A 57,671-nucleotide genomic window follows, 5' to 3' on the forward strand; every position below is an offset into this window, starting at 1 on the left:
CGGCTGCTGCTTCGGCACCACGCCGATGTGTGCCCGCTGCGCCACGCCACCGAGGTACGGACCGAACCGGACCTGGTCTACGACGACACCGACTCCGACGTGGTCGTTCTCGCAAAACCAGATCTGCTCTACCAGGAACGGGGAACCTGGGTCTGGCGCGAGGTCAAGACGTCGGCGAGCAACCGACGCCGGGCCACAGATGTCTTGGCTGAGTATCCCCAGTTGGCTCTCGGGGTCCTCCTTCTTGCCCGGGGCGCCTTGGGCGGTGGCCGTGGACGAGTTGAGCTGGAGGTGCTGCGGCCCGGTGGCGCGGATCTGACAATGCTCGACCCCTTCACCGTCGGGGTCCGGGAAAGGGCAAAGCGAGTGCTGTTGGAGCACGTTCGAGCATGGCACGCCGATGATCACTTTACGGCCGTACCAGGTGCTGAATGTGGTCGCTGCGAGGTATCTCGGTGGTGCTCGGCCCGGGTGGCGATTGGGGCATGAACGAGGAGGAAGGCATTCGCCTGCTCAGCACGGTCGCCCGGGCAATGCTCGAACTCTCGGAGTCCAGTATCGCGGGGGCGATCTCATTGCCGTACCCACCCCTGGCGCAGCACACCCTGGATCGGATCGTCCGCTTGTGCCTGGAGCGATCTGAACCTCCGCCGACCGGCATTCCTGACCTGGTGAGTTGGTGCACGCGACGGACGCCCAGCGAATGGCCGTTTCCGATTGCGGCAGGCAGGCTCCGCCCCGGAGCACTGCTCATCGATCCGGCCGTACGCAGACCCACCCGCACCTGCTTCGAGTTGGCCGGGGATGCCGCTCCTGCAGCCCGTGAAGCAGTTCGACAACTCGCCACGACCGTCGACGCGTCAAGTTCGACGCAACGTGCCCGCAACTTCCTCATCGACCACCCGGTCGTGACCGATGGCCTGGTCCGCCGCGACCTCGTCGCGATGGCGACCTGGAAACGAGTCAAGGGCCTCTATGAACCCCCGGCCAAAGGGTACTTCTCCGATCGTCGCGTTGGGAGGTGCCCGACGTGTGGTCTTCTCGCACATCTTGTAGGCCCGCGGGTCGATTGGTGTGAAGGTGAACTCTGCCCGCGAGACAAGCCTCCTGCCCGATATCGGGCGGAAGAGCACGTTCGGTTGTTGATCGCTCCGCTGCGACTATTTCTAAGCCTTCCTGGTCGCACGGAGCGGCAGTTAGGCGAGAAACTCGCTGCGATCGGTGCTGGGTTCAGACTCGTCGACCCCATCGAGGGAACGCATGAACTGGATCGGCCGCTGCGCGGCAAGCGCATCGTCCACGTCGCCGACCGGATCGAACCCGGACTGCTGGCGATCGACGCGCTGCGCTGGCCCGATTCGCTGGTCGTGGTGCCGCAGAGGCTCTTTGACCGGGTCGCTGACTACCGGGAGACCTTCGCCGACGCGGTCGGTGCCGCTGCTGACATCACTCTTCTCTCAGACGACGAATTGGTTGGTCTGGCGGTTGATGCACGGATGGGAAAAGACGATGCGTGATGCCGAAACCGTGCTCGGTCCCGTGCTGGACGCGATGGCCGAGACAGCTGCCGTTCCTTTGATGACCAGGGCCGAGTTGATATTGCTCTGCGAGGTCGAGTTAGGTCTGTACCTCCAGCGGAGGCTGATGCGGGACGCGCCGGTGTCTGACACCTGGCCGTTGTTCAGCGGGTACCCATTCGCTCAGGCTTGGGGTGTTGCCGACGCTGACCGGGCACTTCAGGCCGCACGTTATACCTTGTGGCCGTATACGCGGTGGGTTGCCTGGGATGAGCTTCTCGACCAGTACTCCGATTTCGACCCGAGGCTGCGCCTGTTCGATGTGACCGATCGGGCCGCTCCCGCCGTCCTCCAGGCGCCACTCATCGCACCGGGCCGAATCGAACAGTACGACCAGCTGATCCGGGAAGCTCCACCGTTCAAGCAATTGCCCCTGGCGCCCGCGCAGCCCGGACGCCATCGTTTCCAGGTCGGGCAGACGGAAGTCGTCGTCACCCTGCCGGAACACGGATCGATTCCCCCTCGCCCGCATGATCTGGCGCTGGCGCCGATGGGCACCGGCGCCCCGCTGACCTTCAACCGGACCGATCTCGAAGCGACAGCCACCGCAATGGACCTTCGGGAGCCCCAAGATTGGGCCGGTCGCCTGCGCCGGACCGGCTTCGTCACGGAGAGCGACGAGCGGTTTCGGGGCAGCGACACCTTCTCCGTAAACCGGATTCAGCATCTTCTCGGCATTGTGGGCGCGGGCAAGAGCACCATCCGTGACATCATCACGATCCACCTCGTCCAAAAGCATGACATGCGAGTAACGGTCGTTGTCGGCGACGTCGCCGAGGTGCTCAAACTTGTCGACCTTTACAACAGGCACCTCGGAACGGGCGTAGCCGCTCCATTGATCGGCGCCACCGGACGCGAGGAACATGCGCAGCGGCTGCACCGGCGGCTGGCGAGCCGTGGCCAGACCAGTCTCCTGGCGCACGACAATCCCGGTTTTCAGTACCTGTCCACCTCCTGCGTCATCAATACGCTGCTGTCCCCGGAGCTAGATCCGCTGCCGTACGGGGAGGCACCATGCAGCACCCTTTACGCTGCCAGGCCGAATGTCCGCCGAGTCGGCGCCGAGAGTTGGGTCCGCAACCGGGCGGCCTGTCCGTACTGGGAGGAATGCCCAAGACAGCACAGCGCGCGAGCGCTCGTTGAGGCTCGCATCTGGGTCACAACGCCGGCGGGCCTGATCCAGGCGTCGGTGCCCCGGCCGCAGAACGGGGAACGCGTCCGCTACCTCGAACTCGCTTGTCGGCGCAGCGACTTGGTGATCGTGGACGAGGCCGATCGGGTTCAGATGCAGCTCGATCAGATGTTTGCACCGTCCGTAACCCTCGTGGGTACAGCGGGCAGTGGCCGCTCCCTGCTCGACGAGTTGAACACGCACCGGATCCAGGAACTCGCTGCTGCCGGGCGGAGGCAGCTGTCTGTTCGCGCTGTTGCCGACTGGACCGCTGCGGTCAATGTGGTCGTTACCGCCACCGACCGGCTTTATGCAATGTTGGTCGGCAGCCGTGAAATGCGTGACTGGGTCAGGATCGGCCACTTCAACGCATGGTCACTTCAGCTGCGGCTGATCGACGAGCAGTACCCGGACAAGGATCAGGGCCTTGAGGCTCGCAGAAGACTCACCGAAATGCTGGACGCGTTCCGGGACGACCCGCTGGGTGACGAACGAGATCCGGGTACCGATACGGATCTGATCCGGCTGGCCGAGGAGCTATTGCACACCGGCCGCCCACGTCGGACGCGCGCTCGCCTCCGTTCTCTCGTGACCGAGCTGTTCCGCCTCGGCTCAGAGCGGACCGGGGCGGAATCCCCGTCCGCCGAGGGTGACGATGACGATTCCGTGTCTCTGCGAGAACAACTGGACCGAGTTTGTCCCCGATTTGAATTCACCCTTCTACTGGCCGTCCTGGAGCGAAAGCTTTCCATGGTCAATGCCATGTGGCCACGGGTGCAGGCCGTACTTCGTCTCGAGTTCAACCAGATGTACCGAGGCCCTGACGACTACCGTCCGATCATCCCCGAATCTCCCATGGGCAACGTGGTCGGCTTTCAATTCGTTGTCAATGGCCCCGACCGAGATGGAGTGCAGACGGGGGAACTGCGATTCTTCCGCTGTATCGGGGTCGGGCGTGAGCTCCTACGCGCCATGCCGGGTCTTGCTGAAATCGACGGCCGCCCGCCCACCAACGTCCTGCTGATGTCGGGCAGCAGTTGGGCAGGTACATCGAGTCGCTATCACATTGCGGTCCCCGTTGGTGTCATCCTGCGGCCACGACCGGATCCGGCGGTCACGGATCTCGGCGCATCGCCGTCTGACCCCAAACGGCTGGACATCACCGACACTGCGATGCGCTTCGAGTTCTTCCACGTCGGTAACGAACCTCTCGCGGTCTCGGGTAGCCGGCCCGGCGAGCGTGAGCAGGTACTGCGGCGGATAGCCCGCCGGCTCGGCGAGTCGATGGACGGCGAAGAGAGCCGACTGGAGCAGGAGTTGGGTTCCCTCCCGGAGGAACGGCGGCGAATTCTGCTGCTTGTCGGTAGCTATCACGAGACGGCGGTCGTCGCCGACGAACTGCACCAGATCAGTGAACGATGGCGGAACGGCAAGGTTGTACGACTTGTGCCCGATCACGACGACACCATGGAGATCGACCCCGAGGACGATCGCCATGCCCCGATCCTGCGCCGCGGCGATGTTGACGTACTGGAGCAGAGCGGAGCGGACATCCTGGTCGCGCCGCTGCTTGCGGTCGAACGGGGGCACAACATCCTGAACGTGCACCAGCAGGCTGCGATCGGAACGGCCTACTTCCTCGTTCGGCCGAATCCCCGGCCGGACGACATCTTCCTGGCCGTCCACGCGGTCAACGACTGGATCGTGCGGTCCATGGACAAGGGCGCATTCACGAGTTGGGTACGCGGCGAAGACAGTCTCGACCGAGCTGCCCGGAAGGTTCGTCAGTTGGCACGCTCAAAGTGGTACGCCGTCCTCGCCCGTTCGCTTGCTTGGAGCCGGCTGCGCGAGGACCGGGACAGCGTTACCTGGGACTTGTTGGTTCTCATGTGGCAGGTTATCGGGCGCTTGGTACGCGGCGACGTGCCCGCCCGGGTCGTTTTCGTCGACGCAGCATTCGCGCCCGGGCGTGCCGGAATCCCCGGTCAACCTGACACGAGAGAGACGAGCCTGCTGAGCAGTGTCCTGCACGTGCTGCGGCCGTACTTCACCGAGGGCTCGACCGTGTCGGACCATGACCGATTCATCGTCGACTCCCTCTACCGGCCGCTTTGGCTTGCACTCTCCCGATGCATCGAGCAATCCCCGGAAAGGAACTGAGGTGTACCAACTGCTCCGTCCCACCGCTTACGAACCCGACCCGGATTTCGCTCCGTGGGAGGAGGACCTCCACGTCATCGCCTTCAGCGAGCAGTGGCGCACCCAACTGCTGCAGCTCGACCGCCTGCGACACCCGAAGCGCGACCGACCCTTCACTCCGCATGTCAAACAGCTCAACGCGTTGTTGCGCGCGATGGCACCAGGTGTCGTGGCTACCGGCCGTCACGCAGGCACCAACTCGGAAGTTCCTTGGATCTATGCTTTGTCACCAGTCCCCGAAGATGTCGTCGCACCCCTGGTGACCGCGTGGGTACTCGGCGGATACGCCGATGAGGAGCGGGCTATCGAGGTGCTCGGAGCCATGTACGACACGGTGCCCGCGTGGACCACCGATCGCGTGCAACTCGGAAGCGCCGCGCTGTCATCGGGCGGCACTGCCGTTCCGGAGCGTCGGCTGTATTCTCTGGTGCCCGATGTCCTCGCGGCCCGGCTTGCCGCGCGTCGATACCGGCCGGCCGGCCTCGATCGGGACATCCGATTCCGCGTGGTCGACCGTGATCAGGGCACCCAACTAGTGTCTTGGCCACCCCAGCGGTATGCGGCCAAAGGGCGGGAATGGTTCTACTCTGCGTCTATCACGATCACCCTACATACCGCTCCGTTTCGCCCCGGCTACCGTGTCCATGTCGAAAGCGGCATCCGGAGATGGACGACCAATTCCGCGATCGACGTGTTCGGCAGCCAACCGGTCGGCGTGATGCTTGATGTGCCCCTGCCGTGGGCAGAGGCGACCAACATGCGTGCTGCGCGCCTGATCACGCATCAGATCGGCTACCGGCGGGACCTGCGCCGCGTGGATTGGCTCCGGTACAGCCCGGCCCATTTACTGCCCGACCTTGACATCATGCGGACATTCCCGGACGCGATGGACATCATTCGGGAGCCGCGCACCTGGTTGGAGGGACGAGATGCGGTTGCCGCGGGTGTCATTCACCGCAACGGTAGAACTGATCATGAGGTCGAGGCCGGCTTCTTCCCCGGCGAGCGCGCGTTGCTCGACGGATGGGTCGAGGAGGGACTTCGGCCTCTGCTGCGCCGGGCACCGGATCTCGAACGTACCCTCGAGACACACAAGCCGCAGCTGTTCAAAAAACCACCTAAGTCTGCGGATTCTGAGGTGCAGACTGCGGCGACCCAGACGATCGCGGCCGCCAGGCGAGAGGCGCTAGCCGCGTGTTTGGCCGGCAAGCCGCTGAATATCGACATCCTGTGGCAATTCTCGACAACCCGTAAGCAGTTGCTTGCCGCGTTAGCCGATGTGCTCGGCTTCCCTGCCAGAACCGATCATGACCAGCATGATCAGGAGTGGCATTTCCGTGGCCTGCACATCCGGATCCGATCGGCGGAACTCGGTAAGCTCGGTGCCGCACTCGACCTGTCCAGGCGAGGTGGTCTGACCGCGGCAGCGACCCTCGGTGAAGGAATCAGGGCACGCCAGGCAGCGGTAGCGGAGCGCTTCGAGTCAAATCCGGACGGCACGAGTATCACCTTTGCCGAGATCAATCCCAAAAAGCTATATCCCGACGATTCGGATCCGAAGTTTGCGCTGCGGCTCGGATTCGCAGCCACCGGCCGGCTCACGAAATTCCTCGTCGCGGAGAAAACGGCCGGCGAGATCCCGCCGGACAAGCTCCGTTGGACCGTCCTGGACGGGCTGCGCCAACTCGGAGCGGTCACGGTTCCCGATCGAAGAGTCGGAGCCGCGATCCCCGAGGACTTGCAGTACGTTGCGCTCTGGGTGGTGCGACGTCGACGCGGTGGCCCCACTCGTACCGCCGGAGAGCAGCTCGTCGCGGTACGGATGCGCCCCGGTGATGATCCGCACCCGATCACCGGATGGGACGAGGACAGGAAGGATTGGGTGCCGTACCCGCAGTTGCTGCTCAAGCTGGCAAGGCAGGTCGAAGTCGTTGCGGCCGACGACGACAATCGACATGGGCACCAAGAGCGGACGCCGCAGGAGCAGCGCGAGGATATTGAAAGACACATTCGGAACATCCTTTTCCGGATCAGGGCCGAACCGACGCTCCTGCTCGGCAACGCCGCAAATCTTCGAAGCTCCTGGCAGTGGCTGAGCAACGGCTCCCTCACCATCGATCAGCTCGGATTCGGCGGAGACGAACCGCAGCGTGTCGCGGTCTACGGCCCCGATCTGCGTTTCGTCCTGACACGCGACAGCGCTGGTCGTGGCGAGGTGCCGCAGTGGTATGCGCCAAGTCACGGCGAGCGTTCAGCGGGCTTGACGACGGGCTTGTGGAGGGAGACTGACGGATTGGCCGACAATAGGGTCTTCGTGAGCCTCACTGATAAGCCGCACACCGCCAAGCAGCCCAACGGCACGATGAAACTCGGGCCGCATCCGGACTGGCCGAAAGGGCCGTCCGTGCATGCTTGGAATCCGCAGTACCTGGAATTACTTGTGGTGGGCTGCCTGTCCGAAAAGGCGCTCGCCGATGCAGGTCGAGATGGCATCGAACCGGATCAGCCGTCGTCCTGGGCCGCTGTAGCGCACCAGCTGCGTTTCCATGACGACTATGTCCCGCTGGCGCGTCCGCTGCCTATGCACCTGGCCAAACTGGCTGAGGACTATGTTCTGCCGGTTCCTCCAGAGGAGGCAGAAGGCTGAGCATTCCTAACCTCGGTGGAGCGGGTTGCGACGTGGCGTAGGATGAGATGGCCCGCATAATCGCGGTCGTCAAGGACAAGCTGTGCGTCGCTTGGACAAGATTCTCCACGTCTTCGAGGTCGCGAACGCACTCACCGCGGCGAGGGTCGCCGGTCCTTTCGCCATCATCGTGGCGCTGTCGTCCAAGTACGACAGCTGGTTGCCGGTCAGTGGTTAGAAGAAGGCAGCCGTTGCGGTCGTCGATGGTTAGGTCGGGTGTACATCGGTGTGTCAGTTCAGGCTGGGTGACCCGGGCGCCTTCCACCGTGGTCAGGGTCGGCCTGTGGAGCGCTGAAATGTCGAGTGTCCCGCGCACCGAAATTCCGGCCAGGTTTACGAAGGTTCGGGGACGGCGGGCGGCCAGAGTGAAGTTGCCCCGGAACTTGGTGCCGGCGAAGGAGGCAGCTGCCGTCATGTCGGCGAAGCGAAGGTCCGCGTCTGCCATGAATACCGTCCCGTCGAAGACGACGGTACGGACCCTTACGTTGTCAAATGCAGCGCCCGTCGCGAAGGTAACCCGCGTGCACTCCATGCTGCCGTTGATATCGGCCATTGTGAAGTTGGCCTGGCCGTTGAAGCGCGCGCCAGTCAGGTCGAGTCTGGCACTGAACTCGGTCAGCATGAACGACGTGGCGCCCTCGAAGGTCGTTCCCACGAAACGACCCGTCCTGAACAGGCAGGATGTGAGGTCCAGGTCGTACACGGTCGCTCCGCTTAGATCGATGGAGAGGTCCAGCCAGTGCAGGTCGCCGGGATGTGACAGCTTGTCCCGCAGGACGGTGATGACGGCACGAGCTGTCGCCCCGGCGGGATGTCCGCTCTGGGTGGGAGTGCCCTGCCCACGAAGCTCGACACCCGCGTCGGCACCATCGACGTCGCCATCCCGAAACTGCGCTCCGGCTCCTACTTCCCGGAATGGCTGCTCGAACGCCGCAAGCGGGCCGAGGCCGCCCTGGTCAGCGTGGTCGGGACCTGCTACCTGCTCGGCGTCTCCACCCGCCGGATGGACAAACTCGTGCAATCACTGGGGATCACGTCATTGTCGAAGTCGCAGGTGTCACGGATGGCCGCCGACCTCGACGAACAAGTCTACGCGTTCCGGACCCGGCCCTGCACGAGTCCGGGCCGTTCACCTTCGTCGCCGCCGACACCCTGACCATGAAAGTCCGGGACAGGGCCGCGTCGTCAACGCCGTCGTACTCGTCGCGACCGGCGTCAACGCCGACGGGCACCGCGAGGTTCTGGGCGTCAAGGTCGCCACCAGCAAAACCAAACAGGCCTGGAACGCGTTCTTCGCCGACCTGGTCGCCCGCGGCCTCACCGGTGTCCTGCTCGTGACCTCCGACGCGCACGCCGGCCTGGTCGACGCGATCGCAGCCAACCTGCCCGGCGCCGGCTGGCAGAGATGCCGCACGCGCTGGAGCTGTATCAAATCAAGTTGGCGTGTCGCCGCTGCTTGCGTCCCGCAGCACTGTCGCGGAGCGGTAGCGGATATCGGCGGGTGTGGGTTGGAGGCCGGCTTGGTCAAGCAGTGGTCGGATGTCGATGAGGATGCTGCCGATGGTCCGGGGGCCGACCTTGAACAGGTCGGCCAGGACTTGCCGGGTGCAGACTCGTCGCTGGTAGAGGATCGCGGCGAGGACCCGCTCGGGGTCGGTGAGTTTCTGCTTGAACACGCCGCCGCGGGTGCCGGGCAGGGGATTCCGGCCGCGACGGTGGTAGCGGCGATGTTCGACCTGGGCGTTGTGCGGTAGTCGGAGTCGGTCCAGCAGGGCGGTCAGCTGTGGGCGGGTCATCCCGGTCAGCCGGGGATCTGTCAGTAGATCGAGCAGTACCTCGGCGGGAATCGGCGGGGTACTGCCGTCCAGGAAGTCGAGGAGCTGCGAAACGCTGTTGCAGCGTAGCTTCGTTGGGATGACGGCATATTTGTGCTGTTCCAGCAGGGTGCGGGTGTCGGCGATGGCGTTGCCGATCGAGGTCGGGTTGACGGCCAATAGCTCGGCGAGGACCTTCTGGGAGCAGATCTGCCGGAGATAGATCAGGGTGACCAGGACGCGGTCGGCTGCGGTCAGCAACATGGTGGCTCCGGCTCCGGGTGCTCGTTGGCGAGGGCCGCCGCGCTGGTGGTAGCAGCGTTGTTGGATCTGGGCGGCTTGGTCGCAGGTGAGTCGGTTGGCCAGCTGGTCGAGATCATCGCGACTCATGCCGGTCAGCCTCGGGTCTGCCAGTGACTGCAGGTGATGGGTTCGGGTCTGCAATGCGGCGGCGCTGTCGGCGGCGGGTGCAGTGGCCGTGTCGGGGGCGGGTGGTCCGATGGTGTAGTTCCAAGCACCGTGCCAGGCATGAGCGGTGATCGGCAGGGCCTGGAGTTGGGCGGCGGTGATCGAAATACCGAGCGGATAGCCACGCGTGTCGAGGCTGGCGTTGATCCGCAGTCCGGTGCGGCTGGTCGTGGCGGCGATCGTCTGCACGACGACTTCGTGGCTGGTCAGGGGTCGGCCGCGCCAGTTCATGGTGATGTGGCTGAATAGCCGGTGCTCGATATTATTCCACTTGGAGGTGCCGGGTGGGAAGTGGCAGACCGTGATGGTCAAGCCGGTCTCGGCGGCCAGGGTGGCGAGTTCGGCTTTCCAGAGCCGGAAGCGGTAGCAGTTGGATCCTCCCGCATCGGCGGTGATCAGCAGCCGGGTGGCGTGCGGATAGTCCAGGCGGCCGCGGCCCTGCCACCAGCGGCGGATCGAGGCGACCGGGAACGCCGCGGTGTCGTGATCGACGCCGACGTTGACCCAGCCGGTGTCCTTGGCCAGGTCATAGACGCCATAGGGCAGAGCGTGCTCAACCTGCGGGCCGGCGAAGAAGCTGTGGTCGACGACCTCGACCGGATCACCGCGAGGACGCCATTCCCTGCCGCCAGCCGGGAGCAGGCCCAAGTGCTCCTTCTTCTTCGCATCCACGCTGATCACCGGTTCGCCGGCCTGCTGATGATCCTTGACCTGCTTGTTCACATAGCCGAACTGGGTGTCGCGGTCGGGATGTTGCTTGCCTTCAAGGGTTTTGGCGTTGGCCTGCAAGCTGAAGCCGTTGCGGTGTAACAGCCCCCCACTGTCGCCGCCGAGATCGGATGTCCCTGCTTGGTCAACTCGTCGGCCAAGTGGCGTAACGACTTCGTGGTCCACCGCAACGGCGACATCGGATCCCCACGCTCGTCCGGCTCGACCAACGCTAACAAGGTCGGCAAGAGCAAGGCGTCGTGCTCGGTCAGCGGCTTGCGACCGCCGCCCGCCCGACGGACCCGGCCTGGCGGCAGGGGGTCTTCGCCGGCTTCCAGCTCGAAGACACCGCCCGCACGGTGGTCTCGCTCACGCCGGCTGCTCGGGCAACGGCCCGGACTCCGCCGTGGCCGAGAAGCCGCGCTTCGACGGCTAATGACAGTCGCCGCTGTCGCTCGTTGAGGTGCGGACCCAGCGCCTCGTGACGCGCAACGATTTTCCCCAGCACTTCTGCACCGACTGCCATACAAGACCAACGATGGATCGTTTCCATCTCCACGGCTTGTTTCGATATAGCTCCACTTCGCCGCGAACTTCATGAGCGTGTGCCCGAAATCGGCGTGACCGGCGGTCAAGACCATGCTGCACTCGGTCTACGACCAGCCCGACCCGCAATCAGTGCACGCCCAGTTCGACAAATTCCTCGACACCACCGCCGTCAGCCTGCCGAAAGTGGCCGCCTACCTCGACGCCGCCCGCGCCGACCTGCTCACCTTCACCGGCTTCCCGCAGCAGATCTGGCGCCAGATCTGGTCGAATTGTGAGGATCAACCCCAACGAACACCTGAATAAGGAGATCCGCCGCCGCACCGACGTCGTCGGCATCTTCCCCGACCGCGACGCCGTCACCCGCCTCGTCGGCGCCGTCCTGGCCGAACAACACGACGAATGGACCGAAGGCCGCCGCTACTTCGCCCTCGACATCCTCGACCGCGCCCGCAAAACCCCCGCCACCGGCCCCGGCCAACCCGAACTGGAAACCGCCAGCAAGCTCTAACCAGCACAACTCGAACGATCAGCCGTTACACCACTGCCGGGGACTTGACCGTGCTGGCCGCTTGCTTCTGCTCCTGGCGGTACGATCGATATAGGATTCTGCCCGCCTGCCGGGCATGCTATGAGAGGTACAGGACTGTGGCTGAGCTGACCGAGCCGGGGCCTGGCGCGCCGCGCGGCTCACGGTACGCAGATCAGCGGCCGTACGTCGTCATCGAGGAATTCGGTGAACTGGACGGGCCGATCACGGGTCAGGTCGTGCTCAGCCGACGGCTCGACTGGTCCGGGCGTGCGCGATACGACCTCGACAACCCGCGCCGACTCGCCAGCATGTACGAAACCGTTCTGCGCGAGGCGACAACCGCCGAGGATCTTCAGCTCTGGCTGAGCGGTCCAACGCTCCTGCGCCTTTGGAGCAGCCTGGTCCTTCCGCCGCAGGTGCGACTCGCTTGGGAGGCGAAGCATCCGGTGCTCGCCGCAGTCCGCAGGGCCGCCGCGTAGTGCCACACGAGACAGAGCCGCTGCACCTCGTGCTCGCCGAGATCGGTCTACGGGCGGGCGGTCCGTTTGGTTTCGCCCTGGCCGGAGGTCATGCCGTCGCTGCGCACGGCATCATCGACAGGCCGAGTGAGGACGTCGACCTTTTCGCCGACTGGCAACGGCGTGCTGATTTTCCTACGGCTGTTGATGCGGTCATCGCCGCCTTCGAAAGCGAGGGGTTCGGTGTTGTGGTCGATCTCCGCTTAGAGACATTTGCCCGGCTGCACGTTAGTCAGGCCGCCGATCCGGGCCAGCAACATCGAGTCGAACTTGTTGCCAACTGGCGCGCTCAGCCGCCCGTTGAGATGCAGATCGGTCCGGTCCTGCACCCCGATGACGTGATGGCGGGCAAGATGGACGCCTTGTACAACCGGGCCGCCGCGCGGGATTTCATCGACATCGACGCCGCTATAACTCGGGGCCGGTATACGCCGAAGCAGCTGTGCAACCTGGCGTCGGAGGCCGACGCCGGATTCGATCGGCAGTATTTCGCGCAGATGCTCGGTGCGATCAACCGTTTCGACGATCAAGACTTCATCGACTACGGGCTCGAACCCGACCAAGTTGCGGCGATGCGCGAACGTTTCCGGACCTGGCAGGCCGAACTGCAGACCTCGCCGCAGTGACCGAAGCAGGGGGTCTAATCGGCTCAGCTGATGGCGATCGTGCTGGTTGTTGTTGATCGCTGCTGGATGGATTTGAATCGCACTGCGTCGATGGACGAGTTCGCGGAGGTGGGCTGAACGCGCTGATGGCCACGCCGACGTTCTGGGCAAATCCTGGGCGAGGAGTGCTGCGAGCGACGTTTTAGCAGCTCAGGCCATATGTGGTCCAAGATCACCCAGATCTACGAGGGCACGAACCAGGTGCAGCGAATCGTCATGGCCCGGCAGCTCCTGAAGGGCTAGAAACAGCCCCGGGCGATGTGCCTGACCCGTCGGCACACCGCCCGGGGCTGGATCGCACTATCGGCGGTACCAGGTGCGGGTGCCGGTGTACGCGATGTTGCCGAGCTTGTCGTACGCGCAGACCCGTACCTTCATGGTTTTCTTCTGCTTGTCGGTGTTGACGCGCAGCACGTAGCCGGCGGTCTTGTCCGTCGCGACCACCTTGCCGTTCACGCTCAGCTCGATCCGTGCGATGCCGGAGGCGTCCGACGCCTTCACCGTGACCTGGACGGTGCCCTTGACCTTCGCCTTGTCGCCCGGCGCCTTGGTGATCGAGAGCGAGGGCGCCTTGTTGTCGGCGATCACGGTCCGGGTGTAGCTGCGGGTGTTGCCGAGCCGGTCGGTCAGCTTCCAGACGAGCTTGACGTTGCCGCTGCTCTGACCGGTGGCGACCTTCTTCGAGTATCCGGCGCCGAGGTATTTCCCGTTCGCCCACAGTTCGGCCTTGGCCACGCCGGAGGCGTCGTTCACCGCGGTGAGCGAGGTGGTGAAGGTGCCACGGACGCGGGTGTTCTGCTTCGGGTTCACGGTCGCGGCCGGGCCGTCGTTGTCGACCACCACGGTCTGGGTGAACCGGCTGCGGTAGCCGTCCTTGTCGGTGGCTTCCACCACGAGCCGGCCGCCGCTCGGTGCCACGGTGGCGGACCAATCGCTGCCCGCCCGCTTCATCGCTACGCCGTTGACCTCGGCGGAGGCGACGTCGGCCGCACCGCGGAAGACGACCTCGACCGAGCCCCGGACGCGCGCGCCGGCCGCCGGAGACACGATGCTGCCCGCCGGACCGGCCGTGTCGACCCGGACCGTCGTGGTCGCACTGCTGCTCCTACCGGCGACGTCGACCGCCCGGAGGGTGAGGGCGATCCGGCCGTTGAAGTTCTCCGGAGGCGACCAGTTCATGCTCTGCCAGGGGTTCCACCGCGTCGCGACCTTGTCCCCGCCGACGTAGAGCTCCATGCGGGTGACGGCGGTGTCGTCGACGGCCGAGGGCCGGAACGACATCACGTCGGTGATCAACTGGTCGGTGGTGAGGCCGGTCGAGGTGATCTCCGGGTCCGCGGAGTCCTGGCCGGTCAGCGAGTACACCGCGGTCCCCGCGTTCAGCAGCGGCAGGCTGACGCCGTCGGTCGTGGTGGTGTCGGTGATCGCCTTGCGCACCTCGGCGGCCGTGACTCCGGGCCTGGAGGCGAACGCCAGGGCGACGGTGCCGGCCACCACCGCGGTCGAGCCCTCCACGCCCGCGAGCACCTTCGACTCGTTGTTGTGATCCACCGCGGGCACGCCCTCGGCGGCGGCCACGTCGATCCACCTGTCGGTCTCGGTGTTGTGGTTGCCGCGCATGGTGTCCTGGCCGGAGGTGGTCACGGCACTCACCGCCAGCACGTCGTCGAAGCCGGCCGGGAAGACGCGTCTGCCCTGGTGTGCATCCGTGCTGGCCGACGCCACCATCAGTACACCCCGCTCGGTGGCGTACCGGACCGCTTCCCTGATCAGGGTGGTGTCGAAGTGCAGGTACGCCGTCGTGGTGATGACCTGGGCGCCGTTGTCGGTGGCCCAGACGATGCCCCGGGCGAGGCTGTCGGAGAGCGACTGGGTGGTGTCGCTCTCCAGGGTGAGCCGGATCGGCATGATCTTGCAGCTTGAGCAGATGCCGGAGTCTCCGGCGATGATGCCGGCGGCCATCGTCCCGCGCCCGGTCAGATCAGTGGTCCTTCTGTAGATCTCGGTGGCGTCGTAGCCGGCCACCACCCGCTCCGCCGGCAGCTCCTGGTTCGGCGTGACACCGTTGCCGATCACGGCCACGGTCACCGGGGCGCTGCCGGAACGGACCCGCGGTAGCCGGACGATGTCCAGCTCACTGCCGTCCAGCGTGTGCGCCGCCGGCGGGAACTGGTACGCCAACTCCTCCTTCTCCGCGTACCGGACCTGCGGGTCGGCCCGCAGGGCGTCCAGCAACTTGTCGTAGCCGAGGCCGTACTTGTCCGGCTCGTAGTAGAGGTTGGCCTGCACGGCGTTCAGCTGGGCGATCGTCTCGATCGAGCCGTAGAACTCGACGTTCAGGCGCTCAAACAGCGCGGCGGCGTCCACACCGGGGGCGAGCCCGACGGTGAAGGGCATCCAACGCTTCTCACTTGCGGCGGCCGCCGGAGTGGCGACCGTGGTGGTCGCGCCGGTCAGCAGCAGGGCAGCAAGTGACAAGGAAAGTACGCGCAAGAGATGGCCCCCGTAGCCATGGATGGTCAGCGCCCCATGGTATCGATCTCTGTCAGCGACACCACACCCGCGTCGCTGTGTGGGCGAGATTGCCGCCGCACCCTGCGGACGGACCGCGGCCCGGCTCACCGCGACCCGCCACCGATCGCTCACGCTGCTCCGGAGACGGACCCGATCCTGCGACCCGCCCTCTCCGGCAACCGGCACCGTGAGGCGCACCGGCGCATGGCCTCGATCCAGGGCGGTGAGGACTTGATCAGGGTCTCGCCGAGGGCGGTCAATTCATGGTGCATCTCATTGGCGTGGCGCCGGCTCTGCACGAGGCCCGCGTCACGCAGGATCGACAGGTGGCGGCTGGCCGTGGATGCCGAGATGGCCGAGCACTCGCTGACCCTGGTCGTCGTGTGCCGCTTCTGCAGGATGTACAGGATCGCGGCGCGGGTGCGGCCCACCAGGTGCTGCAAGGAATGCGGCCGGTCCGCTCCGGGCGCGATGTCATGACCCGTCGCGATGGACTGTGCGGCCGACGTCATCGGGCACACCACTGTGGTGTGCCCGTGCTCGGTGTCGGTCATCATGATCTGCTCCTGGCAGAAGGCCGACGGAATGATCGTCACGTCGTTGCCGGCGGTCCCGGCCGAACGCGTCGTGCGCGGCGCCGCGGGAGTGATCCCCCTGAGAAGGCGTGAGATCGCTTCCGAGCCCTGCGAGCGCAGGATCCGGTCGTATTCCGCCCGTTCGTAGTCGAGGGCCGCGACCAGGGCGGCCGCGTGCGGCTCGATCACTGCTTGGTAATAATTCTGGAACGGATTTTCCCCGGCGTCGTGGTCTTCGGTGGAAATGCCGCCGCGGCAGCAGTGCCGATCCGGAAGAAGGCCTCCGGTCATCGACGCAACCGTCTTGATCGCCGAGCTGAGCGGATGTGCTTCCAGGATGCTCTTCAGCGACGCGACATCCGAGTGCGCCGCAGAATTGCGTAGACGTGAGACGGCGCGGGCCTGCCAGCGGCGCATGACGGAGGGCGTGCCGGTCCGTATCAGATCGTAGCTGAGCACCAATTCCACGGCCATCACGGGCTCTCGAGCGACAAGGACGACGGAATTGTTGGAAAAACTGGATGCGAATGTCATTGATTTCCCCCGATCGCAATGACGGGCCGCAAAGTTCACGCGGCTCGGAACATCCGTCCGAGTCAACCTACCAGGGGGAGAGGGTGAATGGCTTTCCGGTGAAAAATGGCGGAGGGTAATGGCCACGTAGCGTGCAATTAACAGTCTGACTGGTCCCGCTTCGCCCGGGTTGGGTCAACTGACCGTGATCTATGTGAGCTGCTCCACATGGCGATCGCCGGCCGGCGTACGGCGCCCGGACCGCCGGGCCGGGCGGGCCGGCTGCCGTCCGGAGACCCTCCGGTCGTCGGCAAGGCGCGCGCGTCCCCGGTCATGCGGCCGACGATGTCCGCGACCCGTCGGCCGGGGTCGCGGACATCTCGACGAGGCGACGTTCAGCCGGCCCCGGTCGGTGGGGTCACCACGGGGCGGTCACCGTGATCTCGAGCGCATCGTGATCGGTGTAGTAGGTGGGCCAGACCTTGGACGACATCCCCGTGAAGTGGGACGACACCATCACGTGCTGCACGTCCCCGTCACCCTTGCGGGTCCACCCGGAAGGGACGCACTTCTGTACGTTCTCCGGGTCCGCGGTGTCGTACTCCATGTTGAGGTCGCCGCTGATGATCGCCGGAACGGAGCTCTCCCCGTAGAGGGCCTGCATCGCCGGCAGCTTCTGCTTGCTCAGCTGGTTGCACTGGTTGAGCGCGGTGGGTTCGTCGGTGCTCAGGTGGGTCACGCAGCCGTAGAAGTCGGCGAACCTGGCGCAGCCGTACACCCGCTGCTCCGACGTGCTGTTCTGCGCGCTGTAGACGCCCCGGTCGTTCATGTATGCGTAATTGTTGTTGACGAGAATGGCGCTACCGTAGTCCGCCCCGTTCGTGCATTTCACGGTGGTGTTCGCGTCTGCGTTCCAGGCGGCCGTGAAATGGGTGGCCGGATAGTCGGGGTAGCTGCCGTTCTGGGCGATGTCGAGTTCCTGACCCCGGCAGATCTCGTTGATGAAAACCGCGGTCGGAAGGTGCTCGGCGATGAGCACCTTGGCCTCGTCGACGGCCCGTTCTCCGGAGTAGCAGCCGGCCTTGCCGCTGTTGCAGATGTTCATCTGCAGGATCCTGATCGTTCTTGCGGCCTGCGCCGGAGCCGCGAGGAATGCTGTCCCGATGATCGAGACCGTGGCAACGACGAGAAGGTGCCGAATTCTGGCATAGGTCAGCCAGCCGCGACGTGCGTGAATCAAAATGGACCTCTTCCGGGCTCGTGATGCGACGCCGACATCCGTGGCGGCAATCGACGTTTGCCGCCGGAACGATCTGTCGTTGGATATCGGCGGCGGCGGATGCCACGAGTCTTGTTCCGGGAGGGCCTCTAGATCAAGAATCTTCGATGTGCGGCCAAAGTCCCTGCCCAGACGCCGCGGCCTGCGCGGCGACGTCGTCAGGCGGGGTGCGGCGTCGGCCGGAGGTCTCGACGCGGCGCCGCGGCCGCGCCGGCCACCGCGGACCCCGCGCGGCGCCTGCCGCCTGTCAGCCGCGTGCCCGGGTCCGGCACCAGCTGAGCCGGCGCCCGCGGCGCGGAGGGGGTGCGGACCGGCGAATCCGGAGAGCGGTCGTGGCGTCGTCGCGCCCGCCCCCGGCGATCCGGCGCGGAGCCCGGCGGCGCCTCAGTCGACGTGCCGGAACCGGTGCTGCGGGACGCCGGCCGCCGTCAGCAGTTCGGCGAGACCCGCCGAGGAGTGTTCGAAGAAGACGGCGACCTGGTGGTCGTCGCCGATGTTGCAGGCGGCGGCAAGGGTACCGAGATTGATGGGGTCGAGCCCCTGGACGTCGGCCATGTCCAGGACCAGGCGCAACGGCCTGATGTGGCGGATCGCCTGCACCAGGGTGCGGCGCAGCCCGACGGCGTCGGTGGCGTCGAGGGCCCCGTGCGGATGAATGACGAGAGTGCCGTCGGTGCTGGTGGTGACGTCGACCGTGCTGGTCGTCATCGCTTTACCTTCCGTTACCCGGTGTTTCTCCGAGTCGCAAGGCTAGGGGCTGGGTCGCGCCTTGGCGAGGTCCGCTGAGGAAAGTTCACCCGGTCACCGCCTGGCCGTCGGGGCACCTTCGAGTACGAATGCGGCAAACTGGCCGGACGGCCTGTTGAACACTGGGCGAACGATGCGCTGCCGATCCCGGCCCACCCCGCGGGGAGCCGGCGCCGCCGCTTATCGGAAGACGTCTATTCGCCTGGTTCTCGCGTGCTGTCCGCCTGCCGTTGCGCCACGGGCGCGATATTGACCGCTGTGGACCGAAGGAACCTGCTGCGCGCCGCCCTGGCCGCGCCCGCCGTACCGATCACGGTGGCCGCCGCCGACTCCGCCCCGGCCGCCGCATCCACCCACCGCTTCGACCGCACCAGCCCGCGGTTCGCGCTGGCCGTGCTGCCCGACACCCAGTATCTGTTCGACGCCGACAGCAGCGACCCGGCGCCGCTGCGAGCCACCTTCCGCTACCTGCTGCAGGAGTGCGCCGAGGACAACGTCGCGTTCCTGACGCATCTGGGCGACGTCACCGAGCACGGCACCGAGCCGGAGATCGCGCTGGCCGGGTCGACGTTCGCCGCCATCGACGGGAGGCTGCCGTACAGCGTGCTGGCCGGTAACCACGACGTCGGCTCCGGGACGACCGACCAGCGCGGCGGCACCCCGTACCTGTCGACCTTCGGCCCGCAGCGGCTGCGCCGGGCGAGCAGCTTCCTCGACGCCTCCCCGGACGGCTACAACAGCGCGCACCGGATCAGCGCCGCCGGCCGGCAATGGCTGATCCTGGCCCTGGACTGGCGCATCTCCGACGCCGGCCTGGCCTGGGCGCGCGATCTGCTGGACGCCCATCCGGCGCTGCCGGCCATCGTCACCACCCACGACCTGGCCTACGCCGACGAGCAGGGCGAGGCGCACCTGTCCGGGCACGGCCAGCGGCTCTGGGACGGCCTGATCCGCGACCACGACCAGATCTTCCTGACCCTCAACGGCCACTACTGGCCGCCCGGCCGGACCGTGCTGCGCAACGCCGCCGGGCACGACGTGCACGTGCACGTCGCCAACTATCAGGACCGCTACTACGGCGGCGCCGGCATGATCCGGCTCTACCACGTCGACCTGGTGCGCAACCGGATCGACGTGGAGACGTTCGCGCCGTGGTTCCTGGCCCGCGACCCGCGGGCGCGTACCCCGCTGGAGGCGGAGAGCATCGAGCTGACCGGCGACACCGACCGGTTCAGCCTGGAGATCGACTTCGCGCGGCGCTTCGCCGGGTTCGCGCCGCCGGCGCTTCCGGCGCCCCGGCCGGCGGCCCGGGTGGTGGACCGGCACACCGCCGCCTACTGGCGGTTCGACGCCGCGGACCAGGCGGTCACCGACGGCGCGGTGGTGACCGACCGGTCCGGCAAGGGCAACCACCTCACCGTACGCCGGCTGGCCGGCAGCGGAGCCGACGCGCTCACCCTCGCGGCCGACCACCACCCGGGTGCCCCGGCGCACGCCAGCCTCCGCTTCGACGGCGCGGCCGGCCGCGGCGCCCTGCTGCAGACCGCCGCGGACGCCCCGCTGAACAGCATGACCTTCCTGGACGGTTACACCTTCGAGGTGTTCCTCAAACTGCCCGAGCCGTTCGTCGGCAACCACGCCTGGATGGGCGTGTTCAGCTGGGAGGGGCGCAGCGGCGACGCCGGCAAGCACAGCGGCTGGTCCCCGCTGGAGCCCACCTGCAGCCTGAACGTCTCACCGGAACGATTCCTGCAGTACGTGCTGTACAGCCACGACGGCGACCACAACCCGACCTCGTGGAGCCACGCGCTGCCGGTCGGCGTCTGGCACCACGTGGCGATCGTCAACGACGGCCGGCGCAGCATCGTCTGGGTGAACGGCTCGCGGATCGCCCGCAACCCCACCCGGCCGGCGCACGGCGTGGCGACCGTGGGCCGCCCGTTCACCCTCGGCGGCACCTCGTTCGACCTCCGGTACGACCAGGGTTTCTACGGCTGGATCGGCGACACCCGCATCACCAGCCGGCCGTTGCGTCCGGAACAGTTCCTGCCGGACCGGCACTTCCGGTAGGCGTGCCCCGGGCTCCCGGACCGTCCACGCGGCCCCGGTGGCCTGCCGTCCGGTGACCGGCGCACCGCCGGAGGGCCATGCGTCGTATCCACCATGCCGCGGAGGTGAGATCGGTGGCGATTTCGGTCCTGGTCGACTGGCTCAGCGCCCAGCAGGGCGTCAGCAGCCTCGTCGCCGCGCTCGTGCTGGCCGTCGGGCTCACCGCGTTCAACCAGGTGCAGGCCCGGCGTAAGCGGGTGCTGTCGTTCCGGGTGCGGTTCAACTCCCCGCTGGGCTTCAGCCCGGCGTACGCCCGGCTGGTCGCGCGGGTGATGGATCAGGAGAACACGCACATCGCCGAGCCGGCCCTGGTGGTGGCGAGGGTCAAGAACGTGGGCCGTACGGCGATCTCCAGGCGGGACTACAAGACCCTCGAACTGCAGTTCCCGCAGCGCCGTACCATCGCGGCGGGTCTGACCGAGGCGAAGCCGGAGGCGCTCAGCAGGGAGTTCGACAGTTTCACGTGGCAGCTCGGCCGGTCGTCGCTCGAACTGCCGCGCGTGGACCTGAACCCGAACGAGGAGTACAAGGTCGTCGTCCTGCTCTCCAACGAGGGCGCCGGGCAGAACCCGCCGGCGAAGGCGATCGGGCGGCTGTCCGAGGGCGGCCTGGTCACCCAGGCCGACACGCCCCGGACCAGGCGTACCACGATCGTCGGCGCCGCGGTGAGCACCCTGCTGGCGGGCGCGCTCGTGACCACGCTGCTGTTCGCCGGCTCGGAGAAGAAGGCGGGCACCACGGCCGGCGCGCCGGTCTGCGCCTCCGGCGAGCTGACCGTGGAGGGCTCCAGCGCGTTCGCCGGGATCGCCGCCCACCTGGCCGAGCAGTACATGACCTACTGCGACGACGCGAAGATCACCGTGGTCGCGGCGGGCAGCTTCGAGGGTCTCGATCACCTCCAGAACATCGCGCCCGAGCAGCGGCCACGTCGGCTCGCCCTGGCGGACGGCAAGTTCATCGGCTTCACCGATCTGGTGCCCAGCCGCGGCCTCGCCGTCGTCCCGTACAGCGTGGTGGTCAACAACGGCGTCGCGGTCAGCGACATCCCGGCCGGCGCCCTGGCGCGGATCTTCCGGGGCGAGGTGGCCGACTGGCGCGACGTCGCGGCCTCGGTGGACTCGGCGCCGATCCGGGTGGTGGCCCGCGACGACCGCTCGGGCAGCCGGCGGGCGCTGGAGACGTACGTGCTCAAGGGCCGCCAGGCGGGTGCCACCAGTGACTCCTGCGATGTGCTGCGGGAGGGCGTCGCCCGGTCCCAGCCGATCATCTGCGAGCAGACGACGACCAGCGACGTGCTGGTCAAGGTACGCACCCGCCCGGGCGCCGTCGGGTACGTGGACACGCCGAACGCGCTGCTGACTCCGGGGGTGAAGCAGGTGCGCATCGGTGGGCAGGCGGCCACGATCGACGACATCCGGGCCGGCTACCCGTTCTGGACCGTGGAGTACCTGTACAGCTACGGCGACCTCGACAGGACCGACCCGCTGACCCGCTCGTTCGCCAACTATCTGGTCGCCGCCGAGGCGCGCTCCATGATCGCCGCGCAGCAGTACGCCCCCTGCGTCCGCACCGACGGCACGCCCGAACCGCTGTGCACGACCCCGCGGGACTGACCGGACGGCGGACGCGTATCCGGCTGTTCACCGCCGGCTCATGTGCCCGCCCGGCGCGCCGTCGCGTCGACGCCTCTCGATGGGAGGCTCCGGGGACAGGAGCGGATCAGGGGATTCCGCCGGGATGCGGCTGCCGAGGGCGTACAGGCCGCGCTGATCGGTCCGGCCGGCCGCGGCGCTTCCCGGTGTCGGGAAGGTGTGGCCGCCCGTTCACCCACCGCACCCGCCGGCATCATCTGCGCCCGGTCGAATCCTCTCAAGCACACTGAGGAGGATCGATGGATCGGCGAACGATGCTACGTACCACGGTGGTCGGCGCCTCGGCGATGGCGCTGCCGTTCACCGCATGGTCGGCTGCCTACGGCGCCCCGGCGCAGAACGGCCCCGGGCCGTACGGCGCCCTGCTGGCGGCCGACGCGAACGGCATCCAGCTGCCGCCCGGCTTCACCAGCCAGGTGGTGGCCCGCTCCGGCCAGGTGGTGCCCGGCACCAGCTACGTCTGGCACCAGGCGCCGGACGGCGGAGCCGTCATCCCGAACGGTACGGGCTGGGTCTACGTCTCCAACTCCGAGGTGGCCGCGTCGGCCGGCGGCGGCGCGTCGCGCATCCTCTTCTCCGCCAGCGGGGCGGTGGTCGGCGCCTCCCGGATCCTGTCCGGAACCAATCAGAACTGTGCCGGCGGGAAGACCCCGTGGAACACCTGGCTGTCCTGCGAGGAGGTGGCGCTGGGCCGGGTCTACGAGACCTATCCGCTCGGCGGGACGGCGATCGTCCGCCCGGCGATGGGCCGGTTCAAGCACGAGGCCGCGGCGGCCGACCCGGTACGCAAGGTGATCTATCTGACCGAGGACGAGACCGACGGCAAGTTCTACCGCTTCATCCCCACCACCTGGGGTGACCTGTCCTCGGGCCGGCTGCAGGTGCTGCGTGCCGGCAGCGCCACATCCGGCTCCTTCACCTGGGCGGACGTGCCCGACCCGGACGGGTCGCCGACCGTCACCCGCAGTCAGGTCAGCGGCGCGAAGTCGTTCAACGGCGGCGAGGGCTGTCACTACGCCTCGGACCGGGTCTGGTTCACCACCAAGGGCGACAACCGGGTCTGGCAGCTCAACCTGCTCACCAGCACCTACGAGCTGGCCTACGACGACTCGCTGGTCAGCCCGGGCGCCGCCCCGCTGACCGGCGTCGACAACATCACCGGGTCCACGGCGGGGGATCTGTACGTCGCCGAGGACGGCGGGACCATGGACATCTGCATGATCACGCCGCAGGGGACGGTCTCGACGTTCCTGCGCGTCACCGGCCAGAGCGGTTCGGAGATCACCGGGCCGGCGTTCACCCCGGCCGGCGACCGGCTGTACTTCTCGTCGCAGCGCGGCACCTCCGGCACCTCGGCCGGCGGCATCACCTACTGCGTCACCGGCCCGTTCCGGGTCTGAGACGCCACGTCGCCGCGCCCGCGTGCCGCGACCCGGATCGGCGCGCCGGCGCCGCCCCGGGATCGCGGCCCGGGCGCCGGCCCGCACCGCGTACACGCGTCGCTGAACTTCGACGAGGCGGCCGGAGCGAAGCGCCCGGCCGCCGGTCGTGGTGCCGCATTTTTCTCCGAGATGGCGTCGGTCGGTGGCGGACGTTCGCTGCGGATTTCCACCGATCCCGGCGGGGCGACCTCGGGTCCGCCGGCAGTCGTCGGCTGCTGTTGGCAGCCGGCGCCTGCGCCGCGCCGTCACGACCGGATGCTTCCGTGTTTTTACGAAAGTGTGTACGCAATATATACGGCTATATATACGGACCCCTTCTAGGGTGGCTTCAGACCACTTCTCAAGGAGGTTCTCATGTCCCGCAAGCTCGCCGAATTCGGTGACCGGATGCTGTCGCGACTGGTTCCGGGCATCAAGGCGCAGGCCGCCACCTGCATCCGCGCGCCGCAGTACGACGACAGCTGCAACTCCTACATGCTCGGCTACAAGTGCACCAACGACGGTGTCTACAGCTACTACACCTGCAAGTACTCCTGATCGAAGCAGATTGAGGCGCCGGCATGGTCTATCTGACGATCGGGTGCCGGTGCCTGATCGCGGTGGTATTCCTGGCCGCGGCGGCCGGCAAGATACGGAATCGGCGTGCGTACGCCGCTTTCGTGGCCGCCACGGCCAGGTTTCTGCCCACGTGGTTGCCGCTTGCGGTGAAGCGGGTGGCCGGGACGCGGGCCGGCATCCATGGGGTGTCGGCCGGCGTCCTCGCCGTCGAGCTGGCCATTCCCGCGCTGCTGGCGGTGCCGGCCGCGGCCCCGGCCGGCTTCGCTCTCGCCGCGGTGGTGCTGGCCGGCTTCATCGTGGCCATCGGCGCGGTGCTGGCGCGGGACGAGCGGATCGTCTGCGCCTGTTTCGCCACGTCCACGGCGCCGGTGGGCCCGCAGCACCTGGTCCGCAACGGCGTGCTCCTCGCGGCGGCGGTGAGCGGGCTCGCCCTGCCGGCGTCCTCCGGCGCCGATCCGGTGGGCGCGCTGCTGGCGGTGGTGGCGGCGGCCGTCGGCGCGACCCTATTGATCTTCACCGACGATCTCGTCGAATTGTTCCGCTGAACGACTGGGAGTTTCTTGCGATGCCGTACCTGATCGCCGCGGTCGTGCTCGTGGGGATTCTCTGCGTGCTTGATCTCATTCTTTCCCTGGGCGTGATCCGTCGCCTCCGAATCCATAACGAACTCATCACCAAATTGATGTCCGGCGAGGCGACATCGGTGGCGATGATGATGCCGGTGGGAGATAGCGCCGAGCCGTTCACGGCGATCACCGACGCTGACGGAATGGTTACCGAGAAGTCTCTGCCGGGCCGTAATCTGGTCGGATTCTTCCTTGAGGACTGCACCGGTTGCCAACAGTTGCTGCCGGATTTCCTGGCCGCGGCGGCACGCTTTCCCGGTGGCCGTGAGCGGGTGCTCGCCGTCGTCGTGCACACCTCCGGCGAGGAGAAGATCGCTGACTACCGCGGCCGGCTGGCCCCGGTTGCCCGGGTCGTCGTGGAGGGCGCCGACCAGGGGATCGGTGCGGCCATGAAGGTCCGCGGCTTCCCGGCATTCGGCCTGCTCGACGACGGGCGGCTGCTGGCGAGCGGACCGGAGATCCTGCGGGCCACCGCGCCGGCCGTGGGCTGAGCGGGCATGGACGTGTCGTCGGGTTCCCGGTCCGCGCGGCTGCGCACCCTGCTGGGCGGGTTGCGACATGCGGTGCGGCTGGGCTGGCAGGCCGGTCCCGGACTGGTCGTCGGCGTGGCGCTGTGCACGGTCGCGGCGGCGGTCATGCCGGTCGCGGCGGCCTGGCTGACCAAACTGTCGCTGGAACTGATCACCCACCCGGGCGGGGATCCCCGGCGGCTGCTCACCGTCGGCGCCGGGCTGGTCGCCGTCGGCCTGGCCACGGCCCTGCTGCCGCTGGCGGCCCGGTACCTGCGCGGACAGTTCACGCGTGAGGTCGGTGCGCTGGCGCAGGACGGCCTGTTCGGGGCCGCCGAACGGTTCACCGGTCTGAGCCGGTTCGAGGATCCGGTCTTTCTCGACCGGCTGCGGCTCGCCCAGTATTCCGGCTGCCACGCCCCCGGCAACCTGCTCGGTGGCGTGCTGACCGTGGCCGCCGGTGCGCTCACGCTCGCCGGATTCCTCGGCTCGCTGTTCGCGCTCAACGCCGGGATGGCGGTGCTGGTCGCGATGTCCGCGGTGCCGGCACTGGCCGGGCAGCTGCGGGTGTCGCGCCGCCGGGCCGCGACGACCTGGGAGGTCGGGCCGTACGAGCGGCGCGAGCACTTCTACCAGGAGGTGCTGACGAGCGTGCAGGCCGCCAAGGAGCTGCGCCTGTTCGCCGCCGGCGGGTACCTGCGGAACCTGATGAACGACAACCGCCGCCGGGCCAACGCGCACTACCTGCGTACCGATCGGCGGGAACTGCGTACGCAGATCTCCCTGGCGATGCTGTCGGCGGTGATCGCCGCGGCCGGGCTCGGCTGGGCGTTGCACGCGGCATGGCAGGGGCGGATCTCGGTCGGCGACGTGTCGCTGTTCGTCGCGGCCACCGCCGGGGTGCAGTCGACCTTGACCTCGTTGATCACCGAGATCGCGAACGGGCACCAGCAGCTGACGCTCTTCGAGCACTACCGCACCGTCGTCGACAGTCCCGCCGACCTGCCCGTCGCGTCGCCGGCCGCGCCGGTCGGGCCGTTGCGCGGTGGGATCGAGTTCCGCGACGTGTGGTTCCGCTACGCTCCGGACCAGCCGTGGGTGTTGCGCGGCCTGAACCTGACCATCCGCCCCGGCCGGTCGACGGCGCTGGTCGGCGTCAACGGCGCGGGCAAGTCCACCATCGCCAAACTGCTGTGCCGGTTCTACGACCCGCAGCGCGGCTCGATCACCTGGGACGGCGCCGACCTGCGCGAGCTCGATCCGGCCGCGTTGCGCGAGCGGATCGGCGCGGTGTTCCAGGACTTCATGCACTACGACCTCAGCGCTGCCGAGAACATCGGCCTGGGCAGTCTGGACGCGCTGACCGACCGGGAACGGCTGGAGCACGCCGCCCGGCTCGCCGGTGTGCACGAGACCCTGCGGGACCTGCCCGACGGGTACGACACGCTGCTGTCCCGGGTCTTCTTCCAGGGTGACGCGGTGAACGCGCGGCTCGGCGTGTCGCTGTCCGGCGGCCAGTGGCAGCGCGTCGCCCTGGCACGGGCGCTGGTGCGGGGTGAGCGTGACCTGCTGCTGCTGGACGAGCCGAGCTCGGGCCTGGACCCGCGGGCCGAGTACGAGATCCACAAGGCGTTGCTGCGGCATCGGTCGGACCGGACCAGCGTCCTGATCTCGCACCGGCTCGGGGCCGTCCGCGACGCCGACGTGCTGGTGGTGCTCGACGACGGGCAGGTCGCCGAGCAGGGCACGCACGTCGACCTGATGGCGCTGGACGGCCGGTACGCCCGGCTCTTCCGGATGCAGGCGGAGGGATACCAGGGGGACCCGTTGAACGTCGTGACGACCGGAAAGGGGTGAGGCGTGCTCGCGGCCTGGGGTGTCGGGGCGGCCGGCTGCGGTGCCCTCCTGCTTCTGCTGGTGGTCGCGCTGCTGGCCGTGCGGCGCCGGGTCACCGTCGTCGACGTCTGCGGCGTCAGTATGCAGCCCACCCTGCAACCGGGCGAGCGGGTCCTGGCCCGGCGCGTACCGGCCGGGCGGCTGCGCGCCGGGGACATCGTGGTCTACCAGGTCACCGAGCTGCTGACCCGCGCGTCGGCGCCGGAGCGCCGGTACGGCCGCTCGTGGCGGATAAAGCGGGTGGCGGCCGTGCCCGGCGAGCCGGTGCCGGAGCCGATCGCCGAAGCGACCGGCTCCGTGGCCGGCGCCGTGGTCCCGGACCGGGTCATTCTCGTGCTGGGGGACAACGCGGCGCGCAGCGTCGACTCCCGGCACACCGGCCCGGTCCCGTGGGCGGACGTGTACGGCGTCGTGTGGCGCAAGCTCAGCGTCCCGCCGGCCGCGCGGCAACCGCGCCCGGCGGGTACCCACCGGGAGCCGGTGGCTGGTCCACCGTCGTGACCCACCAGGCCGCCGGTGCGCAGGAGCCCAGTCGGGGATCACGGTGCAGAACCATCTGATGCAGCCCGGTGAGATACGGTCCCGGCTCGATCCCCAGGCGCCGCGCGATTCCCGCGCGGGCCTGACCGTACGCGCCGAGCGCCCCGGCCACGTCGCCGAGCCGGTACAGCGCCAGGATCAGCGGGCCCCAGGTGCGTTCCCGGTCCGGATGGTCGGCGAGCATGGCGCGCGCGGCTGACACCACCAGGGCGTCCTCGCCCCGGGCGAGCAGCGCGCCCAGTCTCTCCTCGGCCACCGCCAGCCGGCGTTCCTCCAGCGCGGTGAGCAGCGGCTCGATGGTCGGCACCCGGGGGACGTTCTCCGCCGGCTCCCCGTGCCAGAGCGCCAGGGCCCGGTCGAGCAGCGGGATCGCCTCCCCGGCACGGCCGTCGCGCAGTGCGGCGCGAGCCTGCTCGGCCAGCGCGTGGAACACGTCGACGTCCAGCTCGCCCGGGTCCAGGCGGAGCCGGTAGCGGGCGCGCCCCGAGGTGAGGCGGTCGTCGCCGTCCGGTGCGGCCGTCCGCATCGCACAGCGCACGCGTGCCGCGTACCCGCGCAGGTTGACCCGGGCCGAGGGCGGCGCGGTGTCACCCCAGACCGCCGCGGTGAGCCGGTCGAGCGAGACCCACTGGTTGGCGTGCAGGGCGAGCGCGGTCAGGACGGCCGCGACCTTCGGCCCGCCGAGCGGCACGTCCGCGTCGTGGACCGTCAGGCTCACCGGCCCGAGCAGCCGCAGCGAGAAGGCGTGCGGGCGGTCCGCGCCGGCGCGATCCGGAGGCTCCGCCGGGGGCGGGCACTCGGGTGGTCTCCCTGGGTCTTCAAGCACTGTGTCTCCCCGTACCGCAGTGATGAACATGTGATCGAATGGCGTGACCCGGAGTCGATCTTCAAGATCATATATTTTCCGTGCGAAGGACTACAAACAATCTTTAAAGGGAATTAATGTACGTTTTTCTATGTCAACCGTCCTATTAGGACAGGCCGTCGGTACCGTCGGTGTCCGGTGGGGTGAGGCCGCCATCAGGGGCCGGTCGCTGCCCGCCGTGGACCCGCCGATCCGCGACCGTGCGATGGAGCGGCGCGCGCAGCCCTGCGGCGGGTCCCGGCCGGCGGCGCCGGGGCCGGGTCACGCGGCTGCGGGCCCCGGAGGCCCGCGCCGGATCAGGAAGCCGGGCTTCCGGTGGTTCCGGGGCGCAGCGCCGGCAGGACGACGGCGCCGCGTTCCGTGGCCGCGGCCGGCGCCTCGCTCAGCGGGCCGGTGACCGCGGTGTCCGGTCCGGCGCCGGGGAGCGGTCGCCGGCGGCCGGCCGCGCGGCCGGCACGGGCAGGCTCACCAGCAGCAGGAACGAACCCAGCACGAGACTGTTGCGCAGCAGGAAGTCGCGCGGCTCGGTGGCCGGTTCGGCCTCCCGACTGCCCCAGGTGACGAACGAGACCACGCCCCAGAACAGCACGCCGTACGAGGCCACCAGGCCGCCCCGGAGCAGCCTCCGGCGCCACCCGGCGACCGCGTGCGCGTGCTCGGCCAGCAGGATCAGCGCCGGGACGAACCAGTAGACGTGGTGTGGCCAGGTGATCGGGCTGACCAACCCGGCGGTCAGCCCGACCAGGGTGACCCCGAGCAGGTCGTGCCCGCCACGGTGGGCCCGGACGGCGCGGCGCAGGCCGATCACCGCCACCGTCGCGGCCAGCGCCGCCCAGAGGAGCCGGCTGGGCGGCTCCGGCGCGGTGACCCGGCTGAGCAGACCGTTGATGGACTGGTTCGCGGTGTAGAAGGTGTGGCCGACCCGGCTGGTGTCCCAGAACGCGGTGGTCCAGTAGAACCAGGACTCCCCGGGGGCCACGGCCGCGGCCAGTCCGGTCGCGCCCGCGGCCGTCGCCGCGGAGACGGCGAAGGGCCGCCAGCGGCGGGTGACCGCCAGGTAGACGATGAAGATCGCCGGGACCAGCTTGATCGCCGCCGCGATGCCGATGCCGATGCCGGCGTACGCGCGCCCCCGGGGAACGGCGTGGCAGAAGTCGAACAGCACCATCGCGACCAGGAGGATGTTGATCTGCCCGAGCGTCAGGTTCTCCCGGATCGGCTCGATGACCAGCAGCAGGGGAACCGCCGCGCCGGTGAGCCACCAGGAGGCCGCCCGCCCCGCCGCCGGCCGCGCGTCCCGGTGGATCCGGTAGGTCGTCCAGACCAGCAGGGCGACGGTCACCGCGGTGAGGGCGACCGCCACCACCGGGAAGGGGACCGCCGCCATCGGCAGCATGAGCAGGGCGGCGAAGGGCGTGTAGGTGAAGTAGAGGGCGCCCTGGATCTCGTCCGGCCGGGCGTAGTCGTACAGCTCGTGACCGTCCGCCCACCAGGTCATCGCGTCGTAGTAGATGTGCAGGTCGAAATAGTCGTGCCGGTTGCCGTACCAGGCGTAGAAGAGGATCGCGGAGAGCGCCAGGGCGGCACACGTGGCGATGCGCCGGGCCGTCCGCGGACGTCTCCGGACCGTGTCGTCGATGGCGATGTCCGTTCCCCCTGCGTTGCGCACCCGTGTCCGGCCCGGCCTGCGTCAGCCCCGGCCGGTGGGCCGGGTGACCGGGCCGCCCGCGGCGAGCCGGGGCACCGGGCCGCCCGGGGCCGCCGGGTGACCGGGCCGCCCGCAGAAAGCCGGGGCCACCGGGCCCGGAGCGGGCCGGGGCACCGGGCCGCCCGGAGGAACGATACGCGGCGCCGGGCGGAGTCCGGCGGAACCGGGCGGACGCACGCCGGCGGTCACCGGCCGCCCGGCACGAACCCCGGGTCCGGGCCACCGTGCTCGGCCCAGACGTGACCGCCTTCGACGCTGATCCCGGGCGTCCCCGCGAGCATCCGGCCCGGGTCGGCCAGGCCGGCGAGGCAGCGGAGCAGGTCCGCGCTCAGCTCGCCGGCCGCCGTCGCCAGGTCGTCCTCCTCGTCGGACCAGTCGATGTCCGCCCGGCGCAGCTGCTCGACGGCCGCGCCGGTGACCGCGCCGGAGTCCTCGACGGTGACCGTCAGGCGACAGTAGACCTGCACGGTGATGGGTTGCGGCGACGTCATGTGGTGATGGTCGCATCGCGGCGGCGCGGGCGTGCCATCGCCTCGGCCGCGGCTACGCCGGTCGGCCCGCGCCGCCCAGGTCGGCGGCCATCCGCCGGTGCACGTGCCGGATCAGGGCGGCCAGGTCGGCGCAGTAGACCGAGGGATTGCGGAAGCCGCCGGGGGAGCGGTAGCGGTGCGCGTAGTGGCCGCCCCCGCAGACCCGGTGCAGCGGGCAGTCCCGGCAGGTGTCGCACAGCGCGGCCGCGCCGATCTGCCGGGCCACCACACCGGGATGGCCGAGCACCGCGTCGAAGTCGTCGCCGAAGACGGTCCGCCCGGTGGCGCAGGCCCCGGGGTACGCCGACTTGAGCGAGTCGGACAGCTCGATCGTGCCGTCGGTCTCGACCACCACCACCGCGACCGGGCTCAGGCCGACCTGCTCGGACCGGCTGGAACCACCCAGGACCAGCGCCATCACGTCCTCGAAGAGCCGGATCGAGGTCTCCTGGCGGGGCGCGTCGTACCAGCGGTCGAAGACGGCGATGAGCCAGTCGGCGCAGTGCCGGTCCGGGGGCGAGTCCCAGTTCGCGTGCGGCAGGAGCAGGTCGATGGCGGGCGGCCGGTAGCGCAGCAGCGCCTCGTAGCAGGCGAGCGGATCGGTGGCCGGGTCGATCGTGCACAGCAGCCCGGCGAACAGGCCGGCGTGCTCGGGCGCGGTCAGCAGGCGCAGCCCCCGGTCGACGTCGGCGGAGCTGCCCCGGCCGTCCCCGCGGCGCCGGCGCTGGTCGTTGGCGGCGGCGGTGCCGTCCAGGCTGACCCCCACCCGGACCCCGTGCCCGCGGAAGACCTCGACGGCGGCCCGGTCGAGCAACGTCCCGTTGGTCTGGATCAGCACGTCCAGGCGGCGCCCGGCCGGGAACGCGGCCCGGAAGTCGGTGATCAGCTCGTCCAGCCGGGCCGCCCCGGCCAGCAGCGGCTCACCGCCGTGCAGCACCAGGCGCATCCCGGCCAGGTCGTGCGCGTCGGCGTGGGCGGCCATCCGGGTGGCGGCGCGCAGCCAGGTGTCCCGCGGCATGACCGTCGGGCGGTCCCGCCAGGACTGGTCGGCCATCGTGTAGACGTAGCAGTAGTCGCAGGCGAGGTTGCAGCGCTGGTGGACCTTGAGCACCACGTCCCGAAACGGCGTGGGGCGCCAGCCGCCGCGCCGCAGCGCGCCCACGTCCAGCGTCCGGTCCGGCCAGGAGACCGCGGACGGCGTGCTCATCCAGTCCCCTCCCGGCCGGCCATGTCCGCCTCCATGATGCCGAGGCGGCCCGCCGCCGGGCCCACCCGGCCGTACTCTCCCGTCCCGGAGGCGGCACGGCAGCGCCCGGAGGCGGCCGGGGAGCGCCCGGGGAGCGGCCGGGGAGCGCCCGGGAAGCGGCCGGGGAGCGCCCGGGAAGCGGCCGGGGAGCGCCCGGAAAGTGGCCGGGGAGCGGGACGGCCGGCACCCGTGGGCACCGGCCGTCCCGCTCCCCGGGCGGGTCACTTCTTGGTGACGACGACCTTCTTGCCGGCGGCCTTGATCGTGTAGGTCACCTTCAGACCGGTCCACGGGTTCTTCGCGCTGATCCGCACCCCGCCGGTGATGTCGGTGACGGTCACGACCTTGACCTTGGCGGTCCGGTTGAACGTCGCCACGTCCCGCTTCACGACCTTGCGCAGCACGGAGACCTTGACGGTGTGCTTGTTCGCCGCGGTCCGCACGTCGGCCGCGCCGCGCTTGGCGAGCTTGCGTACGTCGGCGGCGAGGTCGACGTACGCGAGCGCCTTGGTGAGGGTGCCGCTGCCGACGGTCTGCGCGGTGGTCGGCAGGGTGATCCGCTGCGCGCCGTACCGCCAGGTGTAGGTCGCGTCGAGGTAGCCCTCGTAGTTGATCCGGGCGCCGGTCAGCACGCCGGCCGCACTGATCTGGTAGGTGTAGGAGCCCTCCTCGCCGTCGTCGTACCGGTAGGTGACCGACCTGTCGTCGTGCACCGTCCGGGTGCCCGCGTGCTCGATGTCGTCGGTCAGCACGACGGCCGGGTCGGCGCTGTTGACCCGGGCCCACGAGGTGACGTTCAGGGTGGTCTTCGGGGTGAAGACGAACGTCGCTCCCGGCTTGCGGATCATCTTGACCGCGGCCCTCTGCTTGGCCGTGGTCAGCGTCTCGTAGATGCCCCGGTTGGCCACCGCGTAGGTGGTCTCGCGCAGGCCCGGAACGGCGGCCTTCACCGACGCCCGGCCGCCGACCGGGTCGGTGACGAACGACGCGGACCCGGACTCGCCGCCGCCGGTCATCCGGAAGTCGCCCGCCCAGCCCTTGGCCTCGGCGGCCCGGGTGGTGCCGGCCGCCGCCTTGAGCGCCTGCGCCATCTGGGTCGCGGTGAGCGTGGTGGTGGTGTCGGCGGCGAACGCGGCGCCGGGCGCGACCAGCACGCCGGCCGTGACCGAAGCGGTGGCCAGCAGCAGCGCGGGCCGAAGAATGCGGAGCACCAGGGGGTGTCCTTCCACTGTCGTGAGTCATCGACGATACGTCACCGTCACGACGATGACGGGCAGCACGATAACCCAGCCGGAGGCAGGCACGGCAGGGGCGTTCCGGCCTTTTTCGATCATGCTGACGGGTGGTGGCCGGACCCGATCCGGCCCGCGGCGGACCCGGCTGCTTGGATGGTGCCGATGGCCAGGACCTTGCGGATCAGCACCCGGAACGCCACCTTCCAGCAGTGGCAGGCGCTGCTGACCAATCGCGCCAAGCGGCACCGGGCCGGTGAGTTCGTGGTCCAGGGGGTCCGCCCGATCACCCTGGCCGTCGAGCACGGCTGGCCGGTGCGCGCGCTGCTGATCGACGACCGGCGGCGGCTCTCCCGGTGGAGCCGCGACGTGCTGGAACGGGCGGGCGAGGCGGACCGGTTCGCGCTCGCCGGCGAGCTGATGCACGAGCTGGGCGGCAAGGACGAGGAGTCCCCCGAACTGCTCGCCGTGGTCGGGATGCCGGCCGACGACCTGTCCCGGATCCCGACCGGCCCGGACATGCTCACCCTGGTCTTCGACCGGCCGGCCACGCCGGCGAACATCGGCGCCCTGGTCCGGTCGGCCGACGCGTTCGGGGCCTCCGGCCTGGTGGTCACCGGGCACGCCGCCGACCCGTATGACCCGAAGGCCGTGCGGGCCAGCACCGGATCGCTGTTCGCGCTGCCCGTGGTGCAGGTGTCCAGCCACCGCGAGGTGGTCGACGAGGTGATCGCGCTGCGCCGCGGCGGGCTGCCGGTGGAGATCCTCGGCAGCGACGAGGGCGGCGACGTCGAGCTGGCCGAGCACGATCTCACCGGACCGAAAGTGATCGCGATCGGCAACGAGACCCGGGGGCTGAGCGGCGCCTGGCGGGCGGCCTGCGACCGGATCCTGCGCATCCCGATGGCCGGCGCGGCCAGCTCGCTGAACGCCGCCGCGGCCGGCTCGGTCGTCCTCTACGAGGCCGCCCGGCAACGCGGCCTCGCCGCCCGCTCGCGGTAGCCGCGCCACCGCCGGGGAACGGAGCCTGCGGCGGATCCCGCCGCTGCGGCTGGTCGCCGGCCGACCGGCCCGCGCCCTCGATGTGCGGGCGCCCGGGTGTCGCAGAGCGCCCCGCCGGGTCGGCCGGACAGCGAGCCTGGTCTATGCTCTGCGTGTGAAACAGGGCGATGAAACAAGAGTCACGGTCCGCGATCTCGCAGCCCGCACCGGTCTCTCCATCGCCACCGTCTCCCGGGTGCTGAACGACCGGGCGAACGTCGCGCCGGACACCCGCGACCGGGTGCTGCGGGCGATGCACAGCCTGGGGTCGCGAGCGCCGCGCCGCCGCGGTGTCCGGGCCCAGGCGGCCGGCGTCTTCGTCCGCTGCCCGTACGTCCTGACCGACTACTTCGGGCTGATCGTCTCCGCGGTGGCCGAGGCCCTCGAACCGCACGGGTTGCACGTGATCCTTAACGCCGGCACCGCCGCGCAGCAGGCCCGGGTGCTGCCCACCCTGCCGGAGCGGCGCGACGTGGCCGGCGCGGTGCTGATCCTGCCCCCGGAGCCGGGCGCCGAGCTGGTCCGGCTGCGCGACCGAGGCTTCCCGTTCGTGCTGGTGGACCCGCGGATCTCGCCGCCCCGGGACGTCGCCGCGGTGTCCGCCGCGCACTTCGCCGGCGCCCGGGCGCTGACCGCCCACCTGATCGAGCTGGGGCACCGCCGGATCGGCATCATCGGCGGGCCGCGGGACTGGCTGGCCAGCGACAACCGCTTCCACGGCTACCTCGCGCCGCTGGCCGACGCGGGGGTGCTGGCCGATCCGGGCCTGACCCGGTTCGTCGCCGAGCCGACCACCGAGCTGGGCTACCGGGCCGCCGCCGAGCTGCTGGACCTGGCGCGGCGGCCGACCGCGCTGCTGGCCTTCAACGACAAGATGGCGATCGGCGCGCTGCGGGCGGCCGCCGAGCGGGGGCTGCGGGTGCCCGCCGACCTGTCGGTGGCCGGGTTCGACGACATCGAACTCGGCTCGGCCTGCCAGCCGATGCTGACCACGGTGCGCCAGCCGCTCGGCGAGATGGGGCGGATGGCGGTGCACCTGCTGCTGCGGATGCTGGGCGGGCACCGGCTGGACGCGTTGCACCTGGAGCTGGCCACCGAGTTGGTGGTGCGCGACTCGACCGGCCCGGCACCGGCTTGACGTGTTTCACGGTTCCGGAACCGAAACGACGCATCCGGAACCCCTGACTCATTGACTGGCGTTTTTGCCGAAGGTTTCCTTCCTGTTACGCCATCCCCCTTCCGGCAAGGGAGTGCCAGTCATGTCATCCCCCCTCCGTAAAACCCTGCTGGCCGCCGCGGTGGTGGCCGGCAGCGTGCTGCACGCGCCGGCCGCCTTCGCCGCCGGCGAGACCGTGAACGTCTACCTGACCACCACGTCGGACAGCGCCGGCCGGGTCGTCACCCGCGGGCTGCAACAGCAGGCGGCCGTCGCGTTCGGGCCGGCCGGCGGTTCCGCCACGGAGACCGTCAACGTCAACGAGGGCGCCACCTACCAGACCTTCGAGGGCGGTGGCGCGTCGATCACCGACACCACCGCGTACCTGCTGCGGGGCGGCCCGGTCAGCGCGGCCACCCGGGACGCCGTGATGAGCAAGCTGTTCAGCCCGTCGAACGGGATCGGGCTGTCGTTCGTCCGCAACCCGATCGGCGCGTCCGACCTGTCCCGGCCGGGTCACGTCTCGCTCGACGACACCTGCTGCGACCTGAGCGACTTCGGCGCCAACGGCTACGACACGAACGTACGGCTGCTCACCCAGCAGGCCAAGCAGCTCAACCCGGGCCTGCGGGTGATGGGCGTGCCGTGGAGCGCGCCCGGCTGGATGAAGGACAACGGCCGGATGGACCAGATGGGCTGGCTCAAGTGGGAGCACTACCCCACGTACGCCCAGTACCTGGTCAAGTACCTGCAGAGTTACCAGGCCGCCGGTGTGCCGGTCGACTACCTGTCGGTGCAGAACGAGCCGAACTGCTGCCAGGCCGCGAACCCGACCGCGATGAACTACCCCGGGATGAGCTGGAACCCGTCCGGGCTGGTGGAGTTCACCAAGAACCACGTGTACCCGGCGCTGCGCTCGGCCGGCCTGAACACCAAGGTGCTCGTCCACGACTGGAACTACGGCGACTACGCCGCCTTCGGCTCCGGCATCCTGGCCGACGCCGGGGTGCGCAACGACCCGCTGTTCGGCGGGATCGCCTGGCACGGCTACGCGGGCAGCCCGTCCATCGGCACCGACGTGCACAACGCCTACCCGTCGGTCCGGCAGTTCGAGACCGAGCACTCCGGCGGCACCTGGATCGCCAACCAGCACAACGAGGACCTGAACGACATCATCAACTACACCCGGAACTGGGGTAGCTCGGTGGTCAAGTGGAGCCTCGGCGTGAACCAGAACATGGGTCCGCACAACGGCGGCTGCGGCACCTGCACCGGCCTGATCACCGTGCAGGAGGGCGGCGCCCGCGCCGGCCAGGTCGACTACACCGTCGAGTACTACACGATGGGACACCTGACCAAGTTCGTGAAGCCGGGCGCGGTCCGGATCGACACCAACGCCACCAGCGCGGTGCCGAACGTGGCCTGGCGCAACCCGGACGGGTCGAAGGCGCTGATCGCGCACAACGGCGGCACGTCCGCGAGCTCGATCCGGGTGAACTGGTCCGGCCAGTCGTTCGTCTACACCCTGCCGGCCCGCACCACGGCGACCTTCACCTGGTCCGGCGCCGCCACCGCGGAGCCCAGCGGCACGATCACCGGGCTGGCCGGCAAGTGCGTGGACGTGGCCGGGGCGGCCACCGCCAACGGGACCGCGGCCCAGCTGTACACCTGCAACGGCTCGGTCGCGCAGCGCTGGACCCGGGCCGCCGACGGGACGCTGCGCTCGCTCGGCAAGTGCCTGGACATCGCCGGGCCGAGCACGGCCGACGGCACGCTCACCCACCTCTGGGACTGCCACACCGGCAGCTCGCAGAGGTGGACGTACGACGGCGCGTCCGGGCACCTGGTCAACCAGTACTCCGGCAAGTGCCTGGACGTGAAGGACAACACCTCGGCGGACGCGACCCGGCTGCAGGTGTGGACCTGCACGACCGGCGCCAACCAGAAGTGGGTGCTCAACTGATGCTGTCCAAGATGGTGATCGCGGCGGTCACCGCCGCCGCGGTCACCGGTGTTCCGCACCACCGAAGCGACCCCGTCGTCACCGGCACCTACTCCGGCGGCGCCGCGCAGTGGCAGGCGTTGCCGTCCACCCGGCTCACCACCGCGGCCAAGACCGCGGACGCCACCGTGGTGATCGACCCGAGCCGCACCGAGCAGCACTACTCCGGGATCGGCTTCTCCATCGACGAGACCAGCGTGTCGAACCTGTGGAAGCTGACCCCGGCCGAGCGGGAGCGGGCCATCCGGCTGCTGGCCGATCCGCGGACCGGCGCCGGGCTGGACCGGTTCCGGATCACCATCGGCAGCCCGGACCTGATCGAGCACCTGCCGTTCTGGTCCTACGACGAGCTGCCGGCCGGCGTGACCGAGGACCGCGAGCTGAAGTACTTCTCCATCCAGCGTGACCTCGACCTGCACATCGTCGACACGATCAAGCTGATCCAGAAGTACAACCCGCGGGCCACCTTCTTCGCGTCCGCGTGGAGCGCCCCGGCGTGGATGAAGACGAACAACCGGTTCCTCGGCGAGGTCGCCCGCAAGCCGGGCAGCAGCACCGACTACTACCAGGCCGGGAAGCTGCGCGACGACTGCATCGACGTGTTCGCCCGCTACTACGTCAAGTTCCTCCAGGCGTACGCCCGGCAGGGCATCCGGATCGACGCGATCACGCTGCTCAACGAGCCCGGCATGGACGTCGTCTACCCGGCCATGGACATCAGCGTCGACCAGCAGCAGAGGCTGGCGGTCGCGATCGAACGGGAGTTCCGCCGGGCCGGGCTGCGCACCGATCTCTACGTGCACGACTTCAACTTCTGGGACTGGCGCGACCCGAACAGCACCGCGACCAAGAACTACCACCGGATCCTGGACGACCCGCGGGCCGCGGCGGCCGCCGATGCGATCGCGTTCCACCCCTACTGGGGTGACCCGGCCGTGATGCGCGACGCGTACCGGCAGACCGGCAAGCCGGTGCACATGACCGAGACCAGCGACCTGTCCCCGGCCACCGTGCTGTCCTACTTCCGGCTGGCCGCGAGCTCGTACGTCCTCTGGGCGCAGACCACCGACCAGGACGGCGGCACGCTGCACTGGACCGACGCGCGGGACAACGACATCGACTGGGACGAGGTGGCCCGGACCAGTAGATGGCGGGACCGGCTGGTCAAGGTGGACACCACCACCAGGACCTTCACCGTACGGGACGAGCTGTACCAGCTCGGGCAGTTCGCCCGGTACCTCACGCCGGACCACGTGCGGGTCGAGTCGAGCGCGGCCGACCACGGGGTGAGCAGCGTGGTGTTCCGCGACGGGCGCGAGCACGTCGCGGTGCTCGGCAACGCCAACACGACGGCGACCAGCGTACGGGTGCTGGCCGGTGACCGGTCGTTCGTGACCACGGTGCCGGCCGGGGCGTACGCGACCTATCGCTGGACCGCCGACCGGCCGCAGCCGCGGCACAACCGCGCCCCGCGCCTGGCCCCGGTCGCCGGCGTGGTCGCCGACCAGTACGGCACGGTGCGGATCCCGCTGCGCGCCACCGACGCCGACCGCGACCGGCTGGCGTTCTACGCCACCGACCTGCCGGCCGGCGCGCACGTCGACGCGGACACCGGGGTGCTCACCCTGAACCCGGTGACGGCCGGGGAGCAGCAGCTCACCGTCGCGGTCACCGACGGTCGGGCGTACGCCGAGACCACCGTGCACGTGACGGTCCGGCCGCACGGGGCGCCGGCCGGCGCGGTCGTGGAGGCCGAGGCGTACACCGCGCAGCACGGCTGGACCGAGGGCGGCGCGAACTTCGTCGAGAGCAACGCGGCGGCCAGCGGCGGGCGCAACATCGGCTGGACCGCGGCGGGCAACTGGCTGGCGTACCGTTTCGACGTCCCGGCCGGCGACTACCGCCTGCAGCTGCGGGTGGCCAACGGCAGCGGGGCGGCCGCGACCGGCGCCCTCTCGATCCGAGACGCGTCCGGTGCGGTGCTGGCCACCGTCTCGGTGCCGGACACCGGGGGGTGGGGTGCGTACCGAACGGTGGAAACACCGGTCGCGTTGGCTGGCGGCGACCAGACGATCACGGTCTACTGTGAAACCGGTGGGTTCAACCTGGACTACCTACGGCTGACCGAGTAGGGGCGGTCCGCCGCCGGCCGGCCGGAGACGGGCCACAAGCTCGCCTCCGGCCGGCCGGACCACGGGTCCCGGCCCACCGGGTCCAGCGCCTGCGCCACGCCGTCAGGGTGTCCGATCCCCGCGGCGATCCGGCGGTCCGCAGGCTGTCCGACTCCCGCCACCGCTTCCGCCGATCGCGGTGCGAGCCGCCCGGTCAGGACTCGATCGTGGGCGCCCGGCGCTGCGCCGGGATCTTCGGGGCCGGCTCGGCCGGGGGCCGGGCTGGGCCGGGGTGCTCGCCGGGCGGGGTGACCAGGGCGGCCGCGGACAGCACCTCGGTCTCGTCGTCATCCGGGTTCGGGCCGGCCGGGTGCGGCGGGAGCGCCGCGGTCGCGTCGGCGCCGGTCCGGCCGGTGTCGGCGGGGATAGCTGAATTAGCGGTAATCCCGGTTTCATCGGTTTCCGGCGTCTCCGGGGCGCCGGAGGCCGTCCCCGCGCCGGCCGAGCCGAGCACGGTGGTCGGCTCCTCCCCGCCGGCCCGGAGCGCGACGGTCGGCTCCTCCTCCGCCGCGGCCGCGCGGGGCTGCGCCGGGGCCGCCGGTGTCTTCGGGACGGCGGGCAGTGCCACGGTGGCGTCCGCGGGGGTGTCCGGTGTCTTCGGGACCGCGGGCAGTGCCACGGTGGCGTCCGCGGGGGTGTCCGGTGTCTTCGGGACCGCGGGCAGTGCCACGGTGGCGCCCGCGGGGGTGTCCGGTGTCTTCGGGACCGCGGGCAGTGCCACGGTCGCGTCCGCGGGGGTGGGCGCCGTCGAGTCCGGCTGCGGCGTGCCGGGCGAGCCGGAGGGCGTCGCGGCCGGGACCGCCACCGTCGGGTCCGCCGGGTGCCGCGGCGCCGGCTGTCCGGCCCGCAGCACGGTCGTCTGCGCGGCGGCCACGGTCTCCCCGGCGACCCGCGCCGAGCCGCGGAACCGGCCGATCTCACCGATGATCGGCAGCACCGGCGGTTCGTAGCGGGCCCACCGGCGGGCACTCAGCGCGGTGCACAGCAGCGGCACGGCGAGCAGCACGGCCAGGCCGTATCCGGGCCGGCTCAGGTCGAAACCGTCCTTGACCACGCCGGCCGGCCAGGCGCCGACATATGACTGCGGGGCGTTCCACGCCCAGTACGTCACGCCCAGGTACGCCACCCCGGCGAGCGTCGGGCCGGCCGGGGAGACCGGCGCGAACACCATGATCGCGTACAGGATCCCGGCGAAGATCAGCAGCAGCAGGCCGCTCACCGACTCGGCCGCGAAGAACTCCCGGCCACGGCTCGCGAGGTCGTGGGTGAACCCGACGCCGGCGAGAACCCAGGCGGCGGGAGCGAGCACGAGCGCGTACAGGATGGACCGGAGGTGGCGCATGATCCGGCACGGTACCTCGGCGCGGCAACGGCCGTTCAGCGCCCCGTAACGTACCCGCATGGACGAACAGCACCGGGGGCGACCCATCGCACACAGCCGGGTCACCCTCAGCAAGATCATGACCGCGGTGGACGTGAACCTGTACGGCACGGTGCACGGCGGCGTGCTGATGAAGTTCGTCGACGACGTGGCCGGAGCGGCCGCCGCGCGGCACAGCGGCGGCACCGCGGTGACCGCGGCGATCGACGAGATCGTCTTCCTGCAGCCGGTCCGGGTGGGCGATCTGGTGCACGCGTACGCACAGGTCAACTGGACCGGCCGGAGCTCGATGGAGGTCGGCGTGAAGCTGACCGCGGAGCCGTGGGACGCGGTCGGCGCGACCCCGATCCCGGTGGCCACCGCCTACCTGGTGTTCGTCGCGGTGGACGTGGCCGGCAATCCGCGCCGGGTGCCCCCGGTGCTGCTCGACGACCCCGAGGACCAGCGACGTTTCCGGGAGGCGATGATCCGCCGTGACCACCGGCTGGCCCGGCGCAGGGCGATCCGCAAGGCGCGGTCCGAGCATCACCGGATCGACGACTGAACCGCTGTTAAGGTCGCCGCCGGGTCGCGCCTAAGGTGTGGTGATGACAACAGGCGAGGTGACGGCCGGCACACTCCTCTGGGAGCCGCCGGCGGACATCCGGGAGACGTCCCGGATCGGCCATTTTCTGACCTGGCTGGAGCGCGAGCGCGGGCTGAGCTTCCCGGACTACGCGGCCCTGTGGGAATGGTCGGTCACCGACCTGTCCGGCTTCTGGGGCGCGATCTGGGATCACTTCGGGGTTCTCGCGCACCGGGCGCCGGATGCGGTGCTGGGCAGCACGGTGATGCCGGGCGCGCGGTGGTTCCCCGGCGCCGCCCTCAACTACGCGGAGAACGTGCTGCGGATGCCGGGCATCGCCGACGACGAGCCGGTCGTCCTGGCGTACTCGCAGACCCGGGAACCGCGCACCCTGACCGCTCGGCAGCTGCGCGAGCAGGTGCGGCGCGTGCGTGCCGGGCTGAAGGCCCGCGGCGTCGGCCGGGGCGACCGGGTCGCGGCCTACGCGCCGAACATCCCGGAGACCTACGTCCTGATGCTGGCCGCCGCCAGCCTGGGCGCCACCTTCTCGTCGTGCGCGCCGGAGTTCGGTGCCCGCAGCGTGATCGACCGGTGGCGCCAGATCGAGCCGAAGGTGCTGGTGGCGGTCGACGGCTACCGCTACGGCGACCGGACGATCGATCGGAGTGCGGAGATCGCGGCGGTGACCGCGGCGCTCCCGTCCCTGGAGCACGTGATCACCATCGGATACCTCGGCGACGGCGGCGACTGGGAGCAGCTGGACGGCGCCGACGAGCTGGCGTTCGAGCCGGTGCCCTTCGACCACCCGCTCTACGTGCTCTACAGCTCCGGCACCACCGGCCTGCCCAAGCCGATCGTCCACGGGCACGGCGGCATCCTGCTGGAGCACCTGAAGACCCTGGCGCTGCACCACGACCTCGGCCCGGCCGACCGGTTCTTCTGGTTCACCACCACCGGCTGGATGATGTGGAACTACCTGGCCAGCGGCCCGGCCGTGGGCGCCGCCATCGTGCTGTTCGACGGCAACCCCGCCTGGCCCGGCCTCGACACGCTGTGGGACCTGGTGGACTCCGCCGGGATCACGTACTTCGGCACGTCCGCCCCGTTCCTGATGGCCTGCCGCAAGGCCGGGCTGACCCCGGGCAAGCGGCTCAAGGGGATCGGCTCGACCGGCGCGCCGCTGCCCCCGGAGGGCTTCGCCTGGGTCTACCGGGCGGTCGGCCGCGACCTGCAGCTGATGTCGCTGTCCGGCGGCACCGACGTGTGCACCGGGTTCGTCGGCGGCGCCCCGCTGCTGCCGGTACGCGCCGGGGTGATCGCCGGGCGCAGCCTGGGCGCCCGGGTGGAGGCCTACGACCCGGCCGGCCACCCGGTCATCGGTGAGCTGGGCGAGCTGGTGATCAGCGCGCCGATGCCGAGCATGCCGGTCGGTTTCTGGAACGACACCGACGGCTCGCGCTACCGCGAGGCGTACTTCGACGTCTTCCCCGGCGTCTGGCGGCACGGCGACTGGATCACCATCGGCGCGGACGGCAGCTGCGTGATCACCGGCCGGTCCGACGCCACGCTCAACCGCGGCGGCGTACGGCTGGGCACCTCGGAGTTCTACTCGGTGGTGGAGAGCCTGCCCGAGGTCGCCGACTCGCTGGTGGTGCACCTGGACCGGGCCGACGATCCGAACGGCGAGCTGCTGCTGTTCGTGGTGCCCGCCGAGGGCGTCGAGGTCGACGACGCGCTGCGCGCGCGGATCGCCCGGCAGCTGCGGTCGGCGCTGTCGCCCAGGCACGTCCCGGACACGATCCACGCCGTCCGGTCCGTGCCCCGCACGCTGTCGGCGAAGAAGCTCGAGGTGCCGGTGAAGCGGATCCTGACCGGCACCCCGGTGGAGTCGGCGGCCGCCCGGGGCGCCCTGGCCAACCCGGAGTCCCTGAACGCGTTCGCGCAGCTGGCCCGCGAGCGTGCCGCCGAACGGCGGTGACCGGCCGGTCCTAGGCCAGGACCAGGCTGACCTTCTCCGCGGTCGTCCGGGCGTCCAGCCGCTCGTGGTCCAGGTGGGCGCAGAGCACCGCCGACGCGCCCACCACCAGCGGCGCGAGCAGCCAGTCGACCGGGTCCGGGTGCACCGCCACGTCGAACAGCACCCGGTCGCCCGCGCCGAAGCCGAGCTGGGCGGCGCGTTCGTGGGCGCCCTCCAGCGCGTCCTGGTGGCTCAGCTCGATCGGCCCGGCGAAGGCCCGGTCGGCCGGCGCGACCGGCTCGCCCCGGAAGTGGTCGCCGTGGTTGCGGACCTCGGTGACGAAGTCGGCGTACCCGGCCGGTGGCTCGCGCAGCGGCATGGCCAGCGGAAGCAGGCCGGTCGCGTACCGGTCCATGGTGGTCCAGGCGGCGGCCCGCTCGACCCGTTCCGGGGTGGTGAACAGCGCCTCCACCGGCTGCGGGTCGCCGCCCAGGTCGGCCAGGTCGGCGGCGAGGCCGGCGGCGGACACGCCGAGCAGGATGGCGGCGGTCTGCCAGTGTGGCGGCAGGAGCAGCGCGACGCTGTCGCCGTGTCCCAGGCCGATGCCGTCGACCAGCAGGTTCGCCGTCTTGGACACCCAGTTGTCCAGGGTGGCGCCGGAGAGTTCGGCACGGTCGCCGGTGGCATCGTCGTACCAGGTGAGCAGTGGCGCGGCCGGGTCGTGCCGGACCGCTTCGGCGAGCGCCTGCGGGATCGTGGTCTTCATCGTTGTTCACCCTAGGGGGGTTACTGTGAGTGATTGGACCGGAACGGCTTTCCCGCATCGATTACGGCAACGTCAGGCAACCACCGGCGTCGCGGACACTTCCGCGAAGCGTTCCCGGCGTACCCTCGAAGGGGACGCCGCCTACCCATGGCGTCCGCGTTACACCGCAGCATCGGTACGTCAGAGACGCCAAGGAGATGCCTCGTGACCCCCGGTCGCCCCCCGCGAGTGCTGGTCGACGCCACTAGTGTCCCCGCGGACAGAGGTGGTGTCGGCAGATATGTCGACGGTTTGCTCGGCGCTCTCGGCGCGCTGGGCCCCGATCGTCTGGACCTGGCCGTCGTCGCCCAGCGTTCGGATGCGGAGCGTTACCGCAGGATGTTGCCGGAGGCCGAGGTGATCGCCGGGCCGGCGGCCATCGCGCACCGCCCGGCCCGGCTGGCCTGGGAACAGACCGGTCTGCCGCTGCTGGCTCAGCAGGTCGGCGCGCAGGTGCTGCACTCGCCGTTCTACACCTGCCCGTTGCGGGCGAGTTGCCCGGTGACGGTGACCGTGCACGACGCGACCTTCTTCACCGAGCCGGAGCATTACGACAACACCAAGCGGACCTTCTTCCGCAGCGCGATCAAGACCTCGCTGCGCCGGGCCGCCCGGGTGATCGTGCCCAGCAAGGCGACCCGTGACGAGCTGATCCGGCTGCTCGACGCCGACCCGACCCGCATCGACGTGGCGTACCACGGGGTGGACCAGGCGGCGTTCCACATGCCGACCGAGGAGGAGAAGGCCCGGGTACGGGCCCGGCTCGGCCTCGGCGACTCCGGTTACGTCGCCTTCCTCGGCGCCAAGGAGCCGCGCAAGAACGTGCCGAACCTGATCCGCGGCTGGGCCCGCGCGGTGGCCGACTGGCCGCACCCGCCGGCCCTGGTGATCGCCGGTGGCCAGGGGCACGACGACGACATCGACCGGGCGGTCGCCGAGGTGCCGTCGCAGCTGCGCCTGCTCCGCCCGGGATACCTGCGGTACGCCGACCTGCCCGGGTTCCTCGGTGGCGCGCTGGTGGCCTGCTACCCGTCGTTCGGCGAGGGCTTCGGCCTGCCGATCCTGGAGGCGATGGCGTGCGGCGCCCCGGTGCTCACCACGCCCCGGCTCTCGCTGCCCGAGGTGGGTGGGGACGCGGTCGCCTACACCACCGAGGCGCCCGAGCGGATCGCCGAGGACCTGGCCGATCTACTGCACGACGAGCAGCGGCGGCAGAGTCTCGCCAAAGCCGGCATCGATCGGGCGAAAGAGTTCACCTGGGCCTCCAGCGCGGAGGTACACGTGGCGACGTGGAACCGGGTCGCGGCTTGATCATCTACTAAACTCTCCGCGCATGAGCGACGAACAGAGTGTGCTGTACGGAGTGGTTCTGGCCGGCGGTACCGGAACCCGTCTGTGGCCACTGTCCCGCGCCGGTCATCCCAAGTTTCTCCACCCCCTGACCGGCACCGACGCCTCGTTGCTGCAGGCCACGGTCGACCGGTTGGACACGCTGACCTCCCCTGACCGGATCTTTGTGGTGACCGGCGTGGCGCACGCCGCCGCGGTCTCCCGGCAACTGGCCGCCATGCCGGAGGAGAACGTCCTGGTCGAGCCGTCGCCGCGGGACTCCTGTGCGGCGATCGCGCTGGCCGCCGCGGTGATCGCCCGCCGGGACCCCGAGGCGATCATGGGCTCGTTCGCGTCGGACCACCTGATCGCCGACAAGCAGGAGTTCGCCGACGTCATCCGCCGGGCCGTGGTGGGCGCCCGGGAGGGCCTGCTCATGACCCTCGGCATCACCCCGACCCGGCCCGAGACCGGGTACGGCTACCTGCAGTGCGGCGGCCCGGTGGGCGACGGCCCGGCGCTGCGGGTGGAGGAGTTCAAGGAGAAGCCCTCGTACGACGTCGCCGAGTCGTACGTGAAATCGGGCAACTACCTGTGGAACGCCGGCATGTTCGTCTGGCGCGTCGACGTCTTCCTCGCCGAACTGGCCCGGCAGCAGCCGCAGCTGGCCGCCGGGGTGAGCCGGATCGCCGCGGCCTGGGGCGCCGCCGAGCAGGAGGAGGTGCTCGGCGAGGTCTGGCCGACCCTGCCGCGCATCTCGGTGGACTACGCGGTGATGGAGGGCGCGGCCTCGGCCGGGCGGGTCGGCACGGTCCCGGGCGACTTCGGCTGGAACGACGTCGGTGACTTCCACACCCTCGGCGAGGTGCTGACCGCCGACCCGGCCGGCAACGTGGTGGTCGGCCCCGGCTCCGACACGGAACGGCCCGCCGTGCTGCTGCGCGACGCCGAGAACCTGGTCGTGGTGCCCGGCTCGGGTCGCCTGGTCGCCGCGATGGGCGTCCGCGACCTGGTGATCGTGGACACCGCGGACGCCGTGCTGATCTGCCCGCGCGAGCGCGCGCAGGAGGTCAAGCACCTGGTCGACCAGCTCAAGGAGCTGGGCCAGCACGGTTACATCTGACCACCCGCGGGGCCGCGCCGGCGGCCCCGCGGGCGGGTCACCGGCCGGTGAGACGCGCCCGGGCCGGGCCGATCTGCTGCACCACGCCGCCGGCCAGCGGGCTCGGCAGCTCGTCGGTGCTGAACCAGGCCAGGTCCGACGACTCGGCGCTGATCCGCTCGCGGGACCCGGCCGGCGCGCGCAGCAGGAAACGTACGTCGTAGTGCACCGACGGCTCGGCCGGCGCCCCGTCGGCGGCCCCGCACCGCACCTCGTGGATGTCGATGTCGATCGGCTCCGGGTCGAGCACCAGCCCGTCGATCCCGGACTCCTCGGTGGCCTCGCGCAGCGCCGCGGCGGCGAGCGTCCCGTCACCCGCCTCGCAGTGCCCGCCGAGCTGCATCCACATGCCGAGCCGCCCGTGCAGGCAGAGCAGCACGCGACCGGCGTCGTCCACGATGAGCGCGCTGGCCGTGACGTGCCCGGCCCGATGTGCCCGGGTCATCGCGACCGGGCCGTCGGCGAGCAGGTCGAGCGTCCGCTTGCGGGCCACCTCGGCGGCGTCGGACGTGGCCGGCCAGCCGGTCAGTACGCCGACGGCGTCCTCGTACAGGCTCATGCGGGATCTCCGAACGTCAGGGTCACGCCGGCGTCACCGGCGACGAGGGTGGTGGCCAGGCCCTCGGCGGCCAGCGCCGCCCGTAGCCGGTGGGCGTCGGCGCCCAGCCGGACCAGATCCGCGGACCCGGACCCGGCGGGGGTCAGGCGCAGCACGCCCGGGCTCACCGTGACACCGGTGCCCGGCGTCAGCGCCGCGGCGACCAGGGCCAGGGCCCGGTCGATCGCGGCCGGGTCGGCGCTCGCGGTGGCTGCCGCGGTGTCGGCCAGGCGTGCCGCGTCGCGCAGGCCCTCGGTACGAGCCTCCGCCGTCCCCAGGCTGAACATGTCACTCGCGGCGTCGCGGATCAGCACGGCCGCCCCGGCCCCGTCCCCACCGGTCCGGCGGGGATAGCCGCGCACCACCGCGACCGGCACCCGGTCCCGCTTGCCCTTGACCAGCTCGGCGGCGGCCGACAGCTCGTCGACCACGGCCATCTGGGTCAGGCTCAGCTCGTTGCCGTACGGATCGATCTCGCCCCGGTGATCCCGCAACGCCTCGATCCCGGCGGCGCCGAGCGCCACGTCGGTCAGCCCGTTGCGCCACGCCCGGCCCATCGTGTCCGAGACGATCACGGCGACGTCCAGCCCGCGGGCGGCGAAGGCGGCGCGCAGTGCCCGGGCCGACGCGTCCGGGTCGGCCGGCAGCAGCACCAGGTGGGTCTTGTCCACGTTCGACGCGTCGATGCCGGCCGCCGCCATCACGAAGCCGTGGTGGGTCTGCACGATCGTGGTCGGCCCGCGGCGGGCCACCACCCGGGCGGTCTCCGACTCCAGCGTCCGCACCCGGGCCTCGTCGCGTTCCGGCCCGTCGGCCGGCACCTCGACCAGGCGGCCCTCGGCCTTCGACACGATCTTGCTGGTCACCACCAGCACGTCGCCGTCGGCGAGCCACGGCGCCGCGGTCGTGATCAGCTCGGCCAGGTCGTCGCCGGGCGTGACGTCACCGATCCCGGTGACCGGCAGGATCTGCAGGCCGCCGGTCACCGGACGCTCCCGGCCAGCTCCAGCGCGTCGGCGACCATCCGGGCGGTCCGGGCCTCGTCGCGCATCCACAGCGGCACCGCCCGGGTGGTCACCCCGGGAATCTCGGCGCCCGCGTCGGACGAGTCGACCAGCCAGCCGTCCAGCAGACCGCCGTCGGCACGCGGGCCGTACATCCGGCCCACCCCGGCCGCGCTGACCTCGACCTGCAGGGTGGCCAGGCACTTGTCGGCCATGCCCCGCACCGGCGCGCCGCCGATGATCGGGGAGACCCCGACGACCGGCGCCGGCCCGGTCGCCACCGCCTCCCGGATCTGCGGCACGGCCAGGATCGGCGCGATGCTGACCACCGGGTTGCTCGGGGCCAGCAGGATCACGTCGGCCTGCCCGATCGCCTCCAGCACCCCGGCGGCGGGCTTGGCGTTCTCCGCGCCGACGAAGACGAACCGGTGCGTCGGCACCTCGCCGCGGTAGCGCACCCACCACTCCTGGAAGTGGATGGCCTTGCGCTCGCCGTCGACGTCCGCCACGACGTGCGTCTCCAGCCGGTCGTCGGTGGCCGGCAGCAGCCCGATGCCCGGCTGCCAGCGCTCGCACAGCGCGGCGGTCACCGCGGAGAGCGGGTAACCCGCGGTCAGCATGGTGGTGCGCACCAGATGGGTGGCGGTGTCCTTGTCGCCGAGGCCGAACCAGGACGGCTCGACGCCGTACTCCGCCAGCTCCTGCCTGACCACCCAGCTCTCCCCGACCCGCCCCCAGCCGCGCTCCGGGTCGGCGGCCCCGCCGAGCGTGTACATCACGCTGTCCAGATCCGGGCAGATCTGCAGCCCGTGCATCCGGACGTCGTCGCCGACATTGACCACCGCTGTGACGTCGGCGCCGATGGCACGGGCGTGCGCGCGCACGCCGACGAGGAACCGGGCGCCGCCGATGCCCCCCGTGAGGACCACGATCCGCATCCGCCCATCCTCTCCCACCCGCGCCGCCGGGCCGGTTGCCGGGTGGCGGTTTACGCTGGGCACACCTCGATCACCGTACGTCCGGGAGAAACCGTGACCAGTCCCACGCCGCCCACGCCGGCCGACGGCAAGCCGATCGGCCCGTACCTGACGCCGCTGCGCGACCTCGCCGCGTACGTGCTGGTCGGCGCACCGGCCGTGTTCCTGCTCGTGGCCGTCATCAAGCTGTTCGGTGAGAACTTCGACAGCCGTACCGCGGCCAGCTTCGACGACTTCGTCAGCCTGGAGACCGTCCTGATGCCGCTGGCCGCCGTGGTGCTGGCGCTCGGCCTCGACCCGATCCACCCCCGGGCGCGCCTGATCACGCTGGCCGCGGTCGTCGAATACGCGGTCGCCGGGTTCTTCGGGGTCGTCTTCGGCCTGCTCTTCGGCGTGATCAACATCGCGTCGTACGACGCCGGTGGCGCGTTCGAGCAGCTGCTCGTGCGGCTGGCCTGGCTCGCGCTGTACGGGCTGGCGGCGTACGCGACGCTGCAGATCTGGCGGGGCGTCTACACGGTGCCCAGGCCCAAGGCGCAGCCGGGGGTGTACGGGCAGCCGCAGTACGGGCCGGCGTACGGCCAGCCCTACGGCCAGCAGCCGTACGGGCAGCCGGGCACGTACGGCGCGCCGCCGGTTCCGCAGCCCACGACCTACGGCCAGCCGCCCGCCGCGCCGGCCTACCCGCCGGGCACCTACGGCCAGCCGCCGGCGCAGCCGGTCTGGAACCAGCCGCCGGTGGCCGCCCCGCCGGTCCCGCCGCCCGCTCCGGCCGGGCCCGCTCCGGCCGGGCCCGCTCCGGTCGCGCCCGCCTCGGCCGGGCCTGCCCCGGCCGCGCCTGCCCCGGCCGCGCCGTTCGCCGAGCCCACCCAGGTGGTGCCGCGGGACGAGCCGGAGGCCGCCGACCGCACCAGCAAGCTGCCGGAGGACCGCCCCGGCCTCGGCCCCGCCGACGCCGACCCGCCCCGCCACTGACCGCCCTCGGCCCGCCCGGGTGTCACACGACACTGGGCGGGCCTGTGGACGGTGGCGGCAGCCGGCCGGATTCCGGCCTAGGCTGCTGTGCGTGGCAGAGGTCAATCAGGCAGAGTTCAACCAGGAACGAGTCCCGACCGAGGCGAGCATCCGACGTGCGCTGCGGCGCGCCGCCGACGGTAAGGCGATCGACGTCGACGAGGCGACCGCGCTGCTCGCGGCCACCGGCGAGGCGTTCGAAGAGCTGCTGGCCATCGCCGGCGGCATTCGCGACGCCGGCCTGCGCGAGGTCGGGCGGCCAGGCGTGGTGACGTATTCGCGCAAGGTCTTCATCCCGCTCACCCGGCTCTGCCGGGATCGGTGCCACTACTGCACCTTCGCCACCGTGCCGCACCGCCTGCCGGCCGCGTTCCTGGAGCGCGACGAGGTCCTCCAGATCGCCCGGCAGGGCGCCGCGCAGGGCTGCAAGGAGGCACTTTTCACCCTGGGCGACCGGCCCGAGGAGCGCTGGCCGGCGGCCCGGCAGTGGCTGGACGAGCGGGGTTACGACTCCACCCTGGATTACGTGCGCGCCTGCGCCATCGCGGTGCTGGAGGAGACCGGCCTGCTGCCGCATCTCAACCCGGGCGTGCTGAGCTGGGCCGAGTTGCAGCGGCTCAAACCGGTCGCGCCGAGCATGGGCATGATGCTGGAGACCACCGCCACCCGGCTCTGGTCCTCGCCGGGCGGCCCGCACTACGGCTCGCCGGACAAGGAGCCGGCGGTCCGGCTCCGGGTGATCGACGACGCCGGCCGGGTCGGAGTGCCGTTCACCACCGGCATCCTGATCGGCATCGGGGAGACCCCGGCGGAGCGGATCGACGCCCTGTTCGCGATGCGCCGCTCCGCCCGGGAGTACGGCCACATCCAGGAGATCATCATCCAGAATTTCCGCGCCAAGCCGGACACGGCGATGCGCGGGATGCCGGACGCGGAGCTGCGCGAGCTGGCCGCCACGGTGGCTGTCGGCCGGATCATCATGGGCCCGCGGGCCCGCATCCAGGCGCCGCCGAACCTGATCGACGACGAGTTCCCGCTGCTGCTGCGGGCCGGCATCGACGACTGGGGCGGCGTCTCCCCGGTGACCCCCGACCACGTGAACCCGGAGCGGCCCTGGCCGCAGATCGACCTGCTGGCGGAGAAGACCGCCGCCGCCGGGTTCACCCTGCGCGAGCGGCTGACCATCTACCCGGAGTACGTCCGCCGGGGCGCCGAGGGCTGGCTCGACCCCCGCCTGGCCGCGCACGTCGCCGCGCTGGCCGGCCCGGACGGCCTGGCCCGCCCGGACGCCCAGGTCAGCGGCCTGCCCTGGCAGGAGCCGGACGACGCGTTCGGCAGCGGGCGCACCGACCTGTTCTCGGCGATCGACACCGAGGGCCGCACCGCCGATCGGCGCTCCGACTTCGACTCCGTCTACGGCGACTGGGACGAGGTCGCCGCGCACGTCCGGAGCGCGCCGCAGACCGTGCCGACCGATGTGCTGGCCGGGCTGAAACTGGCCGCCACCGACCCGGCCGCGCTGCTGCTGCCGCAGCACGAGGACAAGGCGATGGCCCTGTTCAACGCGGACGGCAGCGCGCTCGACGAGCTCGCCCGGATCGCCGACGACCTGCGCCGGGAGGTCAACGGCGACGACATCACGTACATCGTCAACCGCAACATCAACTTCTCCAACGTCTGTTACGTGGGCTGCCGGTTCTGCGCGTTCGCCCAGCGGGAGAAGGACGCCGACGCGTACCGGCTGTCCGTGGAGCAGGTCGCCGACCGGGCCGAGGAGGCGTGGCGGGACGGCGCTTCCGAGGTGTGCATGCAGGGCGGCATCGACCCGAAGATGCCGGTCACGGCGTACGCGGACCTGGTCCGCGCGGTCAAGCAGCGGGTGCCCGGCATGCATGTGCACGCGTACTCGCCGATGGAGATCGTCACCGCCGCGGCCAAGGCCGGCGTGTCGCTCCGGGAGTGGCTCACCGAGCTGCGCGAGGCCGGCCTCGGCACCATCCCGGGCACCGCGGCCGAGATCCTCGACGACGACGTGCGCTGGGTGCTGACCAAGGGCAAGCTGCCCACCGCCACCTGGGTCGATGTGGTCACCACGGCCCACCAGGTCGGCATCCGTTCCAGCTCGACGATGATGTACGGCCACGTCGACCACCCGCGGCAGTGGCTCGGCCACTTCCGGGTACTGGCCGGCATCCAGGACGTCACCGGCGGCTTCACCGAGTTCGTGGCGTTGCCGTTCGTGCACACCAACGCCCCGATCTACCTGGCCGGCATCGCCCGTCCCGGCCCCACCTGGCGGGAGAACCGGGTGGTGCACGCGATGGCCCGGGTGCTGCTGCACGGCCGGATCGACAACATCCAGTGCTCCTGGGTCAAACTCGGCGACGAGGGCACCCGCCAGATGCTCAACGGCGGGTGCAACGACCTCGGCGGGACGCTGATGGAGGAGACCATCTCCCGGATGGCGGGCTCGGAGCACGGCTCCGCCCGTACGGTGGTCGAACTCAAGGAACTCGCCGCGTCCGCGGGCCGCCCGGCGGTCGAGCGCACGACGGTCTACGGCCGCCGCTGACCCCCGTCGTGCCGAGCCGGGCCCGCGCTTTCCGCGCCGGTCCGGCTAGGCCGCTGACCCCCCGTCGTGCCGAGCCGGGCCCGCGCTCCTCGCGCCGGTCCGGCTCGGCGCCGCTGTCCCGGCGGCCCGTCGCGGCGTCGCTGGCGGACGGGCCGGGGCGAGGCCGTGGTGGTGGCGGCTCGTCCGGCTCCCGTCGTCGCGTGGCGGCTCGCTGCCGGTCAGGCGGCGGCCTGGGTCGTTTCTCCCCCGAGTGCGGGCGGGGACCTCGGCTCTGGGTTCCGGGATCCGGTAGCTCGCGTGCCTGCCGCGCCGTTCGTCCTCCTTCGGCGGCGTTCTCGCCCGTGCCGTTCGTCCGCCCGTGCCGTTCGTCCGCCCGTGCCGTTCGTCCGCCCGTGCCGTTCGTCCGCGGCGGTCGTCCCGTCCGCGCCGCTCCCACGCCCCCAGCGGTCATTCCATCCGCGCCGTTCTTCCGTCCGCGGTGGCGTCCGCCCGTGCGGTTCGTTCGGCGGCGGCGGTCGTCCCGTCCGGGCCGCTTCTCCGTCCGCGGTGGCGTCCGCCCGTGCGGTTCGTTCGGCGGCGGCGGTCGTCCCGTCCGGGCCGCTTCTCCGTCCGCGGTGGCGTCCGCCTGTGCGATTAGTTCGTTGGCGGCGGCATTCGTCCGCGCCGCTTCTCCGCCCGCGGCGGGCTGCGGCGGGCTGCTACGACCGGCACATGGTCCGCCGATCGGTCGCGGGTCGGTCGCGATCCGCCCGCTGCCGGGCGGCCCGCCGATCGTTGTCCATCGGCGGCGCCTACCGCCCATGCGACTGATCGGGGAAGCGAAAGGCGGACCGGGCGTGTGCAACGCCACGGCGATTGTGGGTTTCGATGAGGTGGCATCGGGGCACACGTCGCCGCGACGTGGTTCCGGGAGGATCGATTGGACTGTCTCATCGCACCCGTCCGGGGCGGACCGTCGTTCGTGGTGAAGCAGCACCCCTGCCGCTCCCGTGGCGGCGTGTCCGGCCTGTTCGCGGCGGGGCGTGGCCCGGTTGCGGGACCCCCCTTCACTCGAAGTGACAAATCGGGTTAAATTGGACGCCGTGGCCGACGCCCGCGTTACCTTCCGGTGGCTCCGGAAGATAGGGCAGGAACGGGACCCCGACGCGCCGTGGCGCCTGGGGGAAACGGGCTCATTTAACAGGTTCGGCTTGACGACGCACGTCTAACACGCGTGTAATTTTGGTGGGGTTGTGGGGACGATGTGCGCCTTTTGCGTCGAACTCACAGAAACACGCCGCGTGCGTGGGGGGTCAGCGTCGGCATTGCTGCCGGCGCAGAATTTGGAGGCACGCCGATGGAAGCGCAGGTTGAAGGGGTAGACCTGCTCGGGGACGCGCCCGAGTGGCAAGAGCGGGCGCTGTGTTCGCAGACCGATCCGGAGGCCTTCTTCCCGGAGAAGGGCGGCTCGACGCGCGAGGCCAAGCGCATCTGCGGCCGCTGCGAGGTCAAGGCCGAATGTCTGGAGTACGCACTCGGTCACGACGAGCGTTTCGGGATCTGGGGTGGACTGTCCGAACGTGAGCGCCGCAAGCTGAAGCGGCGGGTCGCCTGACGCCGGCGCCGCGGGGGAGCGGACGCCGAGCGGACGGCACGACGATCGCGCACGGGGAGCGCGCGAACCGGGCACGGCTCGACTGATGGCGGGTGCCAGGCGCGGATGCCGGTACGAGGGGGACCGAATTCCGTGCCGAGAATGCGGGATCGGGCCGGCGAGCCCGATTCCGCGTCGGGGCGTCAGCAGTGCGGGCACCGGGCCCGGCAGAAGAGCCGGAGGCCGTCAGCGACCGGGGCCGGGCGAAAGGGCCTGGGCGCGGAGCTGGGCAGGGATGCCCGGTTCCGTGCACCCGGCGTGGGGATCCGGCGCGCCCGGCGTCAGGCCAGCTCGTCCGGGTCGACGCCGAGCAGGTTGGCGACCTGCTCGATGATCACGTCGTGGACGAGGTCGGCCAGATCCTCCCGGTCCATCGCCCGGAATTCCAGCGGGCGGCGGTACAGCACGATCCGCGGCGGCAACTCGTGGCGCCCCGGGCGGCCGGGCAGCAGCCGGGCCAGCGGCACTTCGCCGTCCTCCAGCACGTCGGAGTCGTAGACGTTCAGCTCCGGGGGCACGTCCTCGACCGCGAACTCGACGCCCGCCAGCTCCTTCGCATAGCGCCGCTCCAGGCTCTCGACGGTGTCCAGCACCAGATCGTCGAAGATTTCCGCCTTGGTACGGGCCAGTGGCACGGTCGCCGGCACCAGGCGGCCGCGCAGGCCGCGCCCGTGCCGGTCACGCCGTGCCGGGTGACCCGGACCTGCGGTGCGCGCCGCCTTCGGGTCGCTGCGGCGGCGTTCGGGGCTGGTCGTCACCTGCTGAGCGTATCCCCACCCGGGCGACATCCGTGGTCAGGCCGTTCCGCACCGTGTGTCTGAGCCGTTAATTCGCCCCAACGGGGCGGCGTGTCGGCGGACCATGGCCGAATCGTGATGCATCGCGGGTCGGCGTGTCGCGGGGCAACGCTCCCCAGAACGCCCGGCGGGGAGATAAGTTGCCGCCGTGAGGTCACCACGGCGCTGCTCCCGGAACGGCTGTCCCCGACAGGCGGTCGCCACCCTGACCTACGTCTACAGCGACTCCACCGCTGTCGTCGGTCCCCTCGCGGCGTTCGCCGAACCCCATACGTACGACCTGTGCGAACCGCACGCCCGCAGCCTCACCGCCCCCCGAGGCTGGGAGCTCGTCCGCCACGACGGAGACTTCGCCCCACCGCCTCCCACCACGGACGATCTGGTCGCCCTGGCCGAAGCCGTCCGTGAGGCCGCCCGTCCGGCGCCACCCCCGCGCCCGGACGAGCCAGACCACACCCCCCAGACCGGCCGCCGCGGCCACCTGCGGGTGATTCCCCCCTCGCACTGACGCCTCGCCGCCCACACCCGCGCCGACGGCCATCCAGCGCTGGTCACCGCGGAGACCAGCCGACGCCATGCCGCTACCCGCGGGTGCGGTGGCCGTCGCGCGCCGTCGCTGATCACCCCTGCCCGCCGGGCATCAGCGGGACCGGCAGCGCGCGAGTGCGCGGGGTGACAACCGGGCCTGGCGGCGCGCCAGTGTGCAGGGTGACAACCGGGCCGGGCGGCGCGCGAGTGCGCCGGGTGACAACCGGACCGTCGGCGCGTTGCGGCCGGTGGGTGGGCCGCCACGCCGCGCCGGACCGGCACGGTGCGCATGACCGCGGGCGTGACCCCATCGGTCGTAGCAGGGAAAAGCCGTGCCGTGCCGGCGGTCCCGGGCGCGCCGCGCGGCAGTTCCCGGCCGCTTCGCCGCGCCGCGTGCGCGTCCGGGCGGCGTGCGGGTCAGGGAAGGGCGATCAGGGTGAAGCGTTTGCGCAGCCAGGGGAGCAGGGTCCGGTACGCCCGGATGGTGTCCGGCTGGGCGTAGTCGTGGCTGAGGACGATGGCGCCCGGCCGGGTGTGCTTCTTCACGAAGCTGATCAGGTGGCTGGTGTGCGCGCCGTCGGACTCGTGCTTCCCGTGGTCCCAGTCCCGGGGGTCGACCTTCCAATAGATCGAGGTCATGCCGAGCTCCCTGGCGACCTTCACCACCTGCGGGGTGAAGTTCCCACCGGGTGACCGGAAGTACCCGATCCGGGCCCCGGGGACGGCGGCGCGGATGGCGGCGTTGGTGCGTTCCATGTCGGCGCGGATCGCGGCGGGCTTCTTCTTGCCCAGTTTCAGGTCGTGGTTCCACGTGTGGTTGCACAGGGTGTGACCACCGGCCACGATCTTGCGAATCAGGTCGGGGTGTCGTTTCGCGTTCGTGCCGACCACGCAGAAGGTGGCTTTCACGTGCTGCTTGGCCAGCATCTTCAGCAGCGCCGGAGTGTTCGCCGGGTCGGGCCCGTCGTCGAAGGTCAGTGCCACGCCCTTGGTGCCGGTGGTGAGCCGGCTGCCGCCGGGCCCGGTGCGGCCGCGCGGGCGCTTGGGGAGGCCGGCACTTTCCGTACGCTTGCTGGTCCTGCTGGGTTTGGGCGTCGCTGTCCGGGGAATCGGGGAGCTGGTGGGGCCCACGCTCGGTGCGGGGCTGGACGCCGCGGGTGAAGCCGTCTCCGTGTGGGACGTCTCGGCGGCAGCCGCCTGACCGAGAAGCCCCGCCATGATCAGCGCCACGCTGATCAACAAGGCCTTCCGGGTGTGGGACAGCCGCATCGATTACCTCCCCAGATCGTCGGCGGACTGACGAGGATGCCTCGCCCTCCGGCCGAGCGCCAAGTGCCAAGTGCCGAACGCATCTTTCGCGCTGTTTTGCGAACTCATCAGCCTTCGCCGTCGTATGATGGCGCACTCGGTCCAGTCCGTGTGCATGCCCGTAAATGGCAGCTATCGAAGGTAATTGTCGGATTTGCCAGCTCCGGTGTCGAAGCGGGCCGATCGGACTGTCCCCATGAGTATCGATCCGGTTTCGCCGCGGAGCATTCACCCTCACCCGCCCGG

The 57,671-nt window shown here is 70.5% G+C and carries 43 protein-coding genes and 4 pseudogenes (1 of these 47 only partly in view); 29 read left to right on the plus strand and 18 right to left on the minus strand.

Features of this window, described 5'->3' with window-relative positions:
* The 4 genes in view from ACTEI_RS04020 to ACTEI_RS04035 are tightly spaced (at most 1 nt apart) and all read left to right on the plus strand, a layout consistent with a single transcriptional unit that may run on beyond the window.
* Positions 1-489 carry the 3' end of a PD-(D/E)XK nuclease family protein gene (locus ACTEI_RS04020; protein ID WP_203723590.1) on the plus strand. Its footprint begins 873 nt before the window's first position, so 489 of the gene's 1,362 nt are visible here — the last part of the coding sequence; its start codon lies beyond the left edge, outside the window; the stop codon is at positions 487-489.
* Positions 486-1,517 carry a pPIWI_RE_Y domain-containing protein gene (locus ACTEI_RS36710; protein WP_145831117.1) on the plus strand — a complete coding sequence of 344 codons (1,032 nt, stop codon included), beginning with the start codon at positions 486-488 and terminating at the stop codon, positions 1,515-1,517. Before ACTEI_RS04020 ends, ACTEI_RS36710 begins: the two co-directional genes overlap by 4 nt.
* Positions 1,510-4,908: a pPIWI_RE_Z domain-containing protein gene (locus tag ACTEI_RS04030; RefSeq protein ID WP_122976408.1), complete on the plus strand. Its 3,399-nt coding sequence runs from the start codon at positions 1,510-1,512 to the stop codon at positions 4,906-4,908. The genes ACTEI_RS36710 and ACTEI_RS04030 overlap by 8 nt, the downstream gene beginning before the upstream one ends.
* A 1-nt stretch (position 4,909) precedes the next feature.
* Positions 4,910-7,594 carry a pPIWI_RE module domain-containing protein gene (locus tag ACTEI_RS04035; protein WP_164465827.1) on the plus strand — a complete coding sequence of 895 codons (2,685 nt, stop codon included), beginning with the start codon at positions 4,910-4,912 and terminating at the stop codon, positions 7,592-7,594.
* Here the strand turns inward: ACTEI_RS04035 and ACTEI_RS36715 are convergent.
* Positions 7,527-8,336: a pentapeptide repeat-containing protein gene (locus ACTEI_RS36715; RefSeq protein ID WP_145831116.1), complete on the minus strand. Its 810-nt coding sequence runs from the start codon at positions 8,334-8,336 to the stop codon at positions 7,527-7,529. The genes ACTEI_RS04035 and ACTEI_RS36715 overlap by 68 nt on opposite strands.
* A gap of 144 nt (positions 8,337-8,480) precedes the next feature.
* On the opposite strand from ACTEI_RS36715, the pseudogene ACTEI_RS38870 reads away from it, so the two are divergent.
* Positions 8,481-9,057, plus strand: a pseudogene (locus ACTEI_RS38870) (IS256 family transposase); the annotation flags it as partial.
* A gap of 882 nt (positions 9,058-9,939) precedes the next feature.
* Here ACTEI_RS38870 and ACTEI_RS39270 read toward each other — a convergent pair.
* Positions 9,940-11,149 (minus strand): annotated as a pseudogene (locus ACTEI_RS39270) (ISAzo13 family transposase); the annotation flags it as partial.
* A 53-nt stretch (positions 11,150-11,202) separates the two neighbouring features.
* Here ACTEI_RS39270 and ACTEI_RS04050 point away from each other — a divergent pair.
* From ACTEI_RS04050 to ACTEI_RS39275, 4 genes and pseudogenes are all read left to right on the plus strand, one after another.
* A pseudogene (locus ACTEI_RS04050) lies at positions 11,203-11,680 on the plus strand (transposase); the annotation flags it as partial.
* A 137-nt stretch (positions 11,681-11,817) separates the two neighbouring features.
* Positions 11,818-12,180: a hypothetical protein gene (locus tag ACTEI_RS04055; RefSeq protein WP_122981902.1), complete on the plus strand. Its 363-nt coding sequence runs from the start codon at positions 11,818-11,820 to the stop codon at positions 12,178-12,180.
* Positions 12,180-12,845, plus strand: coding sequence for a nucleotidyl transferase AbiEii/AbiGii toxin family protein (locus ACTEI_RS04060; protein WP_122976410.1), 666 nt, complete (start codon positions 12,180-12,182; stop codon positions 12,843-12,845). Before ACTEI_RS04055 ends, ACTEI_RS04060 begins: the two co-directional genes overlap by 1 nt.
* 204 nt (positions 12,846-13,049) lie before the next feature.
* A pseudogene (locus ACTEI_RS39275) lies at positions 13,050-13,127 on the plus strand (hypothetical protein); the annotation flags it as partial.
* A 57-nt stretch (positions 13,128-13,184) separates the two neighbouring features.
* Here the strand turns inward: ACTEI_RS39275 and ACTEI_RS04070 are convergent.
* From ACTEI_RS04070 to ACTEI_RS04085, 4 genes are all read right to left on the minus strand, one after another.
* A complete protein-coding gene (locus tag ACTEI_RS04070) occupies positions 13,185-15,281 on the minus strand; it encodes an Ig-like domain-containing protein (protein ID WP_122976412.1) in 2,097 nt (698 codons plus the stop codon).
* 245 nt (positions 15,282-15,526) lie between these two features.
* On the minus strand, positions 15,527-16,507 hold the full coding sequence (locus ACTEI_RS04075) for a winged helix-turn-helix domain-containing protein (protein ID WP_122976413.1): 981 nt from the start codon (positions 16,505-16,507) through the stop codon (positions 15,527-15,529).
* A gap of 397 nt (positions 16,508-16,904) precedes the next feature.
* Positions 16,905-17,591, minus strand: coding sequence for a hypothetical protein (locus tag ACTEI_RS04080; protein WP_122976414.1), 687 nt, complete (start codon positions 17,589-17,591; stop codon positions 16,905-16,907).
* A 558-nt stretch (positions 17,592-18,149) separates the two neighbouring features.
* On the minus strand, positions 18,150-18,473 hold the full coding sequence (locus ACTEI_RS04085; protein ID WP_122976415.1) for an STAS domain-containing protein: 324 nt from the start codon (positions 18,471-18,473) through the stop codon (positions 18,150-18,152).
* A 297-nt stretch (positions 18,474-18,770) separates the two neighbouring features.
* On the opposite strand from ACTEI_RS04085, the gene ACTEI_RS04090 reads away from it, so the two are divergent.
* From ACTEI_RS04090 to ACTEI_RS04125, 8 genes are all read left to right on the plus strand, one after another.
* Complete coding sequence (locus ACTEI_RS04090) at positions 18,771-20,582, plus strand: LamG-like jellyroll fold domain-containing protein (protein ID WP_122976416.1); 1,812 nt, start codon at positions 18,771-18,773, stop codon at positions 20,580-20,582.
* A gap of 113 nt (positions 20,583-20,695) precedes the next feature.
* Positions 20,696-22,234, plus strand: a complete 1,539-nt coding sequence (locus ACTEI_RS04095) for a PstS family phosphate ABC transporter substrate-binding protein (protein ID WP_164465829.1) — start codon at positions 20,696-20,698, stop codon at positions 22,232-22,234.
* Positions 22,235-22,512: 278 nt separating this feature from the next.
* On the plus strand, positions 22,513-23,673 hold the full coding sequence (locus ACTEI_RS04100; RefSeq protein ID WP_122976418.1) for an alkaline phosphatase PhoX: 1,161 nt from the start codon (positions 22,513-22,515) through the stop codon (positions 23,671-23,673).
* A gap of 396 nt (positions 23,674-24,069) precedes the next feature.
* Positions 24,070-24,252 (plus strand): hypothetical protein, encoded by a 183-nt coding sequence (locus ACTEI_RS04105; protein WP_122976419.1) that lies wholly within the window; start codon positions 24,070-24,072, stop codon positions 24,250-24,252.
* Between the two features lie 23 nt (positions 24,253-24,275).
* Positions 24,276-24,818, plus strand: coding sequence for a MauE/DoxX family redox-associated membrane protein (locus tag ACTEI_RS04110; protein ID WP_122976420.1), 543 nt, complete (start codon positions 24,276-24,278; stop codon positions 24,816-24,818).
* Positions 24,819-24,838: 20 nt separating this feature from the next.
* Positions 24,839-25,390, plus strand: coding sequence for a thioredoxin domain-containing protein (locus tag ACTEI_RS04115; RefSeq protein WP_122976421.1), 552 nt, complete (start codon positions 24,839-24,841; stop codon positions 25,388-25,390).
* Between the two features lie 6 nt (positions 25,391-25,396).
* A complete protein-coding gene (locus ACTEI_RS04120) occupies positions 25,397-27,265 on the plus strand; it encodes an ABC transporter ATP-binding protein (RefSeq protein ID WP_122976422.1) in 1,869 nt (622 codons plus the stop codon).
* A gap of 3 nt (positions 27,266-27,268) precedes the next feature.
* Complete coding sequence (locus ACTEI_RS04125; RefSeq protein WP_122976423.1) at positions 27,269-27,805, plus strand: S26 family signal peptidase; 537 nt, start codon at positions 27,269-27,271, stop codon at positions 27,803-27,805.
* On the opposite strand, the gene ACTEI_RS04130 is transcribed toward ACTEI_RS04125, so the two are convergent.
* The 5 genes from ACTEI_RS04130 to ACTEI_RS04150 form a co-directional block, all read right to left on the minus strand.
* Positions 27,729-28,670, minus strand: a complete 942-nt coding sequence (locus ACTEI_RS04130; RefSeq protein WP_164465830.1) for an AfsR/SARP family transcriptional regulator — start codon at positions 28,668-28,670, stop codon at positions 27,729-27,731. The two genes, ACTEI_RS04125 and ACTEI_RS04130, sit on opposite strands and share 77 nt — an antisense overlap.
* Positions 28,671-29,091: 421 nt before the next feature.
* Positions 29,092-30,378 (minus strand): glycosyltransferase 87 family protein, encoded by a 1,287-nt coding sequence (locus ACTEI_RS04135; RefSeq protein ID WP_239082291.1) that lies wholly within the window; start codon positions 30,376-30,378, stop codon positions 29,092-29,094.
* A gap of 224 nt (positions 30,379-30,602) precedes the next feature.
* The gene (locus tag ACTEI_RS04140; protein ID WP_122976425.1) at positions 30,603-30,908 is read right to left on the minus strand and encodes a hypothetical protein; all 306 of its coding nucleotides are present in this window, start codon (positions 30,906-30,908) and stop codon (positions 30,603-30,605) included.
* 52 nt (positions 30,909-30,960) lie between these two features.
* Entirely contained in the window at positions 30,961-32,154 is a 1,194-nt protein-coding gene (locus ACTEI_RS04145) for an FxsB family cyclophane-forming radical SAM/SPASM peptide maturase (protein ID WP_122976426.1), read from the minus strand.
* A 260-nt stretch (positions 32,155-32,414) separates the two neighbouring features.
* Positions 32,415-33,404 carry a hypothetical protein gene (locus ACTEI_RS04150; RefSeq protein ID WP_122976427.1) on the minus strand — a complete coding sequence of 330 codons (990 nt, stop codon included), beginning with the start codon at positions 33,402-33,404 and terminating at the stop codon, positions 32,415-32,417.
* Between the two features lie 186 nt (positions 33,405-33,590).
* Between ACTEI_RS04150 and ACTEI_RS04155 the strand changes: the two genes are divergently transcribed.
* From ACTEI_RS04155 to ACTEI_RS04170, 4 genes are all read left to right on the plus strand, one after another.
* Complete coding sequence (locus tag ACTEI_RS04155) at positions 33,591-34,427, plus strand: TrmH family RNA methyltransferase (RefSeq protein ID WP_122981904.1); 837 nt, start codon at positions 33,591-33,593, stop codon at positions 34,425-34,427.
* Positions 34,428-34,581: 154 nt separating this feature from the next.
* Positions 34,582-35,604 (plus strand): LacI family DNA-binding transcriptional regulator, encoded by a 1,023-nt coding sequence (locus ACTEI_RS04160; RefSeq protein WP_122976428.1) that lies wholly within the window; start codon positions 34,582-34,584, stop codon positions 35,602-35,604.
* A 121-nt stretch (positions 35,605-35,725) separates the two neighbouring features.
* The gene (locus tag ACTEI_RS04165; RefSeq protein WP_122976429.1) at positions 35,726-37,585 is read left to right on the plus strand and encodes a ricin-type beta-trefoil lectin domain protein; all 1,860 of its coding nucleotides are present in this window, start codon (positions 35,726-35,728) and stop codon (positions 37,583-37,585) included.
* Positions 37,585-39,756, plus strand: coding sequence for a carbohydrate-binding protein (locus tag ACTEI_RS04170; RefSeq protein WP_122976430.1), 2,172 nt, complete (start codon positions 37,585-37,587; stop codon positions 39,754-39,756). The genes ACTEI_RS04165 and ACTEI_RS04170 overlap by 1 nt, the downstream gene beginning before the upstream one ends.
* 193 nt (positions 39,757-39,949) lie before the next feature.
* On the opposite strand, the gene ACTEI_RS04175 is transcribed toward ACTEI_RS04170, so the two are convergent.
* Positions 39,950-41,137 carry a hypothetical protein gene (locus ACTEI_RS04175; protein ID WP_145831115.1) on the minus strand — a complete coding sequence of 396 codons (1,188 nt, stop codon included), beginning with the start codon at positions 41,135-41,137 and terminating at the stop codon, positions 39,950-39,952.
* Positions 41,138-41,195: 58 nt separating this feature from the next.
* On the opposite strand from ACTEI_RS04175, the gene ACTEI_RS04180 reads away from it, so the two are divergent.
* Both ACTEI_RS04180 and ACTEI_RS04185 read left to right on the plus strand, forming a co-directional pair.
* Positions 41,196-41,720, plus strand: coding sequence for an acyl-CoA thioesterase (locus ACTEI_RS04180; protein WP_122976432.1), 525 nt, complete (start codon positions 41,196-41,198; stop codon positions 41,718-41,720).
* A 43-nt stretch (positions 41,721-41,763) separates the two neighbouring features.
* Positions 41,764-43,719, plus strand: a complete 1,956-nt coding sequence (locus ACTEI_RS04185; RefSeq protein WP_122981905.1) for an acetoacetate--CoA ligase — start codon at positions 41,764-41,766, stop codon at positions 43,717-43,719.
* A 10-nt stretch (positions 43,720-43,729) separates the two neighbouring features.
* Here ACTEI_RS04185 and ACTEI_RS04190 read toward each other — a convergent pair whose 3' ends face one another.
* Positions 43,730-44,464 carry a TIGR03089 family protein gene (locus ACTEI_RS04190; RefSeq protein ID WP_122976433.1) on the minus strand — a complete coding sequence of 245 codons (735 nt, stop codon included), beginning with the start codon at positions 44,462-44,464 and terminating at the stop codon, positions 43,730-43,732.
* Between the two features lie 204 nt (positions 44,465-44,668).
* On the opposite strand from ACTEI_RS04190, the gene ACTEI_RS04195 reads away from it, so the two are divergent.
* A complete protein-coding gene (locus tag ACTEI_RS04195) occupies positions 44,669-45,814 on the plus strand; it encodes a glycosyltransferase family 4 protein (protein ID WP_122976434.1) in 1,146 nt (381 codons plus the stop codon).
* Positions 45,815-45,836: 22 nt separating this feature from the next.
* Positions 45,837-46,955: a mannose-1-phosphate guanylyltransferase gene (locus tag ACTEI_RS04200; RefSeq protein WP_372443238.1), complete on the plus strand. Its 1,119-nt coding sequence runs from the start codon at positions 45,837-45,839 to the stop codon at positions 46,953-46,955.
* A gap of 37 nt (positions 46,956-46,992) precedes the next feature.
* Here ACTEI_RS04200 and ACTEI_RS04205 read toward each other — a convergent pair whose 3' ends face one another.
* The 3 genes from ACTEI_RS04205 to cofD are packed head-to-tail and all read right to left on the minus strand — an operon-like array spanning position 46,993 to position 49,534.
* Positions 46,993-47,553 carry an NUDIX hydrolase gene (locus ACTEI_RS04205; RefSeq protein ID WP_122976435.1) on the minus strand — a complete coding sequence of 187 codons (561 nt, stop codon included), beginning with the start codon at positions 47,551-47,553 and terminating at the stop codon, positions 46,993-46,995.
* Positions 47,550-48,578 (minus strand): coenzyme F420-0:L-glutamate ligase, encoded by a 1,029-nt coding sequence (locus ACTEI_RS04210; protein ID WP_239082294.1) that lies wholly within the window; start codon positions 48,576-48,578, stop codon positions 47,550-47,552. Before ACTEI_RS04210 ends, ACTEI_RS04205 begins: the two co-directional genes overlap by 4 nt.
* A complete protein-coding gene (cofD, locus tag ACTEI_RS04215) occupies positions 48,575-49,534 on the minus strand; it encodes a 2-phospho-L-lactate transferase (RefSeq protein ID WP_122976436.1) in 960 nt (319 codons plus the stop codon). The genes ACTEI_RS04210 and cofD overlap by 4 nt, the downstream gene beginning before the upstream one ends.
* A 93-nt stretch (positions 49,535-49,627) precedes the next feature.
* On the opposite strand from cofD, the gene ACTEI_RS04220 reads away from it, so the two are divergent.
* From ACTEI_RS04220 to ACTEI_RS04230, 3 genes are all read left to right on the plus strand, one after another.
* A complete protein-coding gene (locus ACTEI_RS04220) occupies positions 49,628-50,548 on the plus strand; it encodes a hypothetical protein (protein WP_145831114.1) in 921 nt (306 codons plus the stop codon).
* Between the two features lie 91 nt (positions 50,549-50,639).
* Positions 50,640-53,159 carry a bifunctional FO biosynthesis protein CofGH gene (locus ACTEI_RS04225; RefSeq protein WP_122976438.1) on the plus strand — a complete coding sequence of 840 codons (2,520 nt, stop codon included), beginning with the start codon at positions 50,640-50,642 and terminating at the stop codon, positions 53,157-53,159.
* Positions 53,160-54,495: 1,336 nt separating this feature from the next.
* The gene (locus ACTEI_RS04230; protein ID WP_014688021.1) at positions 54,496-54,753 is read left to right on the plus strand and encodes a WhiB family transcriptional regulator; all 258 of its coding nucleotides are present in this window, start codon (positions 54,496-54,498) and stop codon (positions 54,751-54,753) included.
* A gap of 320 nt (positions 54,754-55,073) precedes the next feature.
* Here ACTEI_RS04230 and ACTEI_RS04235 read toward each other — a convergent pair whose 3' ends face one another.
* Positions 55,074-55,550 carry a metallopeptidase family protein gene (locus tag ACTEI_RS04235; protein WP_372443239.1) on the minus strand — a complete coding sequence of 159 codons (477 nt, stop codon included), beginning with the start codon at positions 55,548-55,550 and terminating at the stop codon, positions 55,074-55,076.
* Positions 55,551-55,737: 187 nt separating this feature from the next.
* Here ACTEI_RS04235 and ACTEI_RS04240 point away from each other — a divergent pair, with 187 nt between their 5' ends.
* Positions 55,738-56,097: a DUF3499 domain-containing protein gene (locus ACTEI_RS04240; protein WP_122976440.1), complete on the plus strand. Its 360-nt coding sequence runs from the start codon at positions 55,738-55,740 to the stop codon at positions 56,095-56,097.
* A 437-nt stretch (positions 56,098-56,534) separates the two neighbouring features.
* On the opposite strand, the gene ACTEI_RS04245 is transcribed toward ACTEI_RS04240, so the two are convergent.
* Positions 56,535-57,101 carry a polysaccharide deacetylase family protein gene (locus tag ACTEI_RS04245; protein WP_239082295.1) on the minus strand — a complete coding sequence of 189 codons (567 nt, stop codon included), beginning with the start codon at positions 57,099-57,101 and terminating at the stop codon, positions 56,535-56,537.
* Between the last annotated feature and the right edge of the window lie 570 nt (positions 57,102-57,671).

It is taken from the genome of Actinoplanes teichomyceticus ATCC 31121 (assembly GCF_003711105.1).
In the GTDB taxonomy this organism is placed as follows: Bacteria; Actinomycetota; Actinomycetes; order Mycobacteriales; family Micromonosporaceae; genus Actinoplanes; species Actinoplanes teichomyceticus.

Bases quoted from the DNA above. Each gene is read 5' to 3' on its own strand.
- ACTEI_RS36710 (WP_145831117.1), top strand. From the start codon at position 486: ATGAACGAGGAGGAAGGCATTCGCCTGCTCAGCACGGTCGCCCGGGCA.
- ACTEI_RS04030 (WP_122976408.1), top strand. From the start codon at position 1,510: ATGCGTGATGCCGAAACCGTGCTCGGTCCCGTGCTGGACGCGATGGCC.
- ACTEI_RS04070 (WP_122976412.1), bottom strand. From the start codon at position 15,281: ATGCCCTTCACCGTCGGGCTCGCCCCCGGTGTGGACGCCGCCGCGCTG.
- ACTEI_RS04075 (WP_122976413.1), bottom strand. From the start codon at position 16,507: ATGACATTCGCATCCAGTTTTTCCAACAATTCCGTCGTCCTTGTCGCT.
- ACTEI_RS04080 (WP_122976414.1), bottom strand. From the start codon at position 17,591: ATGAACATCTGCAACAGCGGCAAGGCCGGCTGCTACTCCGGAGAACGG.
- ACTEI_RS04085 (WP_122976415.1), bottom strand. From the start codon at position 18,473: ATGACGACCAGCACGGTCGACGTCACCACCAGCACCGACGGCACTCTC.
- ACTEI_RS04100 (WP_122976418.1), top strand. From the start codon at position 22,513: ATGGATCGGCGAACGATGCTACGTACCACGGTGGTCGGCGCCTCGGCG.
- ACTEI_RS04105 (WP_122976419.1), top strand. From the start codon at position 24,070: ATGTCCCGCAAGCTCGCCGAATTCGGTGACCGGATGCTGTCGCGACTG.
- ACTEI_RS04110 (WP_122976420.1), top strand. From the start codon at position 24,276: ATGGTCTATCTGACGATCGGGTGCCGGTGCCTGATCGCGGTGGTATTC.
- ACTEI_RS04115 (WP_122976421.1), top strand. From the start codon at position 24,839: ATGCCGTACCTGATCGCCGCGGTCGTGCTCGTGGGGATTCTCTGCGTG.
- ACTEI_RS04120 (WP_122976422.1), top strand. From the start codon at position 25,397: ATGGACGTGTCGTCGGGTTCCCGGTCCGCGCGGCTGCGCACCCTGCTG.
- ACTEI_RS04140 (WP_122976425.1), bottom strand. From the start codon at position 30,908: ATGACGTCGCCGCAACCCATCACCGTGCAGGTCTACTGTCGCCTGACG.
- ACTEI_RS04145 (WP_122976426.1), bottom strand. From the start codon at position 32,154: ATGAGCACGCCGTCCGCGGTCTCCTGGCCGGACCGGACGCTGGACGTG.
- ACTEI_RS04155 (WP_122981904.1), top strand. From the start codon at position 33,591: ATGGCCAGGACCTTGCGGATCAGCACCCGGAACGCCACCTTCCAGCAG.
- ACTEI_RS04165 (WP_122976429.1), top strand. From the start codon at position 35,726: ATGTCATCCCCCCTCCGTAAAACCCTGCTGGCCGCCGCGGTGGTGGCC.
- ACTEI_RS04170 (WP_122976430.1), top strand. From the start codon at position 37,585: ATGCTGTCCAAGATGGTGATCGCGGCGGTCACCGCCGCCGCGGTCACC.
- ACTEI_RS04175 (WP_145831115.1), bottom strand. From the start codon at position 41,137: ATGCGCCACCTCCGGTCCATCCTGTACGCGCTCGTGCTCGCTCCCGCC.
- ACTEI_RS04180 (WP_122976432.1), top strand. From the start codon at position 41,196: ATGGACGAACAGCACCGGGGGCGACCCATCGCACACAGCCGGGTCACC.
- ACTEI_RS04185 (WP_122981905.1), top strand. From the start codon at position 41,764: ATGACAACAGGCGAGGTGACGGCCGGCACACTCCTCTGGGAGCCGCCG.
- ACTEI_RS04190 (WP_122976433.1), bottom strand. From the start codon at position 44,464: ATGAAGACCACGATCCCGCAGGCGCTCGCCGAAGCGGTCCGGCACGAC.
- ACTEI_RS04200 (WP_372443238.1), top strand. From the start codon at position 45,837: ATGAGCGACGAACAGAGTGTGCTGTACGGAGTGGTTCTGGCCGGCGGT.
- ACTEI_RS04205 (WP_122976435.1), bottom strand. From the start codon at position 47,553: ATGAGCCTGTACGAGGACGCCGTCGGCGTACTGACCGGCTGGCCGGCC.
- cofD (WP_122976436.1), bottom strand. From the start codon at position 49,534: ATGCGGATCGTGGTCCTCACGGGGGGCATCGGCGGCGCCCGGTTCCTC.
- ACTEI_RS04230 (WP_014688021.1), top strand. From the start codon at position 54,496: ATGGAAGCGCAGGTTGAAGGGGTAGACCTGCTCGGGGACGCGCCCGAG.